The 56620-nt window shown below is 73.0% G+C and carries 52 protein-coding genes, 1 tRNA gene and 2 pseudogenes (2 of these 55 running past the window's edge); 21 read left to right on the plus strand and 34 right to left on the minus strand.

What is annotated here, in order from left to right:
- The 4 genes from scy to QPK52_RS07815 all read left to right on the plus strand — a co-directional run.
- On the plus strand, positions 1 to 3188 hold the 3' portion of the coding sequence (gene scy, locus QPK52_RS07800) for a polarized growth protein Scy (protein WP_410536416.1). 196 nt of this gene lie to the left of the window's left edge; only the last 3188 of its 3384 coding nucleotides appear in the window; the start codon falls outside the window, past its left edge; it ends in the stop codon at positions 3186 to 3188.
- Between the two features lie 123 nt (positions 3189 to 3311).
- Positions 3312 to 4253, plus strand: a complete 942-nt coding sequence (locus tag QPK52_RS07805) for a cellulose-binding protein (protein ID WP_093661905.1) — start codon at positions 3312 to 3314, stop codon at positions 4251 to 4253.
- A gap of 212 nt (positions 4254 to 4465) precedes the next feature.
- Positions 4466 to 5602 (plus strand): ABC transporter ATP-binding protein, encoded by a 1137-nt coding sequence (locus QPK52_RS07810; RefSeq protein ID WP_410536417.1) that lies wholly within the window; start codon positions 4466 to 4468, stop codon positions 5600 to 5602.
- Entirely contained in the window at positions 5599 to 6558 is a 960-nt protein-coding gene (locus QPK52_RS07815) for an ABC transporter permease (RefSeq protein ID WP_410536419.1), read from the plus strand. The genes QPK52_RS07810 and QPK52_RS07815 overlap by 4 nt, the downstream gene beginning before the upstream one ends.
- A gap of 22 nt (positions 6559 to 6580) precedes the next feature.
- Here the strand turns inward: QPK52_RS07815 and QPK52_RS07820 are convergent, their stop codons facing one another.
- Positions 6581 to 6904: an ATP/GTP-binding protein gene (locus tag QPK52_RS07820; protein WP_093661911.1), complete on the minus strand. Its 324-nt coding sequence runs from the start codon at positions 6902 to 6904 to the stop codon at positions 6581 to 6583.
- A 254-nt stretch (positions 6905 to 7158) separates the two neighbouring features.
- Between QPK52_RS07820 and QPK52_RS07825 the strand changes: the two are divergent.
- Positions 7159 to 8181, plus strand: a pseudogene (locus tag QPK52_RS07825) (LLM class flavin-dependent oxidoreductase); the annotation flags it as partial.
- Positions 8182 to 8301: 120 nt separating this feature from the next.
- Here QPK52_RS07825 and QPK52_RS07830 read toward each other — a convergent pair.
- Positions 8302 to 8694 carry an SCO5389 family protein gene (locus QPK52_RS07830; RefSeq protein WP_093661915.1) on the minus strand — a complete coding sequence of 131 codons (393 nt, stop codon included), beginning with the start codon at positions 8692 to 8694 and terminating at the stop codon, positions 8302 to 8304.
- A 230-nt stretch (positions 8695 to 8924) separates the two neighbouring features.
- On the opposite strand from QPK52_RS07830, the gene nucS reads away from it, so the two are divergent.
- Positions 8925 to 9596, plus strand: coding sequence for an endonuclease NucS (gene nucS / locus QPK52_RS07835; RefSeq protein WP_410536421.1), 672 nt, complete (start codon positions 8925 to 8927; stop codon positions 9594 to 9596).
- 94 nt (positions 9597 to 9690) lie between these two features.
- Here the strand turns inward: nucS and QPK52_RS07840 are convergent, their stop codons facing one another.
- From QPK52_RS07840 to QPK52_RS07850, 3 genes are all read right to left on the minus strand, one after another.
- Entirely contained in the window at positions 9691 to 12363 is a 2673-nt protein-coding gene (locus QPK52_RS07840) for an ATP-binding protein (protein ID WP_410536423.1), read from the minus strand.
- A 177-nt stretch (positions 12364 to 12540) separates the two neighbouring features.
- Positions 12541 to 12870 carry an STAS domain-containing protein gene (locus tag QPK52_RS07845; RefSeq protein WP_093661921.1) on the minus strand — a complete coding sequence of 110 codons (330 nt, stop codon included), beginning with the start codon at positions 12868 to 12870 and terminating at the stop codon, positions 12541 to 12543.
- A gap of 158 nt (positions 12871 to 13028) precedes the next feature.
- Complete coding sequence (locus QPK52_RS07850) at positions 13029 to 13877, minus strand: 3-hydroxyacyl-CoA dehydrogenase family protein (RefSeq protein ID WP_410540250.1); 849 nt, start codon at positions 13875 to 13877, stop codon at positions 13029 to 13031.
- Positions 13878 to 14115: 238 nt separating this feature from the next.
- Here QPK52_RS07850 and QPK52_RS07855 point away from each other — a divergent pair, with 238 nt between their 5' ends.
- Positions 14116 to 14688, plus strand: a complete 573-nt coding sequence (locus QPK52_RS07855; RefSeq protein ID WP_410536425.1) for a cob(I)yrinic acid a,c-diamide adenosyltransferase — start codon at positions 14116 to 14118, stop codon at positions 14686 to 14688.
- 97 nt (positions 14689 to 14785) lie between these two features.
- Here QPK52_RS07855 and QPK52_RS07860 read toward each other — a convergent pair whose 3' ends face one another.
- Positions 14786 to 15385 (minus strand): hypothetical protein, encoded by a 600-nt coding sequence (locus QPK52_RS07860; RefSeq protein ID WP_410536427.1) that lies wholly within the window; start codon positions 15383 to 15385, stop codon positions 14786 to 14788.
- Positions 15386 to 15552: 167 nt separating this feature from the next.
- On the opposite strand from QPK52_RS07860, the gene QPK52_RS07865 reads away from it, so the two are divergent.
- The 3 genes from QPK52_RS07865 (at position 15553) to QPK52_RS07875 (ending at position 19496) form a co-directional block, all read left to right on the plus strand.
- Entirely contained in the window at positions 15553 to 16830 is a 1278-nt protein-coding gene (locus QPK52_RS07865) for a sensor histidine kinase (protein ID WP_410536429.1), read from the plus strand.
- Entirely contained in the window at positions 16827 to 17489 is a 663-nt protein-coding gene (locus tag QPK52_RS07870; protein ID WP_410536431.1) for a response regulator, read from the plus strand. Before QPK52_RS07865 ends, QPK52_RS07870 begins: the two co-directional genes overlap by 4 nt.
- Before the next feature lie 216 nt (positions 17490 to 17705).
- The gene (locus QPK52_RS07875) at positions 17706 to 19496 is read left to right on the plus strand and encodes a glycosyl hydrolase family 18 protein (protein ID WP_410540251.1); all 1791 of its coding nucleotides are present in this window, start codon (positions 17706 to 17708) and stop codon (positions 19494 to 19496) included.
- Positions 19497 to 19676: 180 nt separating this feature from the next.
- Here the strand turns inward: QPK52_RS07875 and QPK52_RS07880 are convergent, their stop codons facing one another.
- From QPK52_RS07880 to QPK52_RS07995, 24 genes are all read right to left on the minus strand, one after another.
- The gene (locus QPK52_RS07880) at positions 19677 to 20132 is read right to left on the minus strand and encodes a DUF2550 domain-containing protein (RefSeq protein ID WP_093662050.1); all 456 of its coding nucleotides are present in this window, start codon (positions 20130 to 20132) and stop codon (positions 19677 to 19679) included.
- A gap of 121 nt (positions 20133 to 20253) precedes the next feature.
- Positions 20254 to 20640, minus strand: a complete 387-nt coding sequence (locus QPK52_RS07885) for a F0F1 ATP synthase subunit epsilon (RefSeq protein ID WP_093661929.1) — start codon at positions 20638 to 20640, stop codon at positions 20254 to 20256.
- 90 nt (positions 20641 to 20730) lie between these two features.
- Positions 20731 to 22185: a F0F1 ATP synthase subunit beta gene (gene atpD / locus QPK52_RS07890; RefSeq protein ID WP_410536432.1), complete on the minus strand. Its 1455-nt coding sequence runs from the start codon at positions 22183 to 22185 to the stop codon at positions 20731 to 20733.
- 5 nt (positions 22186 to 22190) lie between these two features.
- Positions 22191 to 23105, minus strand: a complete 915-nt coding sequence (locus tag QPK52_RS07895; protein ID WP_410536433.1) for a F0F1 ATP synthase subunit gamma — start codon at positions 23103 to 23105, stop codon at positions 22191 to 22193.
- Positions 23106 to 23107: 2 nt separating this feature from the next.
- Positions 23108 to 24679 (minus strand): F0F1 ATP synthase subunit alpha, encoded by a 1572-nt coding sequence (gene atpA, locus QPK52_RS07900; protein ID WP_410536434.1) that lies wholly within the window; start codon positions 24677 to 24679, stop codon positions 23108 to 23110.
- Between the two features lie 119 nt (positions 24680 to 24798).
- On the minus strand, positions 24799 to 25623 hold the full coding sequence (locus QPK52_RS07905; RefSeq protein ID WP_410536436.1) for a F0F1 ATP synthase subunit delta: 825 nt from the start codon (positions 25621 to 25623) through the stop codon (positions 24799 to 24801).
- A complete protein-coding gene (locus QPK52_RS07910) occupies positions 25620 to 26174 on the minus strand; it encodes a F0F1 ATP synthase subunit B (protein WP_410536437.1) in 555 nt (184 codons plus the stop codon). The genes QPK52_RS07905 and QPK52_RS07910 overlap by 4 nt, the downstream gene beginning before the upstream one ends.
- 34 nt (positions 26175 to 26208) lie before the next feature.
- The gene (atpE, locus tag QPK52_RS07915; protein ID WP_155071927.1) at positions 26209 to 26439 is read right to left on the minus strand and encodes an ATP synthase F0 subunit C; all 231 of its coding nucleotides are present in this window, start codon (positions 26437 to 26439) and stop codon (positions 26209 to 26211) included.
- A 100-nt stretch (positions 26440 to 26539) separates the two neighbouring features.
- Positions 26540 to 27349 (minus strand): F0F1 ATP synthase subunit A, encoded by an 810-nt coding sequence (gene atpB / locus QPK52_RS07920; RefSeq protein WP_410536439.1) that lies wholly within the window; start codon positions 27347 to 27349, stop codon positions 26540 to 26542.
- Between the two features lie 268 nt (positions 27350 to 27617).
- Positions 27618 to 28061: a hypothetical protein gene (locus QPK52_RS07925; RefSeq protein ID WP_410536441.1), complete on the minus strand. Its 444-nt coding sequence runs from the start codon at positions 28059 to 28061 to the stop codon at positions 27618 to 27620.
- Positions 28062 to 28294: 233 nt separating this feature from the next.
- Positions 28295 to 29623: an MraY family glycosyltransferase gene (locus QPK52_RS07930; protein WP_410536443.1), complete on the minus strand. Its 1329-nt coding sequence runs from the start codon at positions 29621 to 29623 to the stop codon at positions 28295 to 28297.
- 108 nt (positions 29624 to 29731) lie between these two features.
- Positions 29732 to 30376, minus strand: coding sequence for a protein-tyrosine-phosphatase (locus tag QPK52_RS07935; RefSeq protein ID WP_410536445.1), 645 nt, complete (start codon positions 30374 to 30376; stop codon positions 29732 to 29734).
- On the minus strand, positions 30373 to 31020 hold the full coding sequence (locus QPK52_RS07940; RefSeq protein ID WP_410536446.1) for an L-threonylcarbamoyladenylate synthase: 648 nt from the start codon (positions 31018 to 31020) through the stop codon (positions 30373 to 30375). Before QPK52_RS07940 ends, QPK52_RS07935 begins: the two co-directional genes overlap by 4 nt.
- Positions 31021 to 31866: a peptide chain release factor N(5)-glutamine methyltransferase gene (prmC, locus tag QPK52_RS07945; protein WP_410536448.1), complete on the minus strand. Its 846-nt coding sequence runs from the start codon at positions 31864 to 31866 to the stop codon at positions 31021 to 31023. It abuts the gene before it with no gap.
- A gap of 52 nt (positions 31867 to 31918) precedes the next feature.
- The gene (gene prfA, locus QPK52_RS07950) at positions 31919 to 32989 is read right to left on the minus strand and encodes a peptide chain release factor 1 (RefSeq protein ID WP_410536450.1); all 1071 of its coding nucleotides are present in this window, start codon (positions 32987 to 32989) and stop codon (positions 31919 to 31921) included.
- Positions 32990 to 33084: 95 nt separating this feature from the next.
- The gene (gene rpmE, locus QPK52_RS07955) at positions 33085 to 33312 is read right to left on the minus strand and encodes a 50S ribosomal protein L31 (protein WP_093661957.1); all 228 of its coding nucleotides are present in this window, start codon (positions 33310 to 33312) and stop codon (positions 33085 to 33087) included.
- A gap of 190 nt (positions 33313 to 33502) precedes the next feature.
- Positions 33503 to 34615 (minus strand): LCP family protein, encoded by a 1113-nt coding sequence (locus QPK52_RS07960; RefSeq protein WP_410536452.1) that lies wholly within the window; start codon positions 34613 to 34615, stop codon positions 33503 to 33505.
- Between the two features lie 306 nt (positions 34616 to 34921).
- Positions 34922 to 36874, minus strand: a complete 1953-nt coding sequence (rho, locus tag QPK52_RS07965) for a transcription termination factor Rho (RefSeq protein WP_410536454.1) — start codon at positions 36872 to 36874, stop codon at positions 34922 to 34924.
- 393 nt (positions 36875 to 37267) lie between these two features.
- Positions 37268 to 38194 (minus strand): homoserine kinase, encoded by a 927-nt coding sequence (thrB, locus tag QPK52_RS07970; protein ID WP_410536456.1) that lies wholly within the window; start codon positions 38192 to 38194, stop codon positions 37268 to 37270.
- A 347-nt stretch (positions 38195 to 38541) separates the two neighbouring features.
- On the minus strand, positions 38542 to 39621 hold the full coding sequence (thrC, locus tag QPK52_RS07975) for a threonine synthase (protein WP_410536457.1): 1080 nt from the start codon (positions 39619 to 39621) through the stop codon (positions 38542 to 38544).
- 47 nt (positions 39622 to 39668) lie between these two features.
- On the minus strand, positions 39669 to 40970 hold the full coding sequence (locus QPK52_RS07980; protein WP_410536459.1) for a homoserine dehydrogenase: 1302 nt from the start codon (positions 40968 to 40970) through the stop codon (positions 39669 to 39671).
- 217 nt (positions 40971 to 41187) lie between these two features.
- The gene (gene lysA / locus QPK52_RS07985; RefSeq protein WP_410536460.1) at positions 41188 to 42579 is read right to left on the minus strand and encodes a diaminopimelate decarboxylase; all 1392 of its coding nucleotides are present in this window, start codon (positions 42577 to 42579) and stop codon (positions 41188 to 41190) included.
- Between the two features lie 19 nt (positions 42580 to 42598).
- Positions 42599 to 43429 carry a DALR anticodon-binding domain-containing protein gene (locus QPK52_RS07990; protein WP_410536462.1) on the minus strand — a complete coding sequence of 277 codons (831 nt, stop codon included), beginning with the start codon at positions 43427 to 43429 and terminating at the stop codon, positions 42599 to 42601.
- A gap of 126 nt (positions 43430 to 43555) precedes the next feature.
- Positions 43556 to 43990 carry a response regulator gene (locus QPK52_RS07995; protein WP_410536464.1) on the minus strand — a complete coding sequence of 145 codons (435 nt, stop codon included), beginning with the start codon at positions 43988 to 43990 and terminating at the stop codon, positions 43556 to 43558.
- Positions 43991 to 44136: 146 nt separating this feature from the next.
- Here QPK52_RS07995 and QPK52_RS08000 point away from each other — a divergent pair.
- A tRNA-Arg gene (locus QPK52_RS08000) sits at positions 44137 to 44208 on the plus strand.
- Between the two features lie 65 nt (positions 44209 to 44273).
- Here the strand turns inward: QPK52_RS08000 and QPK52_RS08005 are convergent.
- Entirely contained in the window at positions 44274 to 44600 is a 327-nt protein-coding gene (locus QPK52_RS08005) for a hypothetical protein (protein ID WP_410536465.1), read from the minus strand.
- A gap of 265 nt (positions 44601 to 44865) precedes the next feature.
- On the minus strand, positions 44866 to 45147 hold the full coding sequence (locus QPK52_RS08010; RefSeq protein WP_410536466.1) for a hypothetical protein: 282 nt from the start codon (positions 45145 to 45147) through the stop codon (positions 44866 to 44868).
- Positions 45148 to 45369: 222 nt separating this feature from the next.
- On the opposite strand from QPK52_RS08010, the gene QPK52_RS08015 reads away from it, so the two are divergent.
- Positions 45370 to 46365, plus strand: coding sequence for an ArsR/SmtB family transcription factor (locus QPK52_RS08015; RefSeq protein WP_410536468.1), 996 nt, complete (start codon positions 45370 to 45372; stop codon positions 46363 to 46365).
- 45 nt (positions 46366 to 46410) lie between these two features.
- On the opposite strand, the gene QPK52_RS08020 is transcribed toward QPK52_RS08015, so the two are convergent.
- Positions 46411 to 47502, minus strand: a complete 1092-nt coding sequence (locus tag QPK52_RS08020) for a hypothetical protein (RefSeq protein ID WP_410540252.1) — start codon at positions 47500 to 47502, stop codon at positions 46411 to 46413.
- A gap of 386 nt (positions 47503 to 47888) precedes the next feature.
- Between QPK52_RS08020 and QPK52_RS08025 the strand changes: the two genes are divergently transcribed.
- From QPK52_RS08025 to QPK52_RS08065, 9 genes and pseudogenes are all read left to right on the plus strand, one after another.
- Positions 47889 to 48725, plus strand: a complete 837-nt coding sequence (locus QPK52_RS08025; RefSeq protein ID WP_410536470.1) for a M23 family metallopeptidase — start codon at positions 47889 to 47891, stop codon at positions 48723 to 48725.
- A gap of 147 nt (positions 48726 to 48872) precedes the next feature.
- Positions 48873 to 49403 (plus strand): NUDIX domain-containing protein, encoded by a 531-nt coding sequence (locus QPK52_RS08030; RefSeq protein WP_410536472.1) that lies wholly within the window; start codon positions 48873 to 48875, stop codon positions 49401 to 49403.
- A 402-nt stretch (positions 49404 to 49805) separates the two neighbouring features.
- Positions 49806 to 50522 (plus strand): annotated as a pseudogene (locus tag QPK52_RS08035) (lytic polysaccharide monooxygenase); the annotation flags it as partial.
- Between the two features lie 485 nt (positions 50523 to 51007).
- The gene (locus QPK52_RS08040) at positions 51008 to 51460 is read left to right on the plus strand and encodes an SH3 domain-containing protein (RefSeq protein ID WP_410536474.1); all 453 of its coding nucleotides are present in this window, start codon (positions 51008 to 51010) and stop codon (positions 51458 to 51460) included.
- Positions 51461 to 51688: 228 nt separating this feature from the next.
- Positions 51689 to 52618, plus strand: a complete 930-nt coding sequence (locus QPK52_RS08045) for an AurF N-oxygenase family protein (RefSeq protein ID WP_410536475.1) — start codon at positions 51689 to 51691, stop codon at positions 52616 to 52618.
- A 93-nt stretch (positions 52619 to 52711) separates the two neighbouring features.
- The gene (locus tag QPK52_RS08050; protein ID WP_410536476.1) at positions 52712 to 53434 is read left to right on the plus strand and encodes a TetR/AcrR family transcriptional regulator; all 723 of its coding nucleotides are present in this window, start codon (positions 52712 to 52714) and stop codon (positions 53432 to 53434) included.
- A gap of 10 nt (positions 53435 to 53444) precedes the next feature.
- Positions 53445 to 53738, plus strand: a complete 294-nt coding sequence (locus QPK52_RS08055; protein WP_410536478.1) for a hypothetical protein — start codon at positions 53445 to 53447, stop codon at positions 53736 to 53738.
- Between the two features lie 216 nt (positions 53739 to 53954).
- Positions 53955 to 55232: a glycoside hydrolase family 64 protein gene (locus QPK52_RS08060; RefSeq protein ID WP_410536480.1), complete on the plus strand. Its 1278-nt coding sequence runs from the start codon at positions 53955 to 53957 to the stop codon at positions 55230 to 55232.
- Between the two features lie 204 nt (positions 55233 to 55436).
- The gene (locus QPK52_RS08065; RefSeq protein ID WP_410536482.1) at positions 55437 to 56180 is read left to right on the plus strand and encodes a coiled-coil domain-containing protein; all 744 of its coding nucleotides are present in this window, start codon (positions 55437 to 55439) and stop codon (positions 56178 to 56180) included.
- Positions 56181 to 56224: 44 nt separating this feature from the next.
- Here the strand turns inward: QPK52_RS08065 and QPK52_RS08070 are convergent, their stop codons facing one another.
- Positions 56225 to 56620: the final stretch of a styrene monooxygenase/indole monooxygenase family protein gene (locus tag QPK52_RS08070; protein WP_410536484.1), read on the minus strand. 843 nt of this gene lie beyond the right edge of the window; 396 of the gene's 1239 nt are visible here — the last part of the coding sequence; the start codon falls outside the window, past its right edge — the gene reads right to left on this strand; the stop codon is at positions 56225 to 56227.

The following is a 56620-nucleotide window of genomic DNA, read 5'->3' on the forward strand; positions in this document are numbered from 1 at the left end:
CGCACCAGGCCGAGCAGCTGCTGCGCAACGCCCAGGCGCAGGCCGAGCAGTTGCGCGCGGACGCCGAGCGCGAGCTGCGCGAGGCCCGGGCCCAGACCCAGCGGCTCCTGCAGGAGCACGCCGAGCGGCAGGCCCGTATGGAGGCCGAGCTGCACGCCGAGGCGGTCGCCCGCCGCCAGCGGCTGGACGAGGAGCTGGCCGAGCGCCGCGCGACCGTCGAGTCCCACGTCAACGAGAACGTCGCCTGGGCCGAGCAGTTGCGCGCCCGCAGCGAGTCGCAGGCCCGGCGGCTGATGGACGAGGCCCGCGCCGAGGCCGAGCAGACCCTGGCCGCGGCCCGCGCCGAGGTGCAGCGGCTGACCGAGCAGTCCCGGCAGCGCCTGAACTCCGAGGCGGAGGCCGCCAAGGCCGAGGCCGAGCAGTTGCTGCGCCGGGCCCGCGCGGACGCCGAGCGGCTGCTGAACGCCGCCTCCACCCAGGCGCAGGAGGCCACCGAGCACGCCGAGCGGCTGCGCACCTCCACCGCCGCCGAGTCCGAGGCCGCACGCCGCGAGGCCACCGCGCTGGCGCGCCAGGCCGAGCAGCGGATGCAGGAGGCCGAGACGGCGCTGCGCGAGGCCCGCGCGGAGGCCGACCGAGTCCTGGCCGAGGCGCGCGAGGCCGCCGCCAGGCGGCTGGCCGACGCCGAGTCGGAGAACGAGCAGCGCGGGCGTACCGCCAAGGCCGAGATCGCGCGCATGGTCGCCGAGGCCACCAAGGACGCCGAGGCCGCCAAGGCCGAGGCCGAGCAGGTGCGGGCCGACGCCCGGGCCGAGGCCGAGCGGCTGATCGCCGAGGCCCGCGAGAGCGCCCGCGCCAAGTCGGCCGAGGAGTCGGCCGCCCAGCTCGCCGAGGCCGCGCGTACGGCCGAGGAGGTGCTCACCAAGGCGTCCGAGGAGGCCAAGGCCACCACCCGGGCCGCCGCCGAGGAGGCCGAGCGGCTGCGCGCCGAGGCCGAGGCGGAGGCCGACCGGCTGCGCGCCGAGGCGCACGATCTGGCCGAGCAGCTCAAGGGCGCGGCCAAGGACGACACCAAGGAGTACCGCGCCAAGACCGTCGAGCTCCAGGAGGAGGCGCGGCGGCTGCGCGGCGAGGCCGAGCAGCTGCGCGCCGACGCGGTCGAGGAGGGCGAGCGGATCCGCGGCGAGGCCCGCCGCGAGGCCGTCCAGCAGATCGAGGAGGCCGCCAGCCGCGCCGAGGAGCTGCTCAGCCAGGCCAAGGCGGACGCCGAGGAGACCCGCGGCGCCGCGGTGGCCGAGGGCGAGCGGGTGCGCACCGAGGCGATCGAGCGGGCCACCGCCCTGCGCCGCCAGGCCGAGGAGGCCCTGGAGCGGGCCCGCGCCGAGGCCGAGGAGCTGCGGACCGCGGCCGAGCAGCAGGCCGAGCGGACCCGCGAGGAGGCCGAGCAGGCCGGTCGCCGGCTGCGCGAGGAGGCCGAGCAGGCCGTCACCGCCCGCCGCGCCGAGGCCGACGCGGAGCTGGAGCGGCTGCGCGCGGAGGCCGAGCAGCGGCTGACCGCCGCCGAGGAGGAGCTGCGCGGGGCCCGTGAGGAGGCCGAGCGGCTGCGCGAGGAGACCCGCGCCGAGACCGAGCGGCTGCGCGCGGAGTCGGCGGAGCGGCTGCGCGGTCTGCGGGAGCAGGCCGAGGAGGAGGCCGAGCGGCTGCGCACGGAGGCGGTCTCCGACGCCGCGCAGGCCCGCGCCGAGGGCGAGGCCCTGGCGGTGCGGCTGCGCACCGAGGCGGCGACCGAGGCCGAGCGGCTGCGCACCGAGGCGCAGGAGACGGCCGACCGGGTGCGGGCGGAGGCGAACGCCGCCGCCGAGCGCATGGGCGCCGAGGCGGCCGAGGCGCTGGCCGCCGCCCAGGAGGAGGCCTCCAGGCGCCGCCGCGAGGCCGAGGAGCTGCTCACCGGCGCCCGCCAGGAGGCGGACCGGGAGCGGGCCCAGGCCCGTGAGCAGAGCGAGGAGTTGCTCGCCTCGGCCCGCAAGCGGGTCGAGGAGGCGCAGGCCGAGGCCGAGCGGCTGGTGGCCGAGGCCGAGCTGCGGGCCGCCGAACTGGTCTCCGCCGCCGAGCAGAAGGCCCAGCAGGTACGCGACTCGGTCGCGGGCATGCACCAGCAGGCCGAGGAGGAGATCGCCGGTCTGCGTTCCGCGGCCGAGCACGCCGCGGCGACCCTGCGCCGGGAGGCGAAGGAGGAGACGGACGCCGCCAAGTCGCTGGCGGAGCGCACCGTTTCGGAGGCGATCGCCGAGGCGGACCGGGTCCGGACCACGGCGGGCGAGGAGGCCGAGCGCACGCGCGCCGAGGCCGACCGCGTACGGGACGAGGCCCGTGAGGCGGCGGCGCGCAGGCTGGGCGACGCGGCCGAGCAGGCCGACCGGCTGGTCGCCGAGGCCCGCGAGGAGGCCGTACGCATCGCGGCGGCCGCCGAGGAGCAGGCGGACACCATGGTGGGCGCCGCCCGCAAGGAGGCCGAGCGGCTGGTGGCCGAGGCGCGGACGGAGAGCACCTCGCTGGTGGAGAAGTCCCGCAGCGACTCCGACACCATGCTGGAGGAGGCCCGCCGCGACGCGAGCGCCATCCGGGAGCGGGCCGAGGAGCTGCGCTCGCGCACCGAGGCCGAGGTCGAGGAACTGCACGAGCGGGCGCGCCGGGAGGCCGCCGAGGCGGTGCGGTCCGCCGGCGAGCGTGTGGACAAGCTGGTGAAGGCCGCCGACGAGCAGCTGGCCGAGGCGAAGGAGAAGGCCCGTCAGACCCGTGCGGAGGCCGACTCCGAGGCGAGCAGGGTCCGTATCGCCGCGGTGCGCAAGGCCGAGGGGCTGCTCAAGGAGGCCGAGCAGAAGAAGGCCGCGATCGTCCGGGAGGCCGAGAAGGTGCTCGCCGAGGCGGAGGCCGAGGCGAAGCGGACCCTGGAGAAGGGCAAGCGCGAGCTGGATGTGCTGACCCGCCGTCGCGAGGACATCAACGCCGAGATCTCACGCGTACAGGACGTGCTGGAGGCGCTTGAGTCCTTCGAGTCACCCGGCAGGGGCAAGTCCGACAAGGACGGCAAGGGAGGAAAGGGCTCTGACGGAGGATCGAATGGAGCGGTCAAGGCCGGTGCGGGAGCGGGAGCGGCGCATGGCGGCAGCAAACAGGGCAAGAACTGAGCCACTCGAACGGGCGTACATTCTGCATATCAAACCGGCATCTTCTCGAAGACACGCCGTTTTCCCCCCTAGGATTCCCTCTATCACTCTCCCGTCCGACCCCGTCTGACCGACAGGAACCCCATGAGCGACAACACCTCTCCCTTCGGCTTCGAGCTCGTGCGGCGCGGCTACGACCGCGGTCAGGTGGACGACCGCATCGCGAAGCTCGTCGCCGACCGTGACAACGCGCTGGCCCGTATCGCCTCGCTGGAGAAGCGCATCGAGGAGCTGCACCTCGAGACGCAGAACGCCCAGGCGCAGATCAACGACTCCGAGCCGTCGTACGCCGGACTGGGCGCCCGTGTCGAGAAGATCCTCCGTCTCGCCGAGGAGGAGGCCAAGGACCTGCGCGAGGAGGCCCGCCGGGCCGCCGAGCAGCACCGGGAGCTGGCCGAGTCCGCCGCGCAGCAGGTGCGCAACGACGCCGAGGCGTACGCCGCCGACCGCAAGGCCAAGGCGGAGGACGAGGGAGCCCGGATCGTCGAGAAGGCCAAGGGCGAGGCCGCCACGCTGCGCGCGGACGCGCAGAAGGACGCCCAGGCCAAGCGCGAGGAGGCCGACGCCCTCTTCGAGGACACCCGGGCCAAGGCCGCGCAGGCCGCCGCCGACTTCGAGACCAACCTGGCCAAGCGCCGCGAGCAGTCCGAGCGCGACCTGGCGTCCCGTCAGGCCAAGGCCGAGAAGCGGCTGGCGGAGATCGAGCACCGCGCCGAGCAGCTCCGCCTGGAGGCCGAGAAGCTGCGCACCGACGCCGAGCGCCGCGCCCGCCAGACGGTGGAGACCGCCCAGCGCCAGGCCGAGGACATCGTGGCCGACGCCAACGCCAAGGCCGACCGCATCCGCAGCGAGTCCGAGCGCGAGCTGGCGGCGCTCACCAACCGCCGCGACAGCATCAACGCCCAGCTCACCAACGTCCGCGAGATGCTGGCCACGCTCACCGGCGCGGCCGTCGCCGCGACCGGGCAGCCGAGCACCGACAGCGGCGAGGAGTCGCTGGGCGTCCCCGCCCAGCAGTCGCGCTGAGGCACGCCGACCGGGTCGGCCGCACCGGCAGACGGTGGGACACCGCGCCCCGCACCGCCCTTCGGCGGTGCGGGGCGCCGCCGTCTCCGCCCTCTTTCCGCGGAGGGCGCCGCGCCCCGGGAGCGGACGGGAACCGAACTCCCCCCGGTAGCCTCCTAGTCCAGACGGGGCCCAGCGCCCGGACCGCGACGGCCAGCAGGGGCGGAAGAAGCATGATCGAAGCAGTCGGCCTGACGAAGCGCTACGGCGCCAAGACGGCCGTGTACAACCTCTCCTTCCGGGTGAGGCCGGGGATGGTCACCGGCTTCCTGGGACCCAACGGCTCGGGGAAGTCCACCACCATGCGGATGATCCTGGGGCTGGACGCCCCCACCGAGGGGCATGTCACCATCGGCGGCCACCCGTACCGCAGGCTCCCCAACGCGCCCCGGCAGGTGGGTGCTCTGCTGGACGCCAAGGCGGTGCACGGCGGGCGCAGCGCCTACAACCACCTGCTCTGCCTGGCCCGGCTCTCCGGCATCCCCGCGCGCCGCGTGGACGAGGTGCTGGGCGTCGTGGGCCTGCGGGATGTGGCGAAGAAGCGCTCCAAGGGCTTCTCGCTCGGCATGGGCCAGCGGCTGGGCATCGCCGCGGCACTGCTGGGCGACCCGCAGGTGCTGCTGTTCGACGAGCCGGTCAACGGCCTCGACCCGGAGGGCATCCTCTGGATCCGCAACCTGATGAAGAAGCTGGCCTCGGAGGGGCGCACGGTCTTCGTCTCCAGCCATCTGATGAGCGAGATGGCCCTGACGGCCGACCATCTGATCGTCATCGGCCGCGGCCAGTTGCTCGCGGACATGTCCGTGAAGGACTTCATCGCGCACAACTCCGCCGACTTCGCCCGGGTGCGCACCCCCGACGACGCACCGGAGCAGCGCGACAGGCTCACCGCCGCCCTCGCCGAGGCCGGCGGCAGCGTCCGGCCGGAACCGGACGGCGCGCTGCGGGTGTCCGGGCTGCCGCTGCCGCGGATCAGCGATCTGGCGCACGGGGCGGACGTACGGCTGTGGGAGCTCTCCCCGCACTCGGCCTCCCTGGAGGAGGCGTACATGCGCATGACGCAGGGCGCGGTGGACTACCGGTCCGCCGAGGACACGCGGGCCGGGCTCCTGGCGCAGCCGCCGGCGGGGTACGCGGGCCCGCCGGCGGGGTACGCGGCGCCGCCGGCCGCGGGGCAGGCCGCGGGGTGGCAGAACCCGTACGCGGTACCGCCGCAGCAGACCTGGCAGCCGCCGCAGCCGCCCGTGTCCGCGCCGGTGCCCGCCCCCGCCGACCCGACGACCGAGCGCGACAGCGAGGACGCCCGATGAGCACTCCCCAGCAGAGCCAGGCCGTGCCCCCCGTGCCGCCGGGCGCCCACCAGGCCGCACCGCAGACCGCACCGCAGGCGTTCTCCGGCCCGCCCCCCGGCAGCCACGTCTACGCCTCGCCGATCCCCGTCCGGCGCACCCATCTCGGACATGCCGTCGCCTCGGAGTGGACCAAGATCCGCTCGGTGCGCTCGACGGTGTGGACGCTCGCCGTGATGTTCGTCCTCGTCGTCGGCGTCGGCCTGCTCATGGCCCTCGCCCTCGGCAGCCAGGACGGCCTCGGGATGCCGGTGCTGGCCGGCGGCTTCTTCGGCCTGATGCTGGGCCAGCTGTGCGTGATCACGCTCGGGGTGCTGGTGATCACCTCCGAGTACAGCACCGGGATGATCCGCACCACCCTCACCGCCTGCCCGCAGCGCGGCCGGGTGCTCGCCGCCAAGGCGCTGGTCTTCTTCCTGCTGTCCTTCACGGTGACGCTGGTCGCCTGCACGCTGACCGCGTTCCTCCAGGCGGCGATGATCGAGGGCAAGCCCGTCCCCGAGTACATCGATCCGCAGATGCTCAACGAGGAGACGGCCGCCGCCGGGCAGGCCGTCGCGTCCGCCGGCGAGTGGCTGGGCGCGACGGTCGGCGCCGCGCTCTACGTGGCGCTGCTGGGCCTGCTGTCGCTGGCGGTCGGCACACTGCTGCGCAGCACCCCGGGCGCGATCACCACCATGCTCGGGCTGGTGCTGCTGCCCTTCATCGTCTCCCTGTTCCTCTTCACCGAGAGCGTGCGGGAGTTCGGCGAGAAGCTGCGCGAGTACTCGGTGCTCAACGGTCTGTCCGCGCTGTTCCGCATCCCTTTCGAGGGCGGTTCGGCCGACACCGGGTGGCCGCTGCTCTGGCTGCTGGCGGGCGTCACGCTCGCCGCGCTGCTCGGCGCGTACGCCCGCATCTCCACCCGCGACGTCTGACGGACGCCTCCGCCCCGCGCGGTCAGTACCGCGGGGCCTGGCGGGACCGCTGGAGCCGTGCGCTCCGGCGGTCCCTGGCGTTCCAGCACGCCCGGTGCCAGTGCCGCCGGTCGTCCACCCGCCCGTCGCGCTGCCAGGCCACGACGTGCGGCACCCCGGGCGGGATCTCCTGGTCGCAGCCGGGGCAGCGGTAGTGCTTGGCGGCGGACTGCCCGCTGATCTGCCGCACCACCCACTCCTCGCCGCGCCAGTCGTCGGTGTGCTCCATGCCGTAGCGGCCGTCCGCCTCCCCGTCGCGGCGGGCGGACCTGCCACCGCCGCGCGGGCGGTTTCGACGCGGGGACAACAGGCACCTCACGTGGTCTCGGGGGCTTTCGGGCCCGTCGGCGGACTGCTCCGTCCAGCCTACGCAGGTCGCGGGCGGCCTCGCGCCGCACGCCCTCGCTCCCTTCCCCTTCCCGCCTCCCGTGCGGTCCGAAAAAATTCCCGGCAGGCCGTGCCCTTGGCACGTGTCAGGCGTTGTCGCCTCAAGGGGACCGCTCGGAGATCCGTCGCGGGGCGGCGCCGGGGCGGTCCGGTACCGGGCAGGAGGCTGTGGCGATGCACATCGGGACTTTCGTACTGGCGGGGCAGTTCCCGGGGCAGGGGCAGGGGGAGGCGCTCCACCGCGCCCTGCGCTCCGCGGAGGCCGCCGAGCAGGCCGGACTGGACTCCGTGTGGGTGGCCGAGCACCACTTCGTCCCCTACGGGGTCTGCCCCTCGGCGATCACCATGGCCGCACTGCTGCTGGGGCGCACCCGGCGCATCGAGGTGGGCACGGCCGTGAGTGTGCTCCCCACCGTGCATCCGGTCGCCCTGGGCGAGCAGACCGCGCTGCTGCACCTCGTCTCCGGCGGCCGGTTCGCCCTCGGCGTCGGCCGCGGCGGCCCCTGGGTGGACCTGGAGGTCTTCGGCGGCGGCGCCGAGGCGTACGAGCGGGGCTTCCCCGAGTCGCTGGACCTGCTGCTGCGCTGGCTGCGCGAGCCGCGCGTCGGCGCGGACGGCGAGCGCTACCGCTTCCGCGAGGTCCCCGTCGTGCCGCGCCCGGACCAGGGCCTGGGCGGGCCGGAAGCACCGCCCGTGCTGGTCGCCTGCACCTCCCCCGCCTCCGTACGGCTGGCCGCGGCACGCGGGCTGCCGATGCTGCTGGGCATGCACTGCGGGGACGCGGAGAAGGCGGACATGGTCGCCCTGTGGCGGCGCGAGGCACTGGCGGCGGGAGCCGACCCGGAGGCCGTGGCGGCGGCCGGACACGTATCGGCCGGGGTGGCGCAGGTGGCCGACACCCGCGACGAGGCCGTGGAGACGCTCACCAAGGCGATGCCCGGCTGGCTGCGGCAGGGGCTGGAGGCCCACACGACCGTGGACGGCCGGGCGCGCTCCATGCGCGACCCGCTCGCGTACACCGAACTGCTGTGCTCACTGCACCCGGTCGGCCCGCCCCGGCTGTGCGCGGACCGGCTCGCGGCCACCGCCGAACGGACCGGGATCGGCCGGTTCGCGCTGCTGGTCGAGGGCTCCGGCGACCTGGCCGGCACCGAACTGAACGTTCAGCGCCTGGGTGCCGAGGTGCTGCCGCTCCTCCCCCGAGCAGCGGCAGCTCTTGCGTCTTCGGGCACACCATCGGGCACAGCGCCGGACGAGGGCGCTGGGACGGGCGAGGCGCCGTGACCGGCCACCGGCCCGCTCGCCGCCCGCCCGCGGTCAGCAGTCGCGCAGTTCCGGCGACTGGTTGAGGAGCTGGCCGCGGACGGAGGTGAAACGGGCGAGCCGCTCGTCCGCGGAGGGGTCCAGCGGGAAGACCGCGACCCGGTGGCAGTTCTGGAAGGCCAGTCTCACACCGAAGTGGCGCTCCAGCGCGCCGCGTATCGCGTCGCTGGCCAGTGCGCGCAGCAGCTGGCCACGCGCCTGCTCGTCCGGCGGCGGCGTCTGGTTGTCGGCGAACTCCCCGCCGTCCACCCTGAGTTCGGCCACCAGAGAACTGATCATGTCCCATGCGTAGGGCAGGGACGTACGGACGCAGTCGACGAAGGCCGCCTCGTCGACCTCGCCTCGCTCGGCCTGCTCCAGGAGGGCCGGTGAGACGTCGAGCGACATGGGTTCTCCTCTCGCGATCCCGGGCATACCAGGACCTCAGGGACGGAATGTCGGGGCTGCGCGTAACCGAACGATCTCGTACGGCGACCCCCAGGCTGCAACGTTATGCCTGCGCGTACCGCGGCACCAGGCGCGTGGGCACACAACAAGCCACGCTCGAACGGTGATCGAACAGGGAGAAGCAGGGGCGAATCGCGTGGACCGCCCGTCGTCCAGTAGCGTGGCCGACCATGCGTCTCGTCATCGCCCGCTGCTCCGTGGACTACGCCGGAAGGCTCACCGCCCACCTCCCGTCGGCTCCCCGTCTCATCCTGGTGAAGGCCGACGGATCGGTCTCGGTCCATGCGGACGACAGGGCCTACAAGCCCCTCAACTGGATGTCTCCGCCATGCACCCTCAAAGAGGGCGAGGAGAACGGCGTCGGCGTCTGGACGGTGGTCAACAAATCGGGGGAGAAACTCATCATCACGATGGAGGAGGTCCTGCACGACTCCTCGCACGAACTCGGTGTCGATCCCGGCCTGATCAAGGACGGCGTGGAGGCCCATCTACAGGAACTCCTCGCTGACCGAATGGAGACCCTCGGCGAGGGCTGGTCGCTGATACGGCGTGAGTACCCCACCGCCATCGGGCCGGTGGACATCCTGTGCCGGGACTCGGAGGGGACCACCGTCGCGATCGAGATCAAGCGGCGCGGCGAGATCGACGGCGTCGAGCAGCTCACCCGCTACCTGGAGCTGCTCAACCGCGATCCCCACCTCGCCCCGGTGCGCGGGGTGTTCGCGGCCCAGGAGATCAAGCCGCAGGCACGCGTGCTGGCCACGGACCGCGGCATCGACTGCGTCGTCCTCGACTACGACGCGCTGCGCGGCATCGAGGACGACAAGCTGCGGCTGTTCTGACCCCCTCACCCACCCGGTACGCACGCCGGGGCCGAAGCCGCGCGCTGGGCGCGGGGCTCCGGCCCCGGCGTGCGTGTCCGGCCGGGCTCCCGGGTCAGATGACCGGGCTCTCCGCGGAGTCCTGGGACATCTGGCCGCTGCTCGGCGCGGCACTGTCGGACGCCGTCCCGCTGGCGGTGACGCTTCCGCTGCCCGTGGAGTCGCCGGGGGGCTCCGGTTCCCCGGAGGGCTCGTCCGTCTCGTTTCCCGTTTCCGTCGGCGGGTCGGCCGGCTCGTCCGTCTCGTTTCCCGTTTCCGTCGGCCTGGTGGTCGGCTTCCTCGTGGGCGTCGGCGTGCTCGTCCTGGTCGTCGTCTCGGTGGGCTCCCCCGCGCCCCCGGAGGTCGTGTCGCGCTCCTCCTCCGCCTCCTCCGACGGCTCGCCCGTGCCGGACGCCTCCGGGTCGGCCGAACCCGTCCCGCTGTCGGACGGCTCACCGGGGACGGCCGGTGCGCTGCTCGCCCCCGGCTCCTCACCGCGCTCGTCGCCGTCGTCCGGCGCGGACTCGTCGACGGTGATGCCGTCGTCCTCCCGGGAGGTGACCGCCGGGTTGACGTTGCCGGCGGGCTCCTCGCCCCCCGAGGTCATGCCGATCGTCACGACCGTGCCCACCAGCGCGGCCAGCAGTGCGCCCGCACCCGCCGCGAAGACGTTGCGCCGGGCTCCGCGGATCGCGAGCCCGCGCGGGCCGCGGCGGCCGTCGCCCGGGCCGCCCGCACCGTGCGCGGTCCGCACGAACGGCGTCGGCCGGGTCAGCGCCTCGCTGCCGAAGGTGCCGCTGCCGGGCGTCTCGTCGAAGGCGCTGCCCACCGTCACCGGCGGAACCGCCAGGGCCGGGGGGAGCTTGTCGAGTCTCGGGGTGCTGCCGGTGGTCTGCGGCCCGGACGGGGCCGGCGCCACGGGCGGCGGTACGGAGGCCCCGGACTGCTTCGCCGGAGTCGGACGTCTGGGAAGTGCGGGCGGAGTGGAGGCGCCGGGCGCGGCGGGCGGCACGGCGACGGCCGGCAGCGCCCCGCCGAGGGCTATACCGCCGTCCCCGGGCCTCCCGGCGGCCTTGTCCCGGCCGCCCTCGGCCTCGATCGCGAAGCGGTCCTCGACCAGGGCCAGCGCACGCCGTCCGGCGACCGTGCCCCGCCGGTCCGCGAGCACCCCGCGCAGCCCGATGGAGGCCTCGAGCTCGGCGCGGGCCCGGTCCAGGTGGCCGGTGCACAGGGCGAGCACGCCGAGGTCGTGGTGGAAGTACGCCTCCTCGGCGACCTCGCCCGCCGTACGCGCCGCCTCCTGGCCGCCGCGCAGGATCCGCTCCCAGTGGCCCCAGTGCAGCGAGGCGGCGAGCATGGGCGCGGCGGTACGGGCCAGCAGCACGGCCGCGCTGGCGTGGCCGCCGCGCTGGGCCCCCTGGACGGCGGCGAGGACCGCCTCGGCCTCCTGCGCCACCCGCTCCGGGGTGACCGAGGGGTGGCCGGTCCACCAGGCGTAGTGCCGGGCGGCGGTGCGGGCGCGGTCGTCGGCTCCGTCGGCGTATCCGGCGTCGGCCAGCTGCCCGGCCACGTCCGGGGCGAGCCGGTGGTACGTCCCGGCGGTGGTGACCAGGCCGCAGGCGAGCAGCTCGCCCAGGGAGGCGTCGGCGTCGGCGTCGTCCACCAGCGCGGGCAGATGGGCCGGGTGCGGCAGCACGCCGCCGAGCGCCACGGCGAAGCGCAGCACCTCGCGGGTGCTCTCGGACAGCCGGGCGGCCAGGAGGGCGGCGGGGGCCGCGCCCTCGGCGAGCGTCGGCAGCGGTGAACCGGTCCGGCCGCTCCCCCCCGCGTTCCCGGCGCCCCCGGCGGCCTCGTCGTCCTCGTCGTCCTCGGCGTCCGCCTCGCCGCCGCTGCCGTCGCCTCCGGCCGCAGCCCGCGCGGCCTCCGCGTCGCGCTGCCGCAGCAGCGCGCCGGCCTGGACGAAGCGCAGCGGCAGCCCCTCGGACTCGAACCACAGGTCCCCGACCCAGCCGACCTCGTCCTCGGTCAGCGGACGGCGGACGATGTGCTCCATCAGCTCCCGGCAGGCGGAGCGGCTGATGCCGGAGAGGACGACCTTCTCCAGGGGCGCGTCGGCGGAGGGCGCGGGGGCGTCGGGCGCGGCCGTGATCAGGAAGGCGCACTCGGGGGTGGCGTCGAGGAGGGAGTCGAGCGCCTGGCCGCCGAACTCGACGTCGTCCAGCAGGACGACCGCGCCCACGCCGCGCACCGCCTCCTCCAGCTCGGCGCGGTCGGGGCGGTGCCGGGGCGCGTCGTGGACGGCGGCGAACAGCTCGTACAGCACGTCCGCGGCCGTGCGCTGGGTGCCGCTGAGCCGGATGACGCCGTCCGGGGCGAGGTCGGCGCACTCGGTGGCGACGGCGGCCAGCAGGGAGCTGCGTCCGGAGCCGGGCGCCCCGGTGAGCCGGACCGAGCGTCCGCGCCTGAGCAGTTGGAGGAGGCGCTCGCGCTCCGCCGTGCGTTCCAGCAGCGGCAGGTCGGGCAGGGAGATGCCGGCGGGGAGCGGTGCCACGGCGGCGCGCTCCCGCTCGGCGCGGGACTCGGGGGTGCGCCGGCGGGGTGCGCCGGGGTGCTCGCCGGGCGGGCAGGGCTCGATCTCGCTGCCGTCGACGGGATTGACGGTCAGCAGGTACTCACCCGCTATGAGCGGGATCGCGCGGGTGGTGCTCCCGCTGTCCTGATCCTCGGATCCCCGGTCGTTCGGGTCCATGGTGGTGCCCCCAGATGCGGTGCGTACTCGAAGCTCAGCTCTCCAGGGCCGACCGCACGCTCGCCTTCGCTCGTGGTCCGGTGGCCGTCCGCAGCGCAGTGTAGGCGGCGGGTTCCAGAACCCTATTGCCTGGCCCGGGAGTGGGGGCAAGCCCGGACGGGGCCCCTGACCCAATAGTTATGGCTTGGTCAGGGTCCCGCCCTCGGCGAGCCCGCCCCCCTCGATGGCCAGGATGCGGTGCAGGCGGGTGGCCACCAGCAGGCGCTGCATCTGGGGCGGCACGTCCCGCAGGACGAGGCGGCGCCCGCAGCGTCCCGCCCGCCGGTGCGCGCCCATGATCACGCCGAGGCCGGTGGCGTCCCACGAGTCCAGCTCGGCGAGGTCCAGCACGAGATCGCCCTCTCCGGAGTCGACCGCGGTGTGCAGGACCGAACGGGCGTCCGCCGCGCTGCGGACGTCGAGGCGACCTCCGACGACCAGTTCAGCGTGGTCGCCCCTGATGTGCATATCCGCTCCCCCGGAAAAGAAGTGGTCCGTCTGTGACTGTTGTCTGCCTATGTCTCACCACAACTGACTTCCCGTTCGGCGGCGGAGTTGCCGCCCGCCGCCGAATCGACACCGAATTCACCCGTAGGGGCGACCCGCCTGTGTGCCGTACGGGCCCTTCAGTAGCGGTAGAAGCCCTGGCCGCTCTTGCGGCCGATGTCCCCGGCGTCCACCATGCGCCGCATCAGCTCCGGCGGGGCGAACTTCTCGTCCTGGGACTCGGTGTAGATGTTCTCCGCGGCGTGCAGCAGGATGTCGACGCCGGTGAGGTCCGCGGTGGCCAGCGGGCCCATGGCGTGCCCGAAGCCCAGCTTGCAGGCGATGTCGATGTCCTCGGCCGTCGCCACGCCCGACTCGTGGAGCTTGGCGGCCTCGACGACCAGGGCCGAGATCAGCCGGGTGGTGACGAAGCCCGCGACATCCCGGTTGACGACGATACAGGTCTTGCCGACGCCCTCGGCGAACTCCCTTGCCGTGGCGAGGGTTTCGTCACTGGTCTTGTAACCGCGCACCAGCTCGCACAGCTGCATCATCGGCACCGGGGAGAAGAAGTGGGTGCCCACGACCCGCTCGGGGCGCTCCGTCACCGCCGCGATCTTGGTGATCGGGATGGCGGAGGTGTTGGAGGCGAGCACGGCCTCGTCCCTCACCAGGCCGTCGAGCGTACGGAAGATCTCCTGCTTGACGTCGATCCGCTCGAAGACCGCCTCGACCACGATGTCGGCCTCGGACGCGGCGTCCAGATCGGTGGTGGCGGTGATGCGGCCGAGCGCCGCCTCCGCGTCCTCGGCGGTCAGCTTCCCCTTCGAGACGAACTTGTCGTACGAGGCCCGGATCCCGTCCGTGCCGCGCCTGAGCGCCTCGTCGGTGACGTCGCGCAGCACCACGTCCCAGCCCGCCTGGGCGGAGACCTGGGCGATGCCCGATCCCATGAGTCCGGCTCCGATGACGGCGAGCTTCTTGGCCACGTGCATGTCCCCTCTGCGGCTTTGCGGTGCGACTCTCAGCCGGACCCTAGCGCCCGTGAGCGCGTGGTGGGCGGGGAAGAGATGCGCGTCACGTCTCACATGGCGGACATCACACTCGCGCGGGTCATCCGGCGGCCCGCCGCGCGCAGTTGGGGGTACGGCGGGCGGGGCGCGCGGCGGCCCGTGACGGTGGGCACACCTCTGCTCCGGCGGGCCGGAGCGTGGCTAGGCTCGGTCCATGGTCAACCTGACACGCATCTACACGCGCACCGGCGACGACGGCACCACCGCCCTCGGCGACATGAGCCGTACCGCCAAGACCGACTCCCGCATCTCGGCCTACGCCGACGCCAACGAGGCCAACGCCGCGATCGGGGTGGCCATCGCGCTCGGCGGGCTGCCCGAAGAGATCACCAAGGTCCTGGTCCGGGTGCAGAACGACCTGTTCGACGTGGGTGCGGACCTGGCCACGCCGGTGGTGGAGAACCCCGAGCACCCGCCGCTGCGGGTGCGGCAGAGCTACATCGACAAACTGGAGGCGGACTGCGACCGCTTCCTGGCCGATCTGGAGAAACTGCGCAGCTTCATCCTCCCGGGCGGCACCCCGGGCGCGGCCCTGCTCCACCAGGCGTGCACGGTCGTGCGCCGCGCCGAGCGCTCGACGTGGGCGGCGCTGGAGGAGCACGGCGAGGTCATGAACCGTCTGACGGCGACCTACCTCAACCGGCTGTCGGACCTGCTGTTCATCCTGGCCAGGTCCGCCAACAAGGAGGTGGGCGACGTCCTCTGGGTCCCCGGCGAGAACCGCTGACCCGCGGGGCCGCGGCCCGCCGGCGGCCGGAGCCCGCGTCCCGCCCCCGGGGGACGGGGGCTCCGGGCGCTTCCGGCGCACGCACCGGCGCGGGCCGTCAGTGCCCGGCCGTCTCCCGCTCGGCGGGCCGGGGACCGCCGGGGTCCCGCGGCTCCCCCCGGGGCGTCTTCGGCTTCTTGGGCCAGATCGTGTAACTGAGCGCGATGACCACGCTGATGCCGATGACGAAGAGCATCTTGGTCTGCCACTGCACCAGCGACTCGCTCCGCCCGGCGTCCCCCACGTACCGGACCGCGCCCTGGAGGAGCGCCAGGGCGACCGCCGCGCCGAGCACCGAGCGGGCGCACATCTTCCACTCGTGGACGGCGCGCGCCATCCCGTACCTCGGGGGCCTGGCCGGCGGCGGGCCGCCCGCGAAGCGGTGGGCGAAGTGCCCGTCGGCCCACCTGATCACGTAGTGGCCGTAGGCCACGGTGAAACCGATGTAGACGGCCGCCATGCCGTGCGTCCAGTTCCCCTCGGCGCCGTTGCGCAGATCGATCGCGGTGGCGCACAGCAGCACCACCTCCAGCAGCGGCTCGCACAGCAGCACGGCGGTGCCCAGCCGGGGCCTCCGGGCCGGGTAGCGCAGCGCCAGCCCGGCGGCGAGCAGCACCCAGAAGGCCACCTCGCAGGCGATGATCAGTGTGACGACCACGGCGGACCACTCCTCTTCCCTCTGTGGCTCCAGCCTGGCCGCCGCCCGGCCCCGGCACGTCGTCTGCCGCGACGATCCCGGACTGCATCCTTCGATGTACCCCGCCCGCTCCCGTACCGGCCCGTACGCGGAGGCGGGCGGCCGGTGCGGCGGTGTTGGATGGCAGGGTGAGCACCACCCGTTCCCAGTTGCCCCGCCCGCCCCGGGAGGACCTGCTGATCGCCGCCGCCGGCCTGGTGGGCGGGGTGGCGATGTGGGCCCTGGGTCTGTTCAACAACCCGCGTCCCCCGCTCGGGGGCGGCTGGGTGCTGCTGCCGCTGGCGGTGATGGCCATGGCGGAGGCCCTGCGCCGTACCGCGCCGTCCGCCGCGCTGGCGTTCGGGGCGGTCGCGCTGGCCGGCGACCTGGTCACCCGGTCGCTGCTGGCGACGATCGTGATGTTCTCCGACGTGGTCTACGCGGCCGTGCTCTACGGCGGACCGAGGCTGTCGCGGGCCGTTCCGCCCGCGAGCGCCGCGCTGACCGCCGCCGTGACCGTGGGCACCCTGGCCGCCGTCCGCGACCCGCAGGCACTGCTGGTGGGGTTCGTCTGCGGGCTGGTCACGGTCGGCCCGGCGTGGACGGGCGTCATCGTCCGCGACCACCGCAACGCCGCCGCCGCCGAGCGGCTGCGCGCCGAGCAGACCGCGCTGCTGGCGGAGATGGACCGCGTGCAGGCCGTCACCGCCGAGCGATCCCGGATGGCCCGCGAACTGCACGACGTGGTCGCGGGCCACCTCTCCGCCATCGCCATCCACGCCACCGCGGCGCAGTCGCTCGACGACCGCGCCGCCACCGGGGACGCGCTGGCCGTGATCCGCGAGAACAGCGTGCAGGGGTTGGCCGAAATGCGCCGTCTGATCGGTCTGCTGCGGACCGCCGGCGGCGATGAGGAGGTGTCCGCCGCACCGACCCTGGACGGTCTGGAAGCGCTGCTGGCCCATGCCCGCAGACACGGTGCGGCCGGAGGGCTCTCCTTCGCCCTGCGCGACGAGCGATCCGGCGACCCCCTTCCGGCCCCCGTGGAACTGGCGGCCTACCGCATCGCCCAGGAGTCCCTGACCAACGCGCTCAAGCACGCCTCCCCCGGAGAGGTGACCGTCGCCCTGACCTCGTCCGGCGGGGAGGGGGAAGGGGACGGCGGCGGCGAGGGTGCGCTGACCATCACCGTCACCAGCCCCTGCGACCGGCGCCCCGGACCGCGCGCGCCCGGCTCGGGCGCCGGGCTGGTCGGGATGCGCGAACGCGCCGAACTGCTGGGCGGCGCCTTCGGCGCGGGCCCGGTCGAGGCGGCCGGCGGCACACGGTGGGAGGTGCGGGCGGTGCTGCCCCTCGGGGAGAGCGCCCGGAACGCCGCGGACGGCGGAAGCGGCGGGGACGGAACGAGGAGAAGGGGCGGAGCATGACCATCCGGGTGCTCGTGGCCGAGGACCAGTCGGCGGTGCGCGCCGGGCTCGTCCTGATCCTGCGCGGTGCGGCGGACATCGAGGTCGTCGGGGAGGCGCCGGACGGCGAGGAGGCGGTGCGGCTGGCCCGTGAACTGCGGCCGGACCTGGTGCTGATGGATGTGCGGATGCCGCGCCTGGACGGGGTCTCGGCAACCGAGCGGGTGGTCGGCGAGGGGCTGGCCGACGTGCTGGTGCTGACCACCTTCGACCTCGACGCGTACGTCTTCGGCGCGCTGCGCGCGGGTGCGGCGGGCTTCCTGCTCAAGGACAGCGAGGCGGCGCAACTGGTGGACGCGGTACGGGCGGTGGCACGCGGCGAGGGGGTGATCGCCCCGGTCGTGACGCGGCGGCTGATCCGGGAGTTCGCCCGTTCCTCCGCGGTCCCCGGAGGCGGGCGCCGAGCCGATCCCGCCGTACTCGACGTCCTCACCCGGCGCGAGCGCGAGGTGCTGGCGTGCCTGGGCGAGGGGCTGTCCAACGCGGAGGTCGCCGCGCGGCTGGCGATGGCTGAGGCGACGGTGAAGACGCACGTCAGCCGGTTGCTGGCGAAGCTGGAGCTGCGCAGCAGGGTGCAGGCGGCGGTGCTTGCCCAGGAGTTGGGGGTGACCGAGGGATGAATTCCTTATTGGTGCATACCTGTTGACCGGTGGTCCAGACCAATCTACGCTCCAGGTCAACTGCACGCCCATGCCATGCACATGGCACTCTTCACGAGCGGCGCAGGAGACCCCCAACGGCCCGGTCCGGCACCGGGCCCTGTGCGAGGAGCGCTCTTGAGAACGAAGACCACCGCACACCGCATCAGACGGAAAGCCATAGCGGCCGCGGCCGCGATGCTGATGCCCCTCGGCGCCCTGGTCGCCCTGGCCTCCCCGGCCCAGGCCGCCGAGCAGGCGACCGCCACCTTCTCCAAGCCCTCCGACTGGGGAAGCGGCTTCGAGGGCAAGTGGACGATCAAGAACACCGGTGACACCACCATCAGCAGCTGGACGCTGAAGTGGGACTTCCCCACCGGCACCAAGGTCGGCTCCGCCTGGGACGCCACCGTCACCAACTCCGGCAACACCTACACCGCCAAGAACATGGGCTGGAACGGCACCCTGGCCCCCGGTGCCAGCGTCAGCTTCGGCTTCAACGGCACCGGCACCGGCTCCCCCTCCAACTGCACCGTCAACGGACGCCCCTGCGACGGCTCGGGCGGGGGGAACCCCGAGGACGCCCCGCCCGGCGCACCCGGCACCCCCACCGCGAGCGGCATCACCGACACCTCCGTCAAGCTGAACTGGGGCGCCGCGAGCGACGACAAGGGCATCAAGAACTACGACGTCCTGCGCAACGGCGCCAAGGTCGCCACCGTCACCGGCACCTCGTACACCGACTCCGGTCTGACGGCGGGCACCACCTACACCTACTCGGTGGTGGCGCGCGACACCGCCGACCAGACCGGACCGGCGAGCGGTTCCGTCACCGTCAGGACCACCGGCGGCGACGGCGGGGGCGGCACCCCGGGCCAGTACGTCAACCTGGGGTACTTCACCGAGTGGGGCATCTACGGGCGCAACTACCACGTGAAGGACATCGTCACCTCCGGCTCCGCCGAGAAGCTGACGCACATCAACTACTCCTTCGGCAACGTCCAGGGCGGCAAGTGCACCATCGGTGACGCCTTCGCCGCGACCGACAAGGCCTACACCGCCGAGCAGAGCGTCGACGGCAAGGCCGACACCTGGGACCAGCCGCTGCGCGGCAACTTCAACCAGCTGCTGAAGCTGAAGAAGATGTACCCGCACATCAAGGTCCTGTGGTCCTTCGGCGGCTGGACCTGGTCCGGCGGCTTCCCCGACGCCATGAAGAACCCGGCCGCGTTCGCCAAGTCCTGCAACCAGCTGGTCAACGACCCCCGCTGGCAGGGCCTGTTCGACGGCATCGACCTGGACTGGGAGTACCCCAACGCCTGCGGTCTGACCTGTGACACCAGCGGCCCGGCCGTGATGAAGACCATGGCCCAGGCGTTCCGCGCCGAGTTCGGCAAGCAGCTCGTGACCGCCGCGATCACCGCCGACGCCTCCAGCGGCGGCAAGATCGACTCGGCGGACTACGGCGGCGCGGCCCAGTACCTCGACTGGTACAACGTGATGACGTACGACTACTTCGGCGCCTGGGACAAGACCGGGCCGACCGCCCCGCACTCACCGCTGACGTCGTACGCCGGCATACCGAACCAGGCGTTCAACTCCGACGCCGCGATCCAGAAGCTCAAGGCCAAGGGCGTCCCGGCCAAGAAGCTGCTGCTGGGCATCGGCTTCTACGGCCGCGGCTGGACCGGCGTGACCCAGAAGGAGCCCGGCGGCACCGCCACCGGCGCCGCGCCCGGCAAGTACGAGGCGGGCATCGAGGACTACAAGATCCTCAAGGACCGCTGCCCGGCCAACGGCACCGTCGCCGGCACCGCGTACGCGCACTGCGGCAACGAGTGGTGGAGCTACGACACCCCGGCCACCATCACGGGGAAGATGGACTACGCCAAGAAGCAGAACCTCGGCGGAGCCTTCTTCTGGGAGATCAGCGGGGACACCGCGAACGGCGAGCTGATCACCGCCATCCACAACGGGCTGAACAAGTGACGCCCGGGCGGTGATCCGCCCCACGCACCACCGGAAGTGACAGAACCGGGGAGACGGCCCGTACGCCGTCTCCCCGGTTCGCTGTCCGTGCAAGCCCTCCCCGCACCGGGGCACCCTCAGGCGGCGTTCACCCTCCCCCGGACTCCGTCCGGAGGTACCCCCAGGCACCGGGGGTACCGCTCAGGCGACGTTCACCCTTTGTCCTGGGGGGGCCGCTTCGAGCCAGGCGAGGAAGCCGGTCAGGGCGTCCTCGCTCATCGCCAGCTCCACCCGGGTGCCGCGGTGCGAGCAGGCCAGGATCACCGAGTCCGACAGGAGCGCCAGCTCCTCGTCCCCCTCGGGCCTGCGGCGCTCCAGCACCTCGATCGCCTCCCGCTCCAGCAGCCTGCGCGGCCGCGGCGCGTAGGAGAAGACCCGGAACCACTCGATCCGGTCGCCGCTGTAGCGGGAGACGCCGTACACCCAGCCCTTGCCGCCGGCCTCGGCCCCCTCGCCGGCATCCGGCGCGTTCCACCGCAGACTGCAGTCGAAGGTGCCGCCCGGCCGCTGGATCAGCCGCCGCCGCAGCCCGAAGGCGAACAACCCCAGCAGTACCAGAGCCAGCACCGCCCCGGACAGCACGAGAGCGAGGACCATCTTCACCGACCTCCTCGCCTCGTCCGTCCGTACAGCAGCCAGCAATCACCTCAGCCGCGGACCGCTCCGGAGCGATGCTCCGGTGCGGTCCGCGGCTGAGGCACGTACATGTGCGCGGGTCTCAGCGCGCGCTCGCCAAGGCGGCCCGAAGCCGGATCTCGGCGCGGCGCTCGGCGGCGGCGTCCGCCTCCGACTTCGCCCGCTCCAGCGCGCGCTCGGCACGCTGGACATCGATCTCCTCGGAAAGCTCCGCGATCTCCGCGAGCAGCGACAGCTTGTTGTCCGCGAAGGAGATGAAGCCGCCGTGCACCGCGGCGACGACGGTGCCGCCCCCGCTCTCGCCGGTCGTACGGATCGTCACCGGGCCCGGCTTCAGCACACCGAGCAGCGGCTGGTGGCCGGGCATGACGCCGATATCACCCGACGAGGTGCGCGCGACGACCAGGCTGGCCTCGCCCGACCAGACCTTGCGGTCCGCGGCGACCAACTCGACGTGCAGCTCAGCCACAGTGGCTCCTCGAAACTGGGGTTTTCACAGGATAACGGTGCGCGGGGACGGGGGGCGGGTGGACCCGCCCCCCGTCGTGGGGCGCGGACGTCAGGAGACGCCCAGCTCCTTGGCCTTGGCCTTGAGGTCGTCCAGGCCACCGCACATGAAGAACGCCTGCTCCGGGAAGTGGTCGTACTCGCCGTCGGCGATCGCGTTGAAGGCCGCGATCGACTCGTCCAGCGGAACGTCCGATCCGTCCAGGCCGGTGAACTGCTTCGCCGCGTGGGTGTTCTGCGACAGGAAGCGCTCGATACGGCGGGCGCGGTGGACGACCAGCTTGTCCTCCTCGCCGAGCTCGTCGATACCGAGGATGGCGATGATGTCCTGGAGGTCCTTGTACTTCTGCAGGATCCCCTTGACGCGGGTGGCGCACTGGTAGTGCTCCTGCGAGATGTAGCGCGGGTCCAGGATCCGGGAGGTGGAGTCCAGCGGGTCCACCGCCGGGTAGATGCCCTTCTCCGAGATCGGACGCGACAGAACGGTGGTCGCGTCCAGGTGGGCGAAGGTCGTCGCCGGGGCCGGGTCGGTCAGGTCGTCCGCGGGCACGTAGATCGCCTGCATCGAGGTGATCGAGTGGCCGCGGGTGGAGGTGATGCGCTCCTGGAGGAGGCCCATCTCGTCCGCCAGGTTCGGCTGGTAACCCACCGCGGAGGGCATGCGGCCCAGCAGGGTGGAGACCTCGGAACCGGCCTGGGTGAAGCGGAAGATGTTGTCGATGAAGAACAGCACGTCCTGCTTCTGGACGTCGCGGAAGTACTCCGCCATCGTCAGACCGGCCAGGGCCACGCGCAGACGGGTGCCCGGGGGCTCGTCCATCTGGCCGAAGACCAGCGCGGTCTGCGGGAGAACGCCGGACTCGGCCATCTCCTCGATCAGGTCGTTGCCCTCACGGGTGCGCTCGCCGACGCCGGCGAACACGGAAACGCCCTCGTGCAGCTTGGCCACACGCATGATCATTTCCTGGATGAGGACGGTCTTGCCGACGCCCGCGCCGCCGAACAGACCGATCTTGCCGCCCTTGACGTACGGGGTCAGCAGGTCGACGACCTTCAGGCCGGTCTCGAACATCTCGGTCTTGGACTCGAGCTGGTCGAAGGCCGGGGCCTTGCGGTGGATCTCCCAGCGCTCGGTGACCTCGGACTCGGCCTCCGGCTCGTTCAGGATGCGGCCCAGGGTGTTGAACACCCGGCCCTTGGTGACGTCGCCGACGGGCACGGTGATGCCGTGGCCGGTGTTGGTCACCGGGGCCTGGCGGACCAGGCCGTCGGTCGGCTCCATGGAGATCGCGCGGACCAGGCCCTCGCCCAGGTGCTGGGCGACCTCGAGGGTCAGCGTCTTCTTCGCGCCCTCCTCGGCCGGGTCGGCGACCTCGACGGTCAGCGCGTTGTAGATCTCCGGCATCGCGTCGACGGGGAACTCCACGTCGACGACCGGGCCGATGACCCGCGCGACGCGGCCGGTGGCCACGCCCGCCGCAGCGGTCGGCTCAACAGTGGTGGTCATAGTTGTCAGTCACTCCCCGCAGAAGCGTCGGCCAGCGCGCTGGCACCACCGACGATCTCGCTGATTTCCTGGGTGATGTCGGCCTGGCGGGCCTGGTTGGCAAGCCGCGTGAGCGACTTGATGAGGTCCTCGGCGTTGTCCGTCGCCGACTTCATCGCACGCCGGCGGGCGGCGTGCTCGGAGGCGGCGGACTGGAGCAGCGCGTTGTAGATCCGGCTCTCGACGTACCGCGGCAGCAGTGCGTCCAGAACCTCCTCCGCCGACGGCTCGAAGTCGTACAGCGGGCGGATCCGCTCCTGCTTCTCCACCTGCTGCGTGACCTCGTCGAGGCTGAGCGGCAGCATCCGCTTCTCGACCGGGTTCTGCGTCATCATCGACACGAACTCCGTGAAGACGATGTGCAGCTCGTCCACGCCGCCTTCGGCCGTGTCCCTGCGGACCGCCTCGATCAGCGGCCCGGAGACGGCCTTGGCGTCGGCGTACGACGGCCGGTCGGTGAAGCCCGTCCACGACTGGGCGATCTTCCGGTCGCGGAAGCCGTAGTAGGCCACGCCCTTGCGCCCGATGATGTAGGAGTCGACCTCCTTGCCCTCGGCCCGCAGCCGCTCGGTCAGCCGGTCGGCCGCCTTGATCGCGTTGGCCGAGTAGCCGCCCGCCAGACCGCGGTCGCTCGTGACGAGCAGGACCGCGGCCCGGGCCGGCTTCTCGGTCTCGGTGGTCAGCGGGTGCTGGGTGTCGGAACCGGTGGCGACGGCCGCGACGGCCCGGGTCAGCTCGTCGGCGTACGGAGTCGACGCGGCCACCTGGCGCTGGGCCTTGACGATGCGCGACGCGGAGATCATCTCCATCGCCTTGGTGATCTTCTTGGTCGCGCTGACGGAGCGAATCCGCCGCTTGTAGATCCTGACCTGCGCGCCCATGCTCAGACCTCGCCCAGCAGCTTGCCGTCCGAGGTCTCGAACTGCTTCTTGAAGGAGGCGATGGCGTCCGACAGCGACTGGAGGGTGTCGTCGGACATCTTGCCGCCCTCGCGGATGCCGGTCATCAGGTCCTTGCGCTCGCGGTGCAGGTGCTCCAGCAGGTCGCTCTCGAAGCGCCGGATGTCCTCCACGGGCACGTCGTCCATACGGCCGGTGGTGCCCGCCCAGATGGAGACGACCTGGTCCTCGGTCGGGTACGGCGCGTACTGCGACTGCTTGAGCAGCTCGACCATGCGCTTGCCGCGCTCCAGCGCCGCCTTGGAGGCGTCGTCCAGGTCGGAACCGAAGGCGGCGAACGCCTCCAGCTCGCGGAACTGGGCGAGGTCCACGCGGAGCCGGCCGGAGACCTGCTTCATGGCCTTGTGCTGGGCCGAGCCACCGACTCGGGAGACGGAGATACCGACGTTCAGCGCCGGGCGCTGGCCCGCGTTGAACAGGTCGGACTCCAGGAAGCACTGGCCGTCGGTGATGGAGATGACGTTGGTCGGAATGAACGCCGACACGTCGTTCGCCTTGGTCTCGATGATCGGCAGGCCGGTCATCGAGCCGGCGCCCATCTCGTCCGAGAGCTTGGCGCAGCGCTCCAGCAGCCGGGAGTGCAGGTAGAAGACGTCGCCCGGGTAGGCCTCGCGGCCCGGCGGACGGCGCAGCAGCAGGGACACGGCGCGGTAGGCGTCGGCCTGCTTGGACAGGTCGTCGAAGATGATCAGGACGTGCTTGCCCTGGTACATCCAGTGCTGGCCGATGGCCGAGCCGGTGTAGGGCGCCAGGTACTTGAAGCCCGCCGGGTCGGACGCCGGGGCGGCGACGATGGTGGTGTACTCCAGCGCGCCGTTCTCCTCCAGCGCCGCGCGCACGGAGGCGATGGTGGAGCCCTTCTGGCCGATGGCGACGTAGATGCAGCGGACCTGCTTGTTCGGGTCGCCGGAGCGCCAGTTGTCGCGCTGGTTGATGATCGTGTCGATCGCCAGGGCCGTCTTGCCGGTCTGGCGGTCGCCGATGATCAGCTGGCGCTGGCCGCGGCCGATCGGGGTCATCGCGTCGACGGCCTTGTAGCCCGTCTCCATCGGCTCGTGCACCGACTTGCGCTGCATGACCGTGGGGGCCTGCAGCTCGAGGGCGCGGCGGCCCTCGGTCTCGATCTCGCCGAGGCCGTCGACCGGGTTGCCCAGCGGGTCGACGACACGGCCGAGGTAGCCGTCGCCGACCGCGACGGAGAGGACCTCGCCGGTGCGGCGCACCGTCTGGCCCTCCTCGATGCCGCTGAACTCGCCGAGGACGACCGCGCCGATCTCGCGCTCCTCGAGGTTGAGGGCGAGGCCGAGGGTGCCGTCCTCGAACTTCAGCAGCTCGTTCGCCATGGTCGAGGGAAGACCCTCGACCTTCGCAATGCCGTCACCGGCAAGGCTGACCGTCCCGACCTCTTCGCGCGAGGCCGCGTCCGGCTTGTACGACTGGACGAAGTTCTCCAGCGCGTCCCGGATCTCATCCGGCCGGATCGTGAGCTCCGCCATCTGGGTTCCCTGCTCTCCTTGTTGGGCCCGTATGTGTCTGCTACGGCCCAACTCGGGCCGCCAGTACTGCTTCTTGAGTTGGTGTGGCCTACCGCCTGCGGTGTCCGCCGGCCGTGGGCTCAGCTCGCCATCCGCCGGGTCGCCTCTTCGAGGCGCTCCGAGACGGTGCCGTCGATGATCTCGTCGCCCACCCGCACCCGGATCCCGCCGAGGACCTCCGGGTCCACGTCCAGGTTGAGGTGCATCTCGCGTCCGAAGAGCTTCGCCAGGGCGGCGCCCAGGCGCTGCTTCTGGCGGTCGCTGAGCGGTACGGCCGAGGTGACCACCGCCACCGAGCGGTTGCGACGCTCGGCGGCCAGCCTGGAGAGGGCTTCGAGCCCTCCTTCAAGACTACGTCCACGCGGCTGGCGCACGAGGCGGACGACCAGTCGCTCGGTGGCGGGCCTGGCCCGGCCACCCAGCAGCCGCCGCAGCAGCTCGGTCTTGGCCGCCTTCAGGGCGTCGTCGGTGATCTTGCCGCCGAGAACCGCACGCAGCTCCGGGGAGGAGGCCACCGTCCGGGAGAACCGGAACAGTTCGTCCTCCACGTCGTCCAGCGTGCCGTCGCGCTCGGCCGCGGTGAGGTCTGCGACGTCGGCGAGCTGCTCGACCGCGTCCACCAGGTCGCGCGAACGCGACCAGCGGGAGCGGACCATGCCGGAGACCAGATCGACGGCCTCGCCGCCGACCTGGCCGCCCAGCAGGCGTCCGACCAGCTCGGCCTTGGCCTCGCCGGGCTGCGCCGGGTCGGTCAGGACCCGGCGCAGCGACACCTCGCGGTCGAGCAGCGCGGTGACCGCGGCCAGTTCCTCGGCGAGCCGGGCCGCATCGACGGACGTGGAGTCCGTCAGCGCGTCCAGTCGCTCGCGGGCGGCGGCCAGTGCCTCGCGACTCGCTCCGTTCATCGGGCGGCTCCAGAGGACTCGGCGGAGGCCGCCTTCCCCTCGAGTTCGTCGAGGAAGCGGTCGATCGTGCGGCTCTGCCGGGCGACGTCCTCCAGGGACTCGCCGACCAGCTTGCCGGCCAGGTCGGTGGCGAGCTTGCCCACGTCCTGGCGCAGCGACTGTGCGGCCTGCCGACGGTCGGCCTCGATCTGGGCGTGGCCCGCGGCGATGATCTCCTCACGCTGCCGCTGGCCCTCCTCGCGCATCTCGGCGATGAGCGCGGCGCCCTGCTCCTGCGCCTCCTGGCGCAGGCGCGCGGCCTCGTGACGAGCCTCGGCGAGCTGGACTCGGTACTCCTCGAGCGTCTGCTGCGCCTCGGCCTGAGCAGCCTCGGCCTTCTCGATGCCCCCCTCGATCGCCTCGCGGCGCTCGTCCAGGGCCTTGTTGATGGCCGGGAGGAGCTTCTTGGCGAACACGAAGAAGACGATGCCGAAGGCGATCAGGCCGATGACGACCTCGGGCCAGACCGGAAGCAGCGGGGACTGCGGCTCCGAAGCTGCCAGGTTCATCATGATGGACCTTTCGTCGGTTCCGTTTGCGGCTTCGTCAGAGGATGAACGGGACGACGAAGCCGATCAGCGCCAGGGCCTCGACGACCGCGAAGCCGAGCAGCATGTTCTGGCGGATGAGGCCGGCGGCCTCGGGCTGGCGGGCGATGGCCTGCACACCGTTACCGAAGATGATGCCGATGCCGATACCGGGGCCGATCGCGGCGAGGCCGTAGCCGATGGTGCCGACGTTGCCTTCGACAGCTGCGAGGGTCTCCAGAGCAGACATTCCTTGGGTTCCTTCTCTTGGTGGGCCGGTGGGTGGTTGGTCCACCGGACGTCTGGGGTTGGGCGGGTGGTGGCTGGGCGGGACCGTGGTGCCGGTCCGGTCAGTGCGCCTCTTCCAGTGCCTGGGAGAGGTAGGTGGCGGTCAGCACGGTGAAGACGTAGGCCTGCAGCGCCTGGATGAACAGCTCGAAGACCGTCAGCACCACGGTCATCGCGAACGAGGCGGTCGCGTAGAGGGTGCCGAGGAAGGTGCCGAGCATGTACCAGGTGGCGATCGTGAAGATCAGGATCAGGATGTGGCCGGCGAACATGTTCGCGAAGAGCCGGACCGCCAGCGTGAAGGGCCGCACGAAGATGTTGGAGATGAACTCGATCGGCGTGAGCAGCACGTAGATCGGCTTCGGCAGTCCGCTGGGGACACAGAGGTTGCGGATGCCGCCGACGAATCCGTTCGTCTTGAACGTCACCGTCATGTAGGTGATCCAGACGACGACCGCGAGGCCGGCCGGGTAGGCGATGACCGAGCTGACCGGGAACTGGGCGATGGGGATGATCGCCCAGAGGTTCAGCATCCACACGAAGAAGAACAGCGACACCAGGAGCGGGATGAAGGCGTCGCCCTTCTTCCCCATCACCTCCCGGGCGATGCCCCGGCGCACGAACTCGTACAGCGCCTCGGCGACCATCTGCAGCTTGCCGGGGACCACCTTGGGCTTGGAGAAAGCCGCCCAGAAGAAGGTGAGGATCGCGGCCGTGCCGATGAGCGCGAGGAGCATCGGCTTGTTGAACTCGACCCCGCCGACCTCGAAGATCGGGTCGAAGATGAACGACCACACACTGGGGGCCTGGAAGCCACAGTCCTTGAACAGGTGGCAGTCAACCTCGAAGGCGAGCAACTGGTCACTACTCACCGCGAGCTCCTTCGGTCGGACGCATGGGTACGGCTACCTCGGGGTGTCGGCATGGCGCTGGGCCACGGGGCGGCACTGGACTGGGGTGGGCGGGAAGGAGCCGGCCGGCTATGCGACAGGACGGCCCCGTGAAGAGGCGAGGAGCGTCCGGCGCTGTCCCGCACAGCGCCTTCTCCAAGGCTCGCGGCCCTCTCGGCGTCGGACGATAGCAGCCCGGCGGGTGTGGCTTCCCACCACCCCTGGCCCTGAGCCTTCGCGCTGTTCCGGATCACGCGCGGGATTCCGCGGCGGAGGAGCCCGTGGAGCCCTTGCCTGCCACGGCGGGCTCCACGTACGGGGTCTTGAGCCGGGTCTGCGTCCACGCCTGGGCGGCGAGCCACACCAGGAGACAGGCCAGCACCGTGAAACCGAACACACGGCCGTCCATGAAGGTGGCGTCCCGCAGGAGCTTCATCACCACGAACATGGCGATCACCTGGGTCGTGTAGACCAGGAACCCCGCCCCGAGGAGGAGTTCGGGCCACTGCCGTCCGATCCGGCCGAGCACATGGAGCCCCGCGCCGAAGAACGCGAGGACTACCACGGTGCCGAGGCCTGCTCCCAGGGCGCCCTCGCCTCCCGAGACGACCGCGCCGGCGATCACGCCGACCAGGCCGGCACCGGCTGAGGGAATCGCGGCGCCACGAAGGATCCGGGCGTCGTTCGACTGCATAAACGCTGCTCCAGCGGGGTGGTCTACGGGGGACGGTGCGTGACCTTCGAAAGCGGTGGTCGCCCGGCGGCACGGACTCGCGGATCGGGGCACTGGAGGCCACCGGCCTTCTCGCCGGACTCGTGAACGGTATCACAAACTATTTGATGAGGTCTTTACCTAGTTCGTGTGCGGACTGTCACACGAGCGGGTCAGCCGGCGGTGCTCCGCGATGACGAACGGCGGCGGGACTGCTATGAGCGGTTGTCGGCCGTGGGACGGCCGTCGCCCACCAGGCGATCGTACTCGCCGAGCGCCGTCGCCCCCGCGGGCCGCCGCCCGGCCTCCGGGCCGGTCCGCGCGGCACCCTCGTCCGCGCCGCCCGCCTCTCCCCCGGGCCGCTGCGCCGGCCCGCGCCGGGAGCGGTAGCGCGGCGGCACGAGCCGCTGCGCCCAGTGCGGCACCCTCGGGGTGAACCGGGGCAGCAGCAGGATCACCAGCCCCACCGCGCTCAGCAGCACGATCGCGAGCACGATGACCAGGCTGGAGGAGCGCACCGAGAAGGCCACCGCGCCGAAGGCGATCAGCGCCGACCAGAAGTACATGATCAGCACCGCGCGGCTGTGGGAGTGGCCGATCTCCAGCAGCCGGTGGTGCAGGTGGCCGCGGTCGGCGGCGAACGGAGACTGGCCCCGCCAGGTGCGCCTCACGACCGCCAGCACCAGGTCGGCGATGGGCACCGCGATGATCGTCAGCGGCAGCAGCACCGGCATGTAGACCGGCACCATCGTCTGGACCGTGGTCTTGACCGAGCCGGTGGTGTCGGTGATGACGTCCGGGTCGACCTGCCCGGTGATGGAGACCGCCCCGGCGGCCAGCACCAGGCCGATGAGCATCGACCCGGAGTCGCCCATGAAGATCCGCGCGGGGTGCATGTTGTGCGGCAGGAAGCCCAGGCACATGCCCATCAGGACGGCGGCGAAGAGCGTCGCGGGGGCCGCGGCCTCGATGCCGTAGCCGTACCAGATCCGGTAGGCGTACATGAAGAACGCCGCGGCCGCGATGCCGACCATGCCGGAGGCCAGGCCGTCCAGGCCGTCGACGAAGTTGACCGCGTTGATGGTGACGACGACCACCGCCACCGTCAGCAGCGTGCCCTGCAGCGGGGTCAGCGCGACGTTGCCCACGCCCGGCACCGGCAGCCACAGGATCGTCAGGCCCTGCCAGACCATCACGCCCGCGGCGATCATCTGGCCGCCGAGCTTGATCAGCGCGTCCACGCCCCACTTGTCGTCCAGGACGCCCAGCAGCCAGATGAGACCGGCGCCGGCCAGCAGCGCGCGGGGCTCGTCGGAGAGCCGGAAGACGTCGCCGACGTTGGTGAGCTGGGAGGCCGCCAGCAGACCCGCGCACAGCCCGCCGAACATGGCGATGCCGCCGAGCCGGGGCGTCGGTTCGCGGTGCACGTCGCGGGCCCGGATCTCGGGCATCGCGCCCGCCGCGATCGCGAACTTCCTCACCGGGCCGGTGAGGAGGTAGGTGACCGCGGCCGTGACGCACAGCGTCAGCAGGTATTCACGCACGGATTCCCCAGAACTCTCGCGGGCTCACCGGGCTCACGCCCGGGACACCACACCTTAGACAACGGCCCGGTGCCGGCGGTTGCGCGCCCGGCACCGTCCGGTACGGTCTCACGCCCGCGCCGGGACCCCCGTCAGGGCCGTGACCACCGGATCCAGGGCCGCGTTGATCTCCTCGCCGACACTGCGGAAGTACGTGATGGGGGCGCCGTAGGGATCGTAGACCTCGTCGGCCTCCGCGCTGGGCGCCAGCAGCCAGCCGCGCAGCGCAGCGGCGGCCCGCACCAGGGCGCGGGCGCGCTCGACGACCCCGCCGTCGGCGTCGGGTCCGGGCAGGGTGGCGGGGTCGATGGCCCGCACCAGACGGGTGAACTCCTTGAGCGTGAAGGTGCGCAGTCCCGCCGAGTGCCCCATGGAGATCACCTGCGCCCGGTGGTCGCGGGTGGCGGTCAGCACCAGGTCGGCTCTGATGACGTGCTCGTCCAGCAGTTCGCGGCCGAGGAAGCCGGACGGGTCCGCGCCGTACTCCAGCAGGACCTCCGCCGCGTGCTCCTCCATCGGCGCGCCCTCGTGCCCCCACGTCCCCGCGCTCTCCACCACCAGCCCGCCGGCCCGCTCGTCGCCGAGTCTGGCCACCAGGGCATGCCGGGTCAGCCGCTCGGTGATGGGCGAGCGGCAGACGTTTCCGGTGGAGACGTGGAGGATGCGGAAGACCGGTATGCCATGCTCCTCGGACGCCCCGGCGGGCGGGGTCAACTGGCGACCTCGAGGTCGGGTACGACCTTGCGCAGCTCCTCCGCGCTGATCGCGCCCGCGCGCAGCAGCCTGGGCGCCGGGCCGGTGACGTCGACGATCGAGGAGGGCACCGAGTCGGGGGTGGGGCCGCCGTCGAGGTAGACGGCGACGGAGTCGCCCAGCATCTCCTGGGCGGCGTCGCAGGTCTGCGGGGCCGGGTGCCCGGTGAGGTTGGCCGACGACACCGCCATCGGGCCGGTCTCGGTCAGCAGCTCGATCGCCACCGGGTGCAGCGGCATGCGGACGGCGACCGTGCCGCCGGTCTCGCCCAGATCCCAGGTCAGCGACGGCTGGTGGCGGGCGATGAGGGTGAGCGCGCCGGGCCAGAAGGCGTCCACCAGTTCCCACGCCTGCTCGGAGAAGTCGGTGACCAGGCCGTGCAGGGTGTTCGGGGAGCCGATCAGGACGGGTGAGGGCATGCCGCGCCCGCGTCCCTTGGCCTCCAGCAGGTCGCCGACGGCCTCCGGGGTGAAGGCGTCGGCGCCGATGCCGTAGACGGTGTCCGTGGGCAGCACGACGAGTTCGCCTCGGCGGACCGCCGAGGCTGCCTCGCGCAGGCCGGTCGCGCGGTCGGTCGCGTCGGAGCAGTCGTAACGCCGTGCCATTTACGGCACCTCCCTGCGTGCTGTGGCAAAACGGGGCCGGTTGTTGAGGTCGGGGTGGTCTGCGGCGTCCGCCCAGCCGCGGTCCTCGGTGAAGATCCAGGGGACCTGGCCGCCCTGGGTGTCGGCGTGCTCGACGACGACCAGGCCGCCGGGGCGCAGCAGGCGGTGCGCGGTGCGTTCGATGCCTCGGATGACGTCCAGTCCGTCCTCGCCCGAGAACAACGCCATCTGCGGGTCGTGGTCACGTGCCTCGGGGGCGACGTACTCCCACTCGGTGAGCGGGATGTAGGGGGGGTTGGAGATGACGAGGTCGACCTGGCCGTCCAGCTCGGGCAGTGCGGTCAGGGCGTCGCCGTGGTGCAGGGTGACGCGGGAGCCCTCGGTGTTCCTGCGGGCCCACTCCAGCGCGCCCTCGTCCAGTTCCACGGCGTGCACGCGCGAGCGCGGCACCTCCTGGGCGAGCGCGAGCGCGATGGCTCCGGAGCCGGTGCACAGATCGACGATCAGGGGCTCGGCGACGTCCATGGCGCGCACGGCGTCTATCGCCCAGCCGACCACCGACTCGGTCTCGGGGCGCGGCACGAACACCCCCGGGCCCACCTGGAGTTCCAGATAGCGGAAGAAGGCCCGGCCGGTGATGTGCTGGAGCGGTTCGCGGGCCTCGCGGCGGGCGACGGCCTCCCAGTAGCGGGCGTCGAAGTCGGCGTCGGCGACGCGGTGCAGCTCCCCGCGCCTGACGCCGTGCACGTACGCCGCCAGCTCCTCCGCGTCGAAGCGCGGGGAGGGCACTCCGGCGTCGGCGAGCCGCTGGGTGGCCTGGGCCACCTCGGCGAGCAGTACGTTCACGTTCCTCGTCCTCCACCCGTCCCTGCGCGCCCCGCCCCGGGGCGCCGCACGGTTACTGAGCCGCGGCCAGCTTGGCCGCGGAGTCGGCGTCCACGCACGCCTGGATCACCGCGTCCAGGTCGCCGTCCAGCACCTGGTCCAGGTTGTACGCCTTGAAGCCCACCCGGTGGTCCGAGATCCGGTTCTCCGGGAAGTTGTAGGTGCGCACCCGCTCCGACCGGTCCACCGTACGCACCTGGCTGCGGCGTGCGTCGGAGGCCTCCCTCTCCGCCTCCTCCTGGGCCGCCGCCAGCAGACGGGCGCGCAGGATGCGCAGCGCCTGCTCCTTGTTCTGCAGCTGGCTCTTCTCGTTCTGGCAGGAGACGACGATGCCGGTGGGCACGTGGGTGATGCGGACGGCGGAGTCGGTGGTGTTCACGGACTGGCCGCCGGGGCCGGAGGAGCGGTAGACGTCGATCCGCAGGTCGCCGGGGTTGATCTCGACGTCGACGTCCTCGGCCTCGGGCAGGACGAGGACGCCCGCGGCGGAGGTGTGGATGCGGCCCTGGGACTCGGTGGCGGGCACCCGCTGGACGCGGTGGACGCCGCCCTCGTACTTCAGCCGGGCCCACACGCCCTGGCCGGGCTCGGTGGCGTTCTTGGTCTTCACCGCGACCTGGACGTCCTTGTAGCCGCCGAGGTCGGACTCGTTGGCCTCGATGACCTCGGTCCTCCAGCCCTGCCGCTCGGCGTAGCGCAGGTACATGCGCAGCAGGTCGCCGGCGAACAGCGCGGACTCCTCGCCGCCCTCGCCCGCCTTGATCTCCAGGATGACGTCCTTGTCGTCGCTGGGGTCGCGCGGGACGAGCAGCAGCCGCAGCCGCTCGGTGAGCTCCTCGCGGCGGGCCTCCAGCTCCTTGACCTCGGCGGCGAAGTCCGGGTCGTCGACGGCCAGCTCGCGGGCGGTGGCGATGTCGTCGCCGGTGCGCTTCCAGTCGTGGTAGGCACCCACGATCGGGGTCAGCTCGGCGTAGCGCTTGCCCAGTCTGCGGGCGTTGGCCTGGTCCGCGTGGACGGCGGGATCGGCGAGCCGCTTCTCGAGGTCGGCGTGCTCACCGATCAGTTCCTCGACCGCCTCGAACATCGTTGAGTCCTTCGTGTGGAGAGAGGGCTGCCGGGACGGCAAAACGCCGGTCCGGCCCTCCCTGGGGGACGGCCGAGGACCGGCGTTCGGGGTCGCTACTTCTTGTTCCTCGACCCGGCGTTCTTGCCGAAGCGGGCCTCGAAGCGGGCCACGCGGCCACCGGTGTCGAGGATCTTCTGCTTGCCCGTGTAGAACGGGTGGCACGCGGAGCACACGTCGGCACGGATGGTGCCGTCGGTGACGGTGCTACGGGTGGTGAAGGAGTTTCCGCAGGTGCAGCTGACCTGGGTCTCCACGTACTCCGGGTGGATGTCGCGCTTCAAGGTCTCTCCTAGGTATCGGGAGGGTTCCGGGTCGCACCGGCTCCTCGCGCCCGATGGGCGGGCTGCGGGGATGTCTGCCCGCGCGTGAACCGGGACCGACGCACCAGTCTGCCACTACTGGCCGCACCTCCCAAAACCAGGTGGCGGCGGATGCTATTCCCCGGCCTCCCGGCCTCCCGGCCTCCCCGGCCTACTCGGCCTCCACCGCTTCCCCGGCCTCCGCGGCCTCCTGGGCCGCGGACCCCTTGGTGACGGAGTCGGGAATCGGCCGGTCCGCCTTGAGCGCGTCCCAGATCCGCTCCGCCTGCACCCCGATCGGCACCACCCGGTTGGGGTCGGCGGAGGAGTAGCGCACCGGCAGGGTGACCGTCTGGATGTCCTCGGATCCGATGTCCTTCACGGCCCTGGCCAGGCCGGCCAGGTCGGAGGCCGACGCCAGGGCCGCGTCGGTGGTGAGGTGGGAGGTGACGGTGTCGAGGAGGTCGTAGGTCTTCTTGGGGTCGGAGAACACCCCGACCTCCCCCACCCGGTCGGCGAAGGCCCCGACGAAGGCGTGCTGGAGCTTTATGCGGCCCAGGTCGCTGCCGTTGCCCACGCCCTTGCGGGTGCGGACCAGGCCCAGGGCCTGCTCCCCGTCCAGGGTGTGGCGTCCCGGCTCCAGGCTCAGCCGGCTGTCGTCGTCCTCGATCGGCTCGGTGACGGTGATCTCCACCCCGCCCAGTTCGTCGACCACCTTCTTGAAGCCCGTGAAGTCGAGTTCCACGTAGTGGTCCATGCGGATGCCGGTCATCGACTCGACCGTCTTGACGGTGCAGGCGGGGCCGCCGATCTCGTACGCCTGGTTGAACATCGCGCGCCGGGCGGCGGGCGCCGTGCCGCCGCCGGTCTTCTCGCACTCGGGCCGATCGACGAGGGTGTCGCGGGGGATGGAGACGACGGACGCCCGGTCGTGGGCCTTGTTGACGTGGACGATCATCGCGGTGTCGGAGCGGGCGGTGCCGTCGTCGCGGCCGTAGCGGGAGTTGTTCCCCGAGCGGGTGTCGGAGCCGAGGAGGAGGATGTCCAGCGTGCCGTCGGGGACGTCCGCGGGCCGGTCGGGGCCCAGGACGGAGTCGATGTCGACGCCGGCGATGTTGCCGTCGATCCTGAGGTAGAAGAGCCCGAGTCCGGCCCCGGCCAGCACGAGGGCGCCGACCGTGGCCCACACGGCCGCGTACAGCCCCCTGCGCCGCCGCGGGCGCGGGCTTCGGCGCTCCTGCCCACCGCTCTCCCCACCGCCGGTGGTGGTGTCCTCGTCCGCCATGTCGTTCCTCGTCTGCCGTACGTCTCCCCTGCCGTGTGGGGCTGCCGCGGGGCCGTCCGGCGCCGTGGGAGCCGCCGGGCCGGGCCGGACGGACGGCGGTCGGCGAGGGACTTCCTCTCCACTTGCGACGACGTACCCCCGTCGGGCCTGATCACTCCGCGCCTCCCTCCGGGGCGGGCCGGACGGGCGCGGCGGCGGCCGGTGGCACGGCGCCCGGCACCGCGGTGACACACGGCGAGGGCCGCCCCACCGTGTGCGGTGGGGCGGCCCTCGCCGTGCCGTGCTGCCGTGTCGTGCCGGCGCAGATCAGTCGCCGTTGCCGGGTGCCGGCGTCGTCTTCTGGATCTGCATCAGGAACTCGGCGTTCGACTTCGTCTGCTTCATCTTGTCCAGCAGCAGCTCGATGGCCTGCTGCTGGTCCAGCGCGTGCAGGACGCGCCGCAGCTTCCAGACGATGCCCAGCTCCTCGGCGCCCATCAGGATCTCCTCCTTGCGGGTGCCGGACGCGTCGACGTCCACCGCCGGGAAGATCCGCTTGTCGGCGAGCTTCCGGTCGAGCTTGAGCTCCATGTTGCCGGTGCCCTTGAACTCCTCGAAGATGACCTCGTCCATCCGCGAGCCGGTCTCGACCAGCGCGGCGGCCAGGATCGTCAGGGAGCCGCCGTCCTCGATGTTCCGCGCGGCGCCGAAGAACTTCTTCGGCGGGTAGAGCGCGGTGGAGTCGACACCACCGGACAGGATGCGGCCCGAGGCGGGGGCGGCCAGGTTGTACGCGCGGCCCAGGCGGGTGATGTTGTCCAGCAGCACCACCACGTCGTGGCCGAGCTCCACCAGCCGCTTGGCCCTCTCGATGGCCAGCTCGGCGATGGTGGTGTGGTCCTCGGCGGGGCGGTCGAAGGTCGAGGAGATGACCTCGCCCTTGACCGACCGCTGCATGTCGGTGACCTCCTCCGGCCGCTCGTCCACGAGCACGACCATCAGGTGGCACTCGGGGTTGTTGCGGGTGATGGAATTGGCGATCGACTGCAGGACCGTGGTCTTGCCCGCCTTCGGCGGGGCCACGATCAGGCCGCGCTGCCCCTTGCCGATGGGCGAGACCAGGTCGATGATCCGCGAGGTGAGGTGGTTCGGCTCGGTCTCCAGCCGCAGCCGCTCCTGCGGGTACAGCGGGGTGAGCTTGCCGAACTCGGGCCGGCCCTTGCCGCTCTCGGGCGACATGCCGTTCACCGAGTCCAGGCGGACCAGCGCGTTGAACTTCTCGCGCCGCTCGCCCTCGCGCGGCTGGCGGACCGCGCCGGTGACGTGGTCGCCCTTGCGCAGGCCGTTCTTGCGGACCTGGGCCAGGGAGACGTACACGTCGTTCGGGCCGGGCAGGTAGCCGGAGGTGCGCACGAACGCGTAGTTGTCGAGGATGTCCAGGATTCCGGCGACCGGGATCAGGACGTCGTCCTCGGAGATCTGCGGCTCGGCGGCGAAGTCGTCGCGGCCCCGGCGGCCCCGGCGGTCGCGGTAGCGGCCCCGGCGCCCGCGGCGGCCGCCCTCGAAGTCGTCGTCGCGGTCGCCGCGGCTGTCACGGTCACCGCGGTTGTCGCCGCGGCCCTGGCGGTTGCCGCCGTCCTGGCGGTTGCCGCCGTCCTGGCCCTGCTGCTGGCCGCCGTCCTTGTTGCGGCGGTCGCGGTCGCGCTGGCGGCCCTTGCCCTGACGGTCGCCGCCCTTGTCCTGCTGCTTGTCCTGCTTGCCGCCGTCGCCCCTGCCCTCGGCGGGCCTGTCCTCGGCGGTCTCGGCGGCGGCCGGGGTCTCGGCGCCCCTGCCCTCGCTCTTGCCGCCGCGGCGACGGCGCTCACCGGCGGGCTCGTCGCTGACGGGCTGGCCGGGGATGTCGATCTGCTGCTGAGCGGCCTCACCGGCGCCCTCGGCGCTCTCGCCCGTGCGCGCCTTGGAGGTCGCGCGGCGGCGCGGCTTGCTCTCGGCGGGGGCGGCCGGGGCCTCGGCAGCGGCGGCGGGGGCGGAGCCCGAGCCGTTCTCGGCCTGCTTGGCCCGGATCGTCTCGATCAGCTGGCTCTTGCGCATCCGCGCCGTGCCCTTGATACCGAGACCGGAGGCGACTTGCTGCAGTTCGGCGAGAACCATGCCCTCGAGGCCCGTGCCGGAGCGGCGACGCCTGGGGGCGGTACCGGATGCGGGCGCGGCAGGGGCGTCCGTGGCGGGCGCGGCGGCTTCGGCGGCGTCCACGCCCATCAGATCGGTGGTATCGCTCACGAAGGGTCCTTCCCTGGAGCGGGCGTCGGCCTGTCTGGCTCGGCGACCGGTTGTGCTGTCCGGCTGCGGTCTTCGTCTCGACCGGGCCGGGGCGGTGGTTCCGCCCGGATGTACGGCGGAGGAATCAGTACATAGTCAATACACGGTGTGGCGTGAGGGGATGACGTGCGTCAATCACGCCGTTCCGGAGCGAGCTCGACACTGCTCGGCAGGCTGCTCAGGCAGTTCTGGAGGCTCCCGGAAGAAGGAGTGGCCCCTTATGGGACTGTACCCATGGGATCACGGAGAGCACCGCACCGCCCTCGGGTCGTCCCAGGAGGCTGCGAGTGCAGACTTGAGGTTAACACTACCGGACCCAACAAACATTCCCCCTCTCCAAGGCCCGCATTCGTGTCACCGGCCCGTGCCGGCCAGCGGCAGCACACCGGCTCCCGCCGTGTCGAGGGACAGCCGGTTGGCCGCCCATCCGTCGCCCGCCAGTCGCGCGACCTTGTCGGCCGTGGCGTCCTGCGCCAGTGCCAGGACCGTGGGTCCGGCGCCCGAGATGACGGCGGGCACCCCGTCGGCGCGCAGCCGGTGCACCAGTTCCACGCTCTCCTCCATCGCGGGGGCGCGGTACTCCTGGTGGAGCCGGTCCTCGGTGGCGGGCAGCAGGAGTTCGGGGCGGCGGGTCAGCGCCTCGACGAGCAGGGCGGCGCGGCCCGCGTTCGCGGCGGCGTCCACGTGCGGGACGGTGCGGGGCAGCAGCCCGCGGGCGGTCTCGGTGAGCACCGGCCGGTCGGGGACGAAGACCACCGGGACGACGGTGGGGTCCGGGTCCATCCTTATCGCCCGCGCGGCGCCGCCGTCGGTCCAGGCGAGGGTGAAGCCGCCGAGCAGGCAGGCCGCCACGTTGTCGGGGTGCCCCTCTATCTCCGTGGCCAGCTCCAGCAGGGCGGTGTCGTCGAGTTTCTCGGCGCCGCCGGTGGTCACCGCGCGGGCGGCGATGATGCCCGCGCAGATGGCCGCGGAGGAGGAGCCCAGGCCGCGGCCGTGCGGGATGCGGTTGGCGCAGACGACCTCCAGGCCGCGCGGCTGGCCGCCCAGCAGGTCGAAGGCCGTGCGCAGGGAGCGTACGAGCAGGTGGCTCTCGTCGCGGGGCAGGGTGTCGGCGCCCTCGCCGGCGATGTCGATGTGCAGTCCGGAGTCGGCGACGCGGACCACGACGTCGTCGTACAGCCCGAGGGCCAGACCGAGGGCGTCGAAGCCGGGACCGAGGTTTGCGCTGGTGGCGGGGGTGCGCACCCGGACGGCGGCGGCGCGGAACGCGGGACCGGCCATCGCTCGTTGACTCTCCTTGGTGTGACTGTCCTGGGGGACTGCGGGGACTGTGCTGCTCGGATGCTCGGTCGGATGTGCGGGCGGACGCCGGTCCGGTGCGGGTCGCGGACGCGCTGCGCGACGTCCTGGGCAACCGCGGCTGGGAGCCGGACCGGTCCACTGACCTCTGGCACATGCCGTGTGACAGGTCGGGACGTACTCCCACCCTATCGAAGGACGGTTCGGTGGCGGTACAGGGCGTACGGGAGGCGCACGATGCGTGTCGCGCGCCGCCGGTGCGCCCCCGTGCCGGGCGCGTGCCCACCAGGGGCCGCGCCCGGCGCGGGGGCGTCACACCCCCCGCGCCCTCACACCAGGCCGAGGCGCTCGGCCGCGGCGTCCGCGTCGACGGGGACGACGGTCGGCTGGGGAGCGCCCTGCACGGCCCAGTCCGGGTCCTTCAGCCCGTTGCCCGTGACGGTGCAGACGATCCGCTGGCCGGGGTCGACCTTCCCCTGCTCGGCCGCCTTGAGCAGGCCGGCGACCGAGGCGGCCGAGGCCGGCTCGACGAAGACGCCCTCCTGTGCGGCCAGCAGCCGGTAGGCGGACAGGATCTGACGGTCGGTCACCTCGTCGATGAGGCCGCCGGACTCGTCGCGGGCCGCCTCCGCGTACTCCCAGGAGGCCGGGTTGCCGATGCGGATGGCGGTGGCGATGGTGCGCGGGTCCTTGACCGGCTCGCCCCGCACGATGGGCGCCGAGCCGGATGCCTGGAAGCCCCACATGCGCGGTGTGCGGGAGGCGTGGACCCCGCCGTCGGGGCCGGGCGCGGCGTACTCCCGGTAGCCCCTCCAGTAGGCGGTGATGTTGCCCGCGTTGCCGACCGGCAGGACATGGATGTCGGGGGCGTCGCCGAGCATGTCGACGACCTCGAACGCGGCGGTCTTCTGGCCCTCGATCCGCACCGGGTTGACCGAGTTGACCAGCGCCACCGGGTAGTTGTCCGACAGCCCGCGCGCCAGGGTCAGGCAGTCGTCGAAGTTGCCGTCGACCTGGAGGATGCGGGCGCCGTGCACCAGCGCCTGGCCCATCTTGCCCATCGCGATCTTGCCCTGCGGCACCAGCACCGCGCAGACCATCCCCGCGCGCACCGCGTAGGCGGCGGCCGAGGCGGAGGTGTTGCCGGTGGAGGCGCAGATGACGGCCTTCGCGCCCTCCTCCTTCGCACGGCTGATGGCCATCGTCATCCCGCGGTCCTTGAAGGATCCGGTGGGGTTGGCGCCCTCGACCTTGAGGTGGACCTCGCAGCCGGTGCGCTCGGAGAGCACCTGTGCCGGCACGAGCGGAGTACCGCCCTCGCGCAGGGTGACGACGGGGGTGTCGTCGGTGACCGGAAGCCGGTCGCGGTACTCCTCGATGATGCCCCGCCACTGGTGGGTGCCGGACATTCGAGGAGTACTGGTGCCAGGACTGGCGGTGGTGGCGGTCATCTCTCTCATTCCCCTTCGACCCGCATGGTGCTCGCGACACCCCGTACGGTGTCCAGTCTGCGCAGCGCCTCGACGGTCGCCGACAGCGCCGCGTCGGAGGCACGGTGGGTGACGACGACCAGCGACGCACCGTCGCCGGGGCCGTCCATGCCCTGCTGGCGCACGGTGTCGATGGAGACCCCGTGCTCGGCGAAGACGGTGGCGCACTGGGCGAGGACGCCCGGTTTGTCGGCGACGTCCAGGCTGATGTGGTAGCGGGTGACCACCTCGCCCATCGGGCTCACCGGGAGCTGGGCGTAGGCGGACTCCCCCGGCCCGCGGGCGCCGGCCAGCCTGTTGCGGCAGACGGCGACCAGATCGCCCAGCACCGCCGAGGCGGTGGGCGCGCCCCCCGCGCCGGGCCCGTAGAACATCAGCTGACCGGCGGCCTCCGCCTCGACGAAGACCGCGTTGTACGCCTCGCGGACGGAGGCGAGCGGGTGGGTCAGCGGGATCATCGCCGGGTGGACTCGGGCGGTGACCGACCGCCCGTCGGCGGCGCGCTCGCAGATGGCCAGCAGCTTGACCGTGCAGCCCATGCGCCGCGCGGAGGCGATGTCGGCGGCGGTGACCTCGGTCAGCCCCTCGCGGTGCACGTCGTCCAGGCGGACACGGGTGTGGAAGGCGATACCGGCCAGGATCGCGGCCTTGGCGGCGGCGTCGAAGCCCTCGACGTCGGCGGTCGGGTTGGCCTCGGCGTATCCCAGGGCGGTGGCCTCGTCCAGCGCCTCGGAGTACCCGGCGCCGGTGGAGTCCATCCGGTCGAGGATGAAGTTGGTGGTGCCGTTGACGATGCCCAGGACGCGGTTGACCTTGTCGCCGGCCAGGGACTCGCGCAGCGGGCGCACCAGCGGGATCGCGGCCGCGGCGGCGGCCTCGTAGTAGAGGTCCACCCCGTGTTTCTCGGCCGCCTCGTGGAGGGCCGGGCCGTCCTCGGCCAGCAGCGCCTTGTTCGCGGTGACCACACTGGCGCCGTGCTCGAAGGCGGTGTTGATCAGGGTGCGGGCCGGCTCGATGCCGCCGATGACCTCGATGACCACGTCGATGTCCTCGCGGGCGGCCAGGGCGGCGGCGTCGGTGGTGACCAGCTCGGGCGCTATGCCCTCGCGGACCCTCCCGGGGCGGCGGACGGCGACCCCGGCCAGTTCGACCGGGGCCCCGATCCGGGCGGCGAGGTCCTCCGCGTGCGTCGTCATGATGCGCGCCACCTCTGAGCCGACGACCCCACAGCCCAGCAGCGCCACCTTCAGCGGACGCGTACGCATCATCAGACCTCGCTTCTTCACAGTCCTGTGGACTCAAGTCTCACGCACGGGTGGCCGGATCCCCCGCCACATCCAGCATGCGAGACGTCGTCCTCTCCTTTTGAGACGACCCGGTCAGGGCCGCCGTCCGGACGGCCGGTCTCCGTCCGGCCGTCCGGTACCGCCCGGCGTCGGCCGGCATCGGCCTGCGCCGGGCGGTGCCGGCCTGCGTCGGCCGGCCTCAGCCGACGTCCAGGCCGAGCAGGTCCTCCTCCGTCTCGCGCCGCACGATCACCCTGGCCCTCCCGCCCGAGACCGCCACCACCGGCGGCCGCAGGGCGTGGTTGTAGTTGCTCGCCATGGACCGGCAGTAAGCGCCGGTGGCCGGGACGGCGAGCAGGTCGCCGGGGGCCAGGTCGGCGGGGAGGAAGGCGTCGCGCACCACGATGTCGCCGCTCTCGCAGTGCTTGCCGACCACGCGCGAGAGCATCGGCGCGGCGTCGGAGGTGCGGGAGACCAGCGCCACGGAGTACTCGGCGTCGTACAGCGCGGTGCGGATGTTGTCGGACATGCCGCCGTCCACGCTGACGTAGGTGCGCAGGCTCTGCAGCTCCTTGACGGTGCCCACCTCGTAGAGGGTGAACGTCGTCGGGCCGGCGATGGCCCGGCCCGGCTCCACCGAGAGCCGCGGCACGGCCAGCCCGGCGGCCCGGCACTCGTGGGCGACGATCTCGTGCAGCGACTTGGCGATCTCGTGGGGCTCGCGCGGGTCGTCGTCGGGGGTGTAGGCGATGCCCAGACCTCCGCCGAGGTCGATCTCGGGCAGCTCCACCCCGTGCTCGTCGCGGACCTCGGTCAGCAGCTGCACCACGCGGCGCGCGGCGACCTCGAAGCCGGCCATGTCGAAGATCTGCGAGCCGATGTGGGAGTGGATGCCCACCAGCTCCAGGCTGTCCAGCTTCAGCACCCGCCGCACCGCCTCGGCGGCCTGCCCGTCGGCGAGCGCGAGCCCGAACTTCTGGTCCTCGTGGGCGGTGGCGATGAACTCGTGGGTGTGCGCCTCCACGCCCACCGTCACCCGGATCTGCACCCGCTGGCGCCTGCCGAGCCGCTCGGCGATGTGCGCGACGCGGGCGATCTCCTGGAAGGAGTCCAGCACGATCCGGCCGACCCCGGCCTCCACGGCCCGCTCGATCTCGGCGGTGGACTTGTTGTTGCCGTGCAGCGCGATGCGCTCGGCGGGCATCCCGCCGGCGAGCGCGGTGGCCAGCTCGCCACCGGAGCAGACGTCGAGGTTGAGGCCCTCCTCGGTCAGCCAGCGCACCACCGCGCGGCACAGGAACGCCTTCCCGGCGTAGAACACGTCGGCCTCGTCGCCGAATGCCTCGCGCCAGGCCCGGCAGCGGGCCCGGAAGTCGTCCTCGTCCAGGACGTAGGCCGGGGTGCCGAACTCCTCGGCCAGCGCGACGACGTCCAGCCCTCCGACGGTGGTCACCCCCCGCTCGTCGCGGGCGACGGTACGGGCCCACACGCGCGGGTCGAGGGCGTTGAGGTCGGCGGGCGGCGGGGTGTAGTGGCCCTCGGGCAGGACGTCGGCGTGGCGGGGCCCGGCGGGGTGTGCGGAACGGCTCATGATCGCTTCGTGATCTCCATCACAGATGTACGGGTGCGGTGACGCCCAGTCGGGACAGGCCGCCGGCCAGCACCGCCCCGGCGGCCTGGGCGAGGGCCAGCCGGGCCCGGTGGGCGGCCAGGGGTTTCCGCTCTCCGGCGGGCAGCACGGACCCGTGTATGCCGAGGAGGCCGTCGGCGACCGTTCCCAGGTGGCGGGCGAGCCGGCCGGGGTCTCCCAGCGCGGCGATCCGCTCGTACTCGGCCAGCGCACCCAGCAGGTCCGCCTCGCGCGGCGCGTCGTAGGCGTACCCGCCGGCCCCCGCCTCGGGGGCGAAGCCCAGGGCGCGCGCCCCGCGCAGCAGCGCCCGGGAGCGGGCGTGGGCGTACTGGACGAGGAAGAGGGGGTTGGACTCGCGCTGCTCCAGCAGCCCGGGACCGGGCTCCTCACCGGTGGCGGCGGCCCAGTTGCGGATGTCGCGGGCGGGGTCGGTGCGCTCCGCCGCCGCGTACCCCCCGCAGCGCGCCGCCAGGGCCCCCACCAGTTCCGCGCGGGCCCCGCCCGCCACGGTGATGTTGAGGAACCCGGGACCGGCGACCGCCACCTCGGCGATGCCCTCCTCGCGCGCCAGCCGCTCCCGCAGGACCTCGGCGACGCCCCGGGCGGGCCGCCCGGTGACGGCGGCCAGCCGCAGCGCGGCGTTGGTGGCGTAGTCCCCGCAGCCAGGCCGCGGCGGACGCCCCACGGTGATCCGCTCCGGCAGCCCGTCCAGCGCCTCCAGCGCGCCCGGGGACAGCTCGCCCAGCGCGCCGTCGCCGGCCGCGCGGCGCACGGTGCGCAGCACGGTGCGCGAGAGCTGGGCGGGAGTCACGCGTCAAGGGTATGGGAGAGGGGGTGGAGGTGCGCGAACGCGTTCCGAAGGATGACACGCACCTCACACCGGTCCGTGCCCACCGCCCCGTCCCGCGGGCTCATCCCGCCCGCCCCGGCCGCCGTGTCACCCCGGCTGCCGTACGACGGGCTCCGTCCCGCACGCCCCGCCGTCACCGCGCCCGCCGGCGGCCAGCCGCCGCACCGTCCGCACCAGTTCCACCGGCTCGAACGGCTTGGCCACGAACGCGTCCACCGCCGCCGCCCGCACCTGCTCGCTCCCCAGCTCCGACCGCGTACAGGCGCTGACGATCGCCAGGGGGATGCCGCGCGTCCGCTCGTCGGCGCGCAGCCGCTCGGCGGTCCGCAGGCCGTCGAGCCGGGGCATGGCCACATCGAGCGTGATCACATCGGGCCGCACCCGCTCCACGATCTCCAGGCACTCGGCACCATCGGCCGCGGTCACGACCTCGAAGCCTTCGAGTTCGAGGTTGACCCTGATCAGCTGCCGGATGACCTTGCTGTCGTCCACCACAAGGACCCGGCCGGACACGCCAGGCACACCCCAGAGACTAGGCCCACACCTCCGCCTGCGTCCGGCTTTCGCCCTTTTCCGCCCGCCCGGCACCGGCGAACCCTGTCCGATCCACCCCCGGGAAGCTGGTAGTGTTCTACCCGTCGCCGCGATCAACCGACCGCCGCCGACAGGCCCCCGTAGCTCAGGGGATAGAGCAACGGCCTCCGGAGCCGTGTGCGCAGGTTCGAATCCTGCCGGGGGCACCTCGCAGAAGGTGCCGAAACGCCCCGCCATCAGCCAGAAAGCTGGATGCGGGGCGTTGTCGTCGTCACTCCCCGCCGGGCCCGGTCGGCTCGACGGCGGTGGGGACGAGGACCACCTGCTGGAAGGTCCAGCAGTCGCCGGACTCGGTGGCGATCTCCGCGCCGCAGTCGGCGCAGGCCAGGTTGGGCCCGTCATGGCCGTCGGGGCCGCAGCAGCCGTTGCGCCGCCCCTTGCCGTGGATCGGCCGCAGATCCCGGACGTCCGCCGGGGAGAGCACGATGCTGTTCCGCGGGCCGCCCGGAACCAGGACCCTGCCCCCGGCCTCGTCCGGCGACTCCACCCATGGCGCCCCCGCGGGCTCGGGGTCCACGGCGAACGTTCCGGGCGCCATACGTGGCGGGCACTCCTCCCCGTCCTCCATCTCGTACGGGGCCCGGGCATCGTCGGGATCCGGAAGAGGCACCTCGCGGACCGGGCGCGTCACCTCTGCCCGGCACTTCGCACAGCGGAAGACCATCACCGGCTCATCGTCACCCCCCTCGGCCACCCGAGCCACCGAATACCTCCCGGGCCGGCCGTCTTCTTCGTCCGGTGACCCGGCAACCTCGTCGGGGTCCATCTGCCCGCCAACGCGGCGCGCTGCCGGGGATGGGTCTTCAGACAGCGTCGCGGGCCTCGGTGAGCAGCCGCTGCACCTCCAGTACCGCATCGCGCAGGCGTCCCGGCCGTACGCCCTCACGCGCCAGCCACTCGTCCAGGCGGGGCCGCAGGTGGCGGACCATCGCCGGGCCGTGCCGCCGCAGCACCGAGCGGTAGACCGAGATCTCCTCCTGGATCTCCCGGCGGAGGTCGTCGGTCCAGCCCTGTTCCGTGTCCGCCGGGCCCAGAGGGGCCTTGAGGGCGGCCACGGCCTCACCGAGTGACGCGAGCAGGTCCATGGGTCCTCCGAGGGGTGCGGGGAGAGGCGTCCCGGCGCGGCGGGACGGGCCTCGGGGCGGGCGGGGCGTCGTCGTGTGCGTCGATCGGCACCGGGCAAGGATGCCATCCGCCTCGGACAGGTGCGTGGTCGCGCGGGGCCGTTCAACTCGGTTCGGCGGTGGGAAGGTTCCCGCTGGAATCGGCCCGGCCCGGCGGGGCCGCGACCTCGACGGGATGTGCCCATGTTGCGTGTGCGCTTCGACAGCGGGGAGTTGGCCCGGTTGCGGGTGGCGCGGCGGACCGACCCGCTGTGGGAGGCCGTCCTGAGCCTGCACCTGCTGCAGAACCGGCAGGCCGCGCTCGTCTTCGACCCCTGGCGGCAGGAGGTGCGCGCGGCGCTGGAGCGGCACCGGATGCTCCCGGCGGTCCGGGAGCTGATGCGGCTGTGCCCGCCCGCCCCGTACTTCCCCGACTTCCTCACCCCCGGCCGCGGTGAGGACGACGTGGACGCGGCCCTGGACCGGGTGCTGGCCACGCCCCGGCGGCGGCTGGCCGACGAGCTGGCGCGGGTGTACGTGCGCGGTCCGGTGCCGCGGAGCGTGCGGTGGGTGGCCGAGGGCGGGGCGGAGGCGCTGCGGTGGCTGGGAGACGCCCTGCGCCGCTACCACGACGTGGCGGTGGCACCGTATCTGGCGGCCATCCGGGCGCGGGCCGCGGCCGACCGCGCCCGGCGGGGCGAGGCCGCCCTGGCGGGGGGCGCGGAGGCGCTGCTGGCGAGCTACGCCGCACCCGAGGGGTGGGAGTACGGCGGGCGCACGCTGCGGGCGCCCTATCCGCTGGAGCGTGAACTGCGCCTGGAGGGAAGGGCGTTGACGCTGATGCCCGGCTTCTTCTGCGTCCGTACCCCGCTGGTGCTGGTGGACGACTCGCTGCCTCCGGTCCTGGTGCACCCGCTCTCCCCCGCACCCGGCTGGCTGACCCGGCTGCGGCAGGACGAGGCGGCTCCACCGGTGGCGCAGCTGATCGGCGGTACGCGCTCGCGGGTGCTGGAGTTGCTGGAGGAGCCGGTGACGACCACCGCCCTGGCGGCGCGTACGGGTCTGGCGCCGTCGACGGTGAGCCACCATGTGGCGGTACTGCGGGACGCGGGGCTGGTCGTCTCGCGGCGGGACGGGATGCGGGTGCTGCACCGCCGCACCCCGCTCGGCACGGCCCTGCTGGACGGACCCGTCCCCTGAGCCGGGCGTTCGCAGGGTGACACGCGGGGACGGGTCCGCGCGGGCCTACGGGCAGTCGGGGACGCCGGGGATCCTGTTGTCCGGGGTGTCGGCGTAGATGTTGGTCATGTAGCCGCCGTACTGGGGCAGGTAGGCCCACCAGTCGTTGGTGTAGGGCGGCACGGAGACCGTCTGGCCGCGCTTCTGGCAGCCGACCAGGACGTCGACGCCGGCGGGCAGGGTGGTCACCACGGAGGAGCCGGTGGTGGGCCCGGTGCGGACGCGGACGCCGGAGCCCCAGGTGCCGACCCAGGTGCCCGCCGGGCGCCGGGCTCCGGGGACGTCGAGCGAGCCGACCAGCTCGGTGAGCCGGGAGTAGGCGGTGCCGTACGGGGTTCCGTCGGGGTGGAGGGTGAGGACGGCCACGATGGCGCGGTCGTCGCCGCCGACCGTGCCCGTGGAGTGCAGGGCCTCGCTCACCAGGTCCAGCTCCCCCGCCGGGGCGGGGGCGGCGGGGGCGGCGGAGGCCTTGGCGGCCGGGGTGTCGGCGGTGCAGCCGCCGGAGGCGAAGCCGGACCAGCCCTGCTTGATCGCCCAGGGCCGCTCGAAGGCGGAGGCGATGCCGGAGTACTGGTCGTAGTCGTCGCTCGCGCAGCGGGTGGCCTGCCGCAGGTTGCCCATGACGAAGTCGCGTACGGGCACGGGTGCGGCGTCGAGGACGTGGCGGTAGATCCGTACGGTGTCCGCGGCGGTGGTGGCGGTGTAGCCCCAGTAGCCGGGGTGGGTGGAGGGCGGCGGGGCGGTGCCGGTGAGGGCGAGCCGGGAGACCATCCGGTTCACGATCGCACCGCCTCCCCGGGTGGACCAGTAGTGGCTCGCGGCGGAGTCGTCGCTGCTGCGCAGCATGGCCGTCAGGCGGGTGCGGTCGGCGTCCGGGAGGGCGTCCGGGCCGCGGTCCCACAGCAGGTCCAGCACGATGAGCAGCTTCATCACGGAGGCGGAGCGGAAGCGCAGGTCCGCGTTGATCCGCTCGGTGAAGGCGCCGGTGCCGCGGTCGAAGACGGCGACGCCCGCGGTTACCCCGGCCGGGATGCGGGCCTGCGGCCCCGGTCCGTTCCGGGCGGCCGACGCGGGGGCGGCCAGGCCCGTGCCGAGCATCCCCAGGGCGAGCAGGAGGACGGCGAGCGGGGTCCGTACGCGGCGCGGGGCGGCGGTACGCCGCCGGACCGCCCTCCGCGGTGCGGGCGGGGGCTCGGTCGGGGGGTGTGCGTGCATCGTGTGCCGACTCCTCGGGGCCGCAGGGGAAAGGAGGAAGGGGAGGGGGGAGGGGGGAGGGGTGGGAGGAGGCCGCGGTCGCGGCGGGCGAGCGGCCATCGTGGGGGCCGGATGCCGTCGGGGGCAAGGCATTCAAGCTGGTTCGAAAGGCTCCCGCCGCCCGTTGTGAGGGGGCGCCGGTCCGGTTACGTTCCCACCACCGCGCAGCCGGCGGCCGGCGCGTTCCGCGGGCCGCGGTCCCCCACCCTCACACCACGAGGAGCCACCGCATGTCTTCGCGATCCCCCATACCCTCCCCCTCGCGGCGCCGGCCGTTCGGGCGGCTCCTGGCCGTGCTGGCCGGGGCGCTGGCCGTGCTGGCCGGGACGCTCGCCGCGACTCCGGCCGCGGCGGCGGAGGCCGGCACGATGGCCGCCCCCAACTTCAAGGCCCCCTACGCCTGCGGCCAGAGATGGACCTACAGCCACCACTCCGCGGAGGTGCGCCGCGCGCTGGACTTCGTGCGCGCCGACGGCGGCTCCACCGCGGGCGCCCCCGTCCTGGCCTCGGCGGCGGGCACCGCGACCCGGCACTACCAGGCCGGTGGCGCGGGCAACTACATCGTCATCGACCACGGCGGCGGCTGGAAGACGTACTACTTCCACCTGGCGTCCTTCTCCGTGGCGAGCGGCGCCTGGGTCGGGCAGGGGCAGCAGATCGGCACCACCGGCAGCACCGGCAACTCCTCCGGCGCCCACATCCACTACGAGCAGCTCTACAACGGCGTCGGGCAGAACATCCGCATCAACGGCTCGGCCCTGGCCTACCCCGGCAGCTACCACCAGTACTACCTCACCAGCGACAACGGCTGCGGCGGCGGGAGCAGCTTCATGACCTGGGGCTCGGGCGTACGCGTCCGGGCCGACGCCTACCTCTCCTCGGCCGTGGTGACCACCCTGGCCGGTCCCACCCGGGTCACGGTCGTCTGCCAGAAGCAGGGCGACACCGTCAACGCCGAGGGCTACACCAACAACTGGTGGAGCAAGCTCCGCGACCAGGGCGGTTTCATCTCCAACATCTACATCGACCACCCCGACGCCAAGCTGCCGGGCGTGCCGAACTGCTGACGCGCGGCGCGAGCGGACGCCGAGGGGGCCCGGCCGTGCGGCCGGGCCCCCTCGCGTCCCCGCTCCGTCCGGCCATCAGGTTGGATGAACGGGAGCGCCGCCAAGCCGCCGGCGGGCGGCCTTACACGGAAGAGGGGCAGTCCGCACATGGGATTCACGCCAGGCCGCCGCATCACCCACTGCCCGTACTGCGGGACGCCCTACCCGGACGGCGCCGGGTGGCCCAGGGACTGCGCGGGCTGCGGCGAGACGAGCTGGGCCAACCCCCTGCCCGTCGCGGTCGCGCTCCAGCCCGTCGCCACCGCCGGGGGCGGCCGGGGCCTGGTGGTGGTGCGGCGGGACATCGAGCCCTTCCGCGGTGAACTGGCTCTGCCCGGCGGTTACATGGAGCTGGGCGAGAGCTGGCGGCAGGCGGCCGTGCGCGAACTGTGGGAGGAGACCGGGCTCGAGGCCGCGGCGGAGGGCGTGACGCTTCTCGACGTCCACAACGGGGGCACCAGCCTTCTCGTCTTCGGCCTGCTGCCCGAGCGGGACGCCGCATCCCTTCCCCCCTCGGCGCCCACGGCCGAGGCCACGGAGTGGCTGGTGCTGGAGGAGCCGGCCGAGCTGGCCTTCCCGGCGCACACCGAGGTGATGCGCGCGTACCTCACGGGAGAGGCCGCCGGTCCGGGCGCATAGGAGCGGTGCGCCTCCGGGCCCCGGCACGGGCCGGGAGCGGCACGGCGGCACGGAGCGGTCCCACGGGCCGGCGCCGGGGGCGGTATCGGGGACGGCACCCGGGACACGGCATCGGAAAGCCCGTTTCGAGGCGGTTTGCCTCCCGATCGCGCGGGACTTTCGAAGCGATGTCGCGAGGAGGCGTTTACGAGCGCTTCATACGGCGATACCTTGAAGCAATGGGAGCGCTCCCAGCGGCGGGTCGCGGACGACCCCACACCTTCCGGCCGACCGACGCCGAGGGGAGCGCCTCCAGGTATGGATGCACACCCGGCGGCGGGTCGCGGCCGGTCCGGCCCGCCGGCGCGGGCAGGACCGGCGGCCGCCCGCCGACGCGGAAGACTCCGAAGGAGACCCCCCACCATGGCTGTTCAGCACACCGCCCGGCGCAGGACGCCGGCCCGCTCCCCCCGCTCCTTAGCCCTCCTCGGGGCTGCCCTGTTCGGCCTCGTCATGGCCTCCGCACCCACCCCGGCGACGGCGCACGGCGCGACCATGATGCCGGGCTCGCGCACCTACCTCTGCTACCAGGACCTGGTCAGGAGCGGGCACCAGATGCCGTCCAACCCGGCCTGCGCGGCCTCGGTCCGGGAGGACGGGACCACCGGGCTGTACAACTGGTTCGCCGTGCTCGACTCCAACGGCGGCGGACGCACCACGGGCTACATCCCGGACGGCAAGCTGTGCAGCGGCGGCGACCGGGGACCGTTCGACTTCTCCTCGTACAACGCCGCCCGCAGCGACTGGCCGAAGACGCACCTCACCTCCGGCGCCAACATCCGGATCAAGCACAGCAACTGGGCGCACCACCCGGGACGCTTCGACGTCTACCTCACCAAGCAGGGCTGGTCCCCGAACAAGGCCCTGGCCTGGGGTGACCTGGAGAAGATCAACACCGTGACCAACCCGCCGCAGTCGGGCAGCGTCGGCTCCGAGAGCGGCCACTACTACTGGAACGTCCAGCTGCCGCAGCGTTCCGGCCAGCACATCATGTACATCCACTGGACCCGCTCCGACAGCCAGGAGAACTTCTACTCCTGCTCCGACGTCGTCTTCGACGGCGGCAACGGCAATGTGACGTGGTGACCGGAAGGCGCTCCGCCCCAGGGACGCGCTGACCTCACAGGGCCCCGCCGGATTCGCCCGGCGGGGCCCTTCCGTGTGCGCACGGCCGGAGGGGACCGCCGGGGGCGCACGCGGAAGGACCCCGCGGATTCGGCCGGTCCGGCGACCCGCGCCTCCGGACGGGCACTCACCTCCCCGCCGTGGCGCGGCAGGGCCGTCCGGGCGGTGGGGCGGGCCGCTGACCTGCGATGGAGTGCCGGCGCTCTCACCCGTGCGGTGCAGCCGGGCGGGAAGTGCCTCCGGGCGGCCGCAAGGGCTCTGAGCTGGGCTTTAGCCGACTTGACTACCGAACGTGATGGATTGCGTGCACATATGTGCCGATTTAACGTGAATTGCGCGTGGTAGTGATCGGCTCATCACGGGCCGTGACGCAGTCCATGTGTCCTTTCCCCGGGCCCGGTCCCGCACCGGGCCCTCCCCTCCCAGGAGGTTTCTCCACAATGGTCAAGTCGAAGCTCAGCAAGCTCGCCCTGGTCGCCGCCGGTGGCGCCGTCGCACTCGCCACCGCCGCCGGGCCCGCCTTCGCCGAGCCGCCCGCCCCCTCCGCCGACCTCGGCCGGCAGAGCGTCGAGGCCCCGCGCGCCGGTGCCGAGACGCGCAACCCGGAGATGGCGCCGGAGTCGATGGACGACAGGCGTCACCACACCTACAAGGGCCAGGTCATCGCCCGCTCCGGCCTGAACGTCCGCAGCCACCCCAACACCCGCAGCCGGGTTCTGGCGACCCTGCCCTACGGCAAGGTCATCCACATCGAGTGCAAGGTGAACAGCCAGAACGTCGACGGCAACCCGCGCTGGTACAAGCTGGACCGCAAGCACCACCACCACGACGGCTGGGTCTCCGCCCGCTACGTGAAGAACATCGGCCCGGCCCCGCACTACTGCCACCGCTGACGGCCGCGGCCCAACCACCGGCGCCCGTCCGCGTCGCCTTCCCGGCGGCGCGGGCGGGCGCCGCCGCGCGCGGACCGCCCCGGGGGCGGAAAGCCCCGCGGCGGGCGGGGCGCCGGAGCGCGTCCCGCCCGGTCGTGCACAGGGGATTGACGGGCTTGCTGACGAGCGGTCTCATAAGAGGCGAGTCAGGTGTGACCGTCAGTAACTCGACAGTGAGGTGGCCGTGCGATGACGACCGCGACCGATGCCGGACGGCTCCGGGACGCCCTCGGGCCGCTCAGGGACCGCGAACAGGTGGCCGAGCGCCTGCTCGAGTCGTCGGCCAAGCACTCCTTCGACCCCGACCGGGAGCTGGACTGGGACGCGCCCTTCGAGGAGGGCAAGTGGTTCTGGCCGCCGGAGCTGGTCTCCCTCTACGACACCCCGCTGTGGAGGCGGATGTCCCAGGAGCAGCGCATGGACCTCGCCCGCCGCGAGGCCGCCTCGCTCGCCTCGCTCGGCGTCTGGTTCGAGATCATCCTCATCCAGCTGCTGGTGCGCCACATCTACGACAAGCCCATGGACAGCTCGCACGTGCGCTACGCCCTCACCGAGATCGAGGACGAGTGCCGGCACTCCAAGATGTTCACCCGCTTCATCTCCAGGGCGGGTGTGCGGCCGTACCCGGTCCCGCGGTTCCACCACAACCTGGCCCGGGTCCTCAAGACCGTCTCCACCACGCCCGGTTCGTTCACCGCGACCCTGCTGGGCGAGGAGGTCCTGGACTGGATGCAGCGGCTGACGTTCCCCGACGAGCGGGTCCAGCCGCTGGTGCGCGGCATCACCCGCATCCATGTCGTCGAGGAGGCCCGGCACGTGCGCTACGCGCGCGAGGAGCTGCGCCGCCAGATGGTGAGCTGCCCACGCTGGGAGGCGGAGCTGACCAGGATCAGCTCCGGCCAGGCGGCCCGGGTGATGTCCTCGTCCTTCGTCAACCCGCAGGTCTACACCGATGTCGGGCTCGACCGCCGCGAGGCGGTCGCCCAGGTGAGGGCCAGCGGCCACCGCCGTGAGGTGATGCAGGCGGGCGCGAGGCGGCTGACGGAGTTCCTGGACGAGATCGGGGTGCTGCGCGGGGCCGGCCGCAGGCTGTGGCGGAGTTCCGGGCTGCTGGCGTAGGGCGGGGCGGGCGGCGTCACGGACGGCGGTACGGACGGCGGTGCCGGCCGTGCGGGCGGGACGGAGGCGGCCGGCGGCGGTTACCCTGCCCGCATGACCGCCCCGGCATACCGCAGGCTCACCGTGGAGGAGCGGCGCGACCAGCTCATCGGCACCGCGCTGGTCCTCTTCGCGCACCGCGCCCCCGAGGACGTCTCGCTCGACGACGTCGCCGCGGCGGCCGGCGTCTCGCGCCCCCTGGTCTACCGCTACTTCCCCGGCGGCAAGCAGCAGTTGTACGAGGCCGCCCTGGGCAGCGCGGCCGACGAGCTGCGGCGGTGCTTCGCCGAGCCGCAGAGCGGTCCGCTCAGCCGCCGGCTGTCGCGGGCGCTGGACCGCTACCTCGCCTTCGTCGACGGGCACGACGCGGGGTTCGCCGCCCTGCTGAGGGGCGGCAGCGTCGCCGAGACGTCCCGCACGGACGCGATCGTGGACGGGGTGCGGCGGGCCGCGGCCGAGCAGATCCTGCTGCACCTGAAGGTGGAGCCGGCACTGGAGCCGGGCCCGCGGCTGCGGATGGCGGTCCGCACCTGGATCGCCGCGGTGGAGGCCGCCTCGCTGATCTGGCTCGACGAGGGCAAGCAGCCGCCGCTGCCGCAGTTGCGCGACTGGCTGGTGGACCACTTCCTCGCCCTGCTCGCCGCCACCGCCGCCGGCGACCCGCGGACGGCGGAGATCGCCCGTGCCGCGCTGGCGCTGGAGCGGCCGGACGGACCGGCGGGCCGGCTGGTCCGGCAGGTGGCCCCGGTGGTCGGCGACGCCCTCCACCTGCTGTGACACTGGAGCGGTGAGAAGCGAGGAGACGGCGTTCACCGGCGGGCCGATGGACGGGCGGGTGCTGCCCGTCCTGCTCGGCCCCACGGGACGTCCGCCGAAGTACTACGAGATCCCCGTCCCCGACCCGGCGGGCGGCCGGCCCGTCGTCCACGTCTACCGCCTGGAGGCGGTCTCCGGTGGCGGGAGGTGGTCGGTGCTGCCGCGCGGCTGGCGGTACGTCCACCAGCCGGAGGGCAGGCCGCGGCGCGGACCGAGGTGGCCGTGGAGCCGGCCGGGCGGACGGCGCCTGTCCGGCGGCCGGTGAGCCCGGAGGAATGCGGGCTCAACTCGCCCTGGGATTTCAGGAATTGCAAGAGAACCTTAAATGAGAGCGCTCTCAAGCAAAAGTCTTGACCTTTGAACGCGCTCTCAGCACAGTGGCTCCATCCGGCCTTCCTCCCGCCCCTCCGGGCGGCGGCCGGACGCACGGCCCTGCATGTCGTGCTCATGCCAGTACCACGTCCGTCAGGAGATCCCCACCGTGGTGTCACGCAGAAGGTTCCTCGGCCTGTCCGCCGCAGCCGTCTCGGCTCCCGTCATCGGGTACGCCGCCACGTCCTCGGGCTTCGCCGCCGGCCCGCCCGCCCGTACGGCCGCCGCCGTCCCGACCGTGCGGTTCGCCAACGAGACCGGCCAGTCCACCGCGTTCGCCTACGTCCACGCCGATGTGCCCGGCGGCGGGCAGGGCTTCCTCAACCCCTCCACCGGCCGTCTGGACCCGATCCCCAACCCGGCCGAGCGGATGCACGACCTGAGCGGCTTCCTCGAATCCCACCGGATCCCGTTCGACCGGGACATCCCCCTCAACGACCACCTCACCGGCGGCCGGGCGTACGTGTCCCTCGGGCAGAGCGTCTCCTTCTTCGCCAACCCCAACGCGGGCGGCGCCGCCGGCGCCCTCGTCCAGCCGTCGGCCGCCAACCCCGCCGACGCCTCGTACCGCACCGCCTGGGACTACTGCGAGTTCACCTACAACCCGAGCGGGATCTGGGGGAACATCACCTGCGTGGACGGCGTCGCCCTCCCCATCTCCCTGACCCTCACCCCCGGCAGCGGGCAGGTGCAGCACGTCGGCGGCATGCCCGCCGGCGGGACCGCGGCGCTGGCCGAGCGGCTGCGGGGGGCCGGCGGCGACTGGGGCAGGTGCGCGCTGTACGACGGCGACCGGCTGGTGCGGGTCTCCAGCCCGGCCAAGCTCCCGGGCCTGGGCACGGAGGTGTTCGCCGGGCACTACCGGTCCTACGTCGACGAGGTGTGGCACGCCTACCGCGCCGACGGCGGCCGGGACCTGCGGATCGCCCTGGGCGACGTCTGGCCGGGGAGGACCGTCACCGGCCGGACCCACGGCGACCGGCTGGTCTTCGAGGGCATCACGGACGGCTCCCCCGCCTCTTTCGCCAAGCCGGGGACGGCCGGCACCACCGCCGAGGCCGACATCTTCGGCTGCGACGGCACCCTCCACGGGATCAACGCCACCCAGCAGGGGCGCATCGCCGCCGTGCTGGGCGCCGCGCTGTGCCGTACCACTCTGCTGAGCAACCCCTCCCAGCCCGACGCGACCTCCGCGGAGTTCTACACCCACGGCCCCCGGTACGAGTACGCGCGGGCCGTGCACGAGCTGGCGGCCGACGGCCGCGGCTACGCCTTCCCCTACGACGACGTCACACCCACCGAGGAGAGCGATCTGGCGGGTGCGGTGATGTACACCGAGCGGCCCGATGACTGGGCGCTGGCCATCACCGTCAAGCGGCCCGTCTGAGGCAGCCCTCCGAGGCACCGGCCGGTGTCCGGCCGCCGTTCCCCGCGGAAGTACGCGGTGTTTCACAGCGGTCCGCGGTGTCTTACGGCGTTTGCCGTAACCGGGACACCGGTCCGGAGGCCGGCCCGGGCCCCGCGTGCCACGATCGCCGCAGGAGCCCCGCGGGGAGGACCGCGGGGCGGTGCGGAGCGCGGAGGTGAGCCGGTGTCGAGGGTGCGGGTCCGTCTGGTGCGGGCGGTGGTCGCGGCGGTGACCGGTGCCGCGGTCGCCGCCGGGCCGGGGACGGTCGCCGCCGCGGCCCCGTCGCCCCCTCCCTCCCCCGCCCCTCCCCCGTTCCCTCCGGCGGCTCCGGAGGGTACGGGCCCGGCGGACGGGGCGTTCGGGGATGCCGGGGCGGGCGGCGGCGTGCCCGTCAGCGAACTGCTGACCCGGTTGCGGGACCTGTACCGGCGGGCCGAGGACGCCGGCGAGGCGCACGGAGCCGTCCAGCGGGAGGTGGCCGAGCGGCGCGGGAAGGTCGACCGGCTCCAGCGCGAGCTGGCCGGCACCCGCGTACGGCTGGCAGAGGCCCGCGACGAGACCGGGCGGCTGGCCCGGCAGCACTACCGGGGCGCCTCCGGCGTGCTTCCGCCCTCTCTCCGGCTGCTGTTCGGCCGCGACGAGCGGGAGGTGCGGACGGTGCTGGAGCACGGGCGGGCGGTGGAGCGGGTGCTCGGCGACCGGGCCGCCGCGGCGGCCCGGCTGGCGTCCGAGGAGCGGCGGCTGGACCGGCTCGCGACCCGGGCGCGCGGCGCCCTGGACCGGCAGCTCGCGCTCGCCGCGGACAGCGGGCGCCGGCGGGACGAGGCCGGGCGGCGGCTGGCGGAGGTGGAGCGGGCGCTCGCCTCGCTCGGCGACGGCGAACTGGCCGTGCTGCGCCGTGCGGAGGCGGCGCAGCACGGCTGGTGAGATCTACGGCCGGCGGGACGCGCGCGGCCGTCGGGAGGGACGGCTCAGGCCGAGGCCAGGCTCGCCAGGTACGCCTGCGCCTTCTCCGGGTCGAAGAACCAGTTCTCCAGGTCGGACGGGTCGCTGAAGGCGTTGGCGAAGCGGTCCGCCAGCTCCTGGTGCTCCATGCCCGCGCCGATCAGCTGCAGCACGTGCTCCGGCGGCGGCGCCAGCAGCCCGTTCGACCACTTGGTGACGTGCCGGGCCGTGTCCTCCCAGAAGCGCTCGAACGCGGCCTGCATCCACTCCTCGTCGAACGGCTCGTCACCGCGCTCCAGGATGGCGGCCAGGTAGGAGGCGGCGCACTTGGACGCGGTGTTGGAGCCCTGGCCGGTGATCGGGTCGTTGGCCACCACCACGTCCGCCACGCCCAGCACCGCGCCGCCCGAGGGGAGGCGGCC

Source organism: Streptomyces sp. KL2 (assembly GCF_046529545.1).
GTDB lineage: Bacteria > Actinomycetota > Actinomycetes > Streptomycetales > Streptomycetaceae > Streptomyces > Streptomyces radiopugnans.

Bases quoted from the DNA above. Each gene is read 5' to 3' on its own strand.
- QPK52_RS07805 (WP_093661905.1), top strand. From the start codon at position 3,312: ATGAGCGACAACACCTCTCCCTTCGGCTTCGAGCTCGTGCGGCGCGGC.
- QPK52_RS07810 (WP_410536417.1), top strand. From the start codon at position 4,466: ATGATCGAAGCAGTCGGCCTGACGAAGCGCTACGGCGCCAAGACGGCC.
- QPK52_RS07815 (WP_410536419.1), top strand. From the start codon at position 5,599: ATGAGCACTCCCCAGCAGAGCCAGGCCGTGCCCCCCGTGCCGCCGGGC.
- QPK52_RS07830 (WP_093661915.1), bottom strand. From the start codon at position 8,694: ATGTCGCTCGACGTCTCACCGGCCCTCCTGGAGCAGGCCGAGCGAGGC.
- nucS (WP_410536421.1), top strand. From the start codon at position 8,925: ATGCGTCTCGTCATCGCCCGCTGCTCCGTGGACTACGCCGGAAGGCTC.
- QPK52_RS07840 (WP_410536423.1), bottom strand. From the start codon at position 12,363: ATGGACCCGAACGACCGGGGATCCGAGGATCAGGACAGCGGGAGCACC.
- QPK52_RS07845 (WP_093661921.1), bottom strand. From the start codon at position 12,870: ATGCACATCAGGGGCGACCACGCTGAACTGGTCGTCGGAGGTCGCCTC.
- QPK52_RS07855 (WP_410536425.1), top strand. From the start codon at position 14,116: ATGGTCAACCTGACACGCATCTACACGCGCACCGGCGACGACGGCACC.
- QPK52_RS07870 (WP_410536431.1), top strand. From the start codon at position 16,827: ATGACCATCCGGGTGCTCGTGGCCGAGGACCAGTCGGCGGTGCGCGCC.
- QPK52_RS07875 (WP_410540251.1), top strand. From the start codon at position 17,706: ATGCTGATGCCCCTCGGCGCCCTGGTCGCCCTGGCCTCCCCGGCCCAG.
- QPK52_RS07880 (WP_093662050.1), bottom strand. From the start codon at position 20,132: ATGGTCCTCGCTCTCGTGCTGTCCGGGGCGGTGCTGGCTCTGGTACTG.
- atpD (WP_410536432.1), bottom strand. From the start codon at position 22,185: ATGACCACCACTGTTGAGCCGACCGCTGCGGCGGGCGTGGCCACCGGC.
- QPK52_RS07895 (WP_410536433.1), bottom strand. From the start codon at position 23,105: ATGGGCGCGCAGGTCAGGATCTACAAGCGGCGGATTCGCTCCGTCAGC.
- atpA (WP_410536434.1), bottom strand. From the start codon at position 24,679: ATGGCGGAGCTCACGATCCGGCCGGATGAGATCCGGGACGCGCTGGAG.
- QPK52_RS07905 (WP_410536436.1), bottom strand. From the start codon at position 25,623: ATGAACGGAGCGAGTCGCGAGGCACTGGCCGCCGCCCGCGAGCGACTG.
- QPK52_RS07910 (WP_410536437.1), bottom strand. From the start codon at position 26,174: ATGATGAACCTGGCAGCTTCGGAGCCGCAGTCCCCGCTGCTTCCGGTC.
- atpE (WP_155071927.1), bottom strand. From the start codon at position 26,439: ATGTCTGCTCTGGAGACCCTCGCAGCTGTCGAAGGCAACGTCGGCACC.
- QPK52_RS07925 (WP_410536441.1), bottom strand. From the start codon at position 28,061: ATGCAGTCGAACGACGCCCGGATCCTTCGTGGCGCCGCGATTCCCTCA.
- QPK52_RS07940 (WP_410536446.1), bottom strand. From the start codon at position 31,020: ATGGCACGGCGTTACGACTGCTCCGACGCGACCGACCGCGCGACCGGC.
- prfA (WP_410536450.1), bottom strand. From the start codon at position 32,989: ATGTTCGAGGCGGTCGAGGAACTGATCGGTGAGCACGCCGACCTCGAG.
- QPK52_RS07960 (WP_410536452.1), bottom strand. From the start codon at position 34,615: ATGGCGGACGAGGACACCACCACCGGCGGTGGGGAGAGCGGTGGGCAG.
- thrB (WP_410536456.1), bottom strand. From the start codon at position 38,194: ATGGCCGGTCCCGCGTTCCGCGCCGCCGCCGTCCGGGTGCGCACCCCC.
- thrC (WP_410536457.1), bottom strand. From the start codon at position 39,621: ATGTCCGGCACCCACCAGTGGCGGGGCATCATCGAGGAGTACCGCGAC.
- QPK52_RS07980 (WP_410536459.1), bottom strand. From the start codon at position 40,970: ATGATGCGTACGCGTCCGCTGAAGGTGGCGCTGCTGGGCTGTGGGGTC.
- lysA (WP_410536460.1), bottom strand. From the start codon at position 42,579: ATGAGCCGTTCCGCACACCCCGCCGGGCCCCGCCACGCCGACGTCCTG.
- QPK52_RS08005 (WP_410536465.1), bottom strand. From the start codon at position 44,600: ATGGCGCCCGGAACGTTCGCCGTGGACCCCGAGCCCGCGGGGGCGCCA.
- QPK52_RS08010 (WP_410536466.1), bottom strand. From the start codon at position 45,147: ATGGACCTGCTCGCGTCACTCGGTGAGGCCGTGGCCGCCCTCAAGGCC.
- QPK52_RS08015 (WP_410536468.1), top strand. From the start codon at position 45,370: ATGTTGCGTGTGCGCTTCGACAGCGGGGAGTTGGCCCGGTTGCGGGTG.
- QPK52_RS08020 (WP_410540252.1), bottom strand. From the start codon at position 47,502: ATGCTCGGCACGGGCCTGGCCGCCCCCGCGTCGGCCGCCCGGAACGGA.
- QPK52_RS08025 (WP_410536470.1), top strand. From the start codon at position 47,889: ATGTCTTCGCGATCCCCCATACCCTCCCCCTCGCGGCGCCGGCCGTTC.
- QPK52_RS08030 (WP_410536472.1), top strand. From the start codon at position 48,873: ATGGGATTCACGCCAGGCCGCCGCATCACCCACTGCCCGTACTGCGGG.
- QPK52_RS08040 (WP_410536474.1), top strand. From the start codon at position 51,008: ATGGTCAAGTCGAAGCTCAGCAAGCTCGCCCTGGTCGCCGCCGGTGGC.
- QPK52_RS08045 (WP_410536475.1), top strand. From the start codon at position 51,689: ATGACGACCGCGACCGATGCCGGACGGCTCCGGGACGCCCTCGGGCCG.
- QPK52_RS08050 (WP_410536476.1), top strand. From the start codon at position 52,712: ATGACCGCCCCGGCATACCGCAGGCTCACCGTGGAGGAGCGGCGCGAC.